The 56319-nt window shown below is 63.5% G+C and carries 51 protein-coding genes, 2 pseudogenes and 1 riboswitch (1 of these 54 only partly in view); of the genes and pseudogenes, 20 read left to right on the forward strand and 33 right to left on the reverse strand.

Going from position 1 to position 56319, the window contains the following annotated elements; all coding sequences use genetic code 11:
- Window positions 1-165: 165 nt before the first annotated feature.
- The 3 genes from D886_RS0113395 to ptsP are packed head-to-tail and all read right to left on the reverse strand — an operon-like array spanning window position 166 to window position 5701.
- A complete protein-coding gene (locus tag D886_RS0113395; RefSeq protein WP_027594420.1) occupies window positions 166-1905 on the reverse strand; it encodes a PTS fructose-like transporter subunit IIB in 1740 nt (579 codons plus the stop codon).
- Window positions 1902-2849: a 1-phosphofructokinase gene (pfkB, locus tag D886_RS0113400; protein ID WP_027594421.1), complete on the reverse strand. Its 948-nt coding sequence runs from the start codon at window positions 2847-2849 to the stop codon at window positions 1902-1904. Before pfkB ends, D886_RS0113395 begins: the two co-directional genes overlap by 4 nt.
- A complete protein-coding gene (gene ptsP, locus D886_RS0113405; RefSeq protein ID WP_027594422.1) occupies window positions 2849-5701 on the reverse strand; it encodes a phosphoenolpyruvate--protein phosphotransferase in 2853 nt (950 codons plus the stop codon). Before ptsP ends, pfkB begins: the two co-directional genes overlap by 1 nt.
- 277 nt (window positions 5702-5978) lie before the next feature.
- Between ptsP and cra the strand changes: the two genes are divergently transcribed.
- Window positions 5979-6974, forward strand: a complete 996-nt coding sequence (cra, locus tag D886_RS0113410) for a catabolite repressor/activator (RefSeq protein ID WP_027594423.1) — start codon at window positions 5979-5981, stop codon at window positions 6972-6974.
- A 2-nt stretch (window positions 6975-6976) separates the two neighbouring features.
- Entirely contained in the window at window positions 6977-7753 is a 777-nt protein-coding gene (locus D886_RS0113415; protein WP_027594424.1) for a TatD family hydrolase, read from the forward strand.
- Window positions 7754-7880: 127 nt separating this feature from the next.
- Here D886_RS0113415 and D886_RS28825 read toward each other — a convergent pair whose 3' ends face one another.
- From D886_RS28825 to D886_RS0113435, 5 genes and pseudogenes are all read right to left on the reverse strand, one after another.
- Complete coding sequence (locus tag D886_RS28825) at window positions 7881-8594, reverse strand: methyl-accepting chemotaxis protein (RefSeq protein ID WP_371097824.1); 714 nt, start codon at window positions 8592-8594, stop codon at window positions 7881-7883.
- A gap of 144 nt (window positions 8595-8738) precedes the next feature.
- A pseudogene (locus D886_RS28830) lies at window positions 8739-9860 on the reverse strand (HAMP domain-containing protein); the annotation flags it as partial.
- A 248-nt stretch (window positions 9861-10108) separates the two neighbouring features.
- On the reverse strand, window positions 10109-10939 hold the full coding sequence (ampE, locus tag D886_RS0113425) for a regulatory signaling modulator protein AmpE (protein WP_027594426.1): 831 nt from the start codon (window positions 10937-10939) through the stop codon (window positions 10109-10111).
- On the reverse strand, window positions 10936-11502 hold the full coding sequence (ampD, locus tag D886_RS0113430) for a 1,6-anhydro-N-acetylmuramyl-L-alanine amidase AmpD (RefSeq protein ID WP_027594427.1): 567 nt from the start codon (window positions 11500-11502) through the stop codon (window positions 10936-10938). The genes ampE and ampD overlap by 4 nt, the downstream gene beginning before the upstream one ends.
- 88 nt (window positions 11503-11590) lie before the next feature.
- The gene (locus D886_RS0113435) at window positions 11591-13765 is read right to left on the reverse strand and encodes a DUF1631 domain-containing protein (RefSeq protein WP_027594428.1); all 2175 of its coding nucleotides are present in this window, start codon (window positions 13763-13765) and stop codon (window positions 11591-11593) included.
- Between the two features lie 241 nt (window positions 13766-14006).
- Between D886_RS0113435 and nadC the strand changes: the two genes are divergently transcribed.
- Both nadC and D886_RS27830 read left to right on the forward strand, forming a co-directional pair.
- Complete coding sequence (gene nadC / locus D886_RS0113440; protein ID WP_027594429.1) at window positions 14007-14855, forward strand: carboxylating nicotinate-nucleotide diphosphorylase; 849 nt, start codon at window positions 14007-14009, stop codon at window positions 14853-14855.
- 73 nt (window positions 14856-14928) lie between these two features.
- Window positions 14929-15027, forward strand: a complete 99-nt coding sequence (locus tag D886_RS27830) for a hypothetical protein (protein WP_371097826.1) — start codon at window positions 14929-14931, stop codon at window positions 15025-15027.
- A 172-nt stretch (window positions 15028-15199) separates the two neighbouring features.
- Here the strand turns inward: D886_RS27830 and trxB are convergent, their stop codons facing one another.
- Entirely contained in the window at window positions 15200-16162 is a 963-nt protein-coding gene (gene trxB, locus D886_RS0113450) for a thioredoxin-disulfide reductase (protein ID WP_027594430.1), read from the reverse strand.
- A 329-nt stretch (window positions 16163-16491) separates the two neighbouring features.
- On the opposite strand from trxB, the gene cysZ reads away from it, so the two are divergent.
- Window positions 16492-17220, forward strand: a complete 729-nt coding sequence (cysZ, locus tag D886_RS0113455) for a sulfate transporter CysZ (RefSeq protein WP_027594431.1) — start codon at window positions 16492-16494, stop codon at window positions 17218-17220.
- A 112-nt stretch (window positions 17221-17332) separates the two neighbouring features.
- On the opposite strand, the gene D886_RS28835 is transcribed toward cysZ, so the two are convergent.
- Both D886_RS28835 and D886_RS28840 read right to left on the reverse strand, forming a co-directional pair.
- A complete protein-coding gene (locus D886_RS28835) occupies window positions 17333-17764 on the reverse strand; it encodes a methyl-accepting chemotaxis protein (protein WP_371097828.1) in 432 nt (143 codons plus the stop codon).
- A 108-nt stretch (window positions 17765-17872) separates the two neighbouring features.
- Window positions 17873-18649: pseudogene (locus D886_RS28840) on the reverse strand (PAS domain-containing protein); the annotation flags it as partial.
- A gap of 178 nt (window positions 18650-18827) precedes the next feature.
- Between D886_RS28840 and D886_RS0113465 the strand changes: the two are divergent.
- Window positions 18828-20045: a glycosyltransferase family 1 protein gene (locus tag D886_RS0113465; RefSeq protein ID WP_027594433.1), complete on the forward strand. Its 1218-nt coding sequence runs from the start codon at window positions 18828-18830 to the stop codon at window positions 20043-20045.
- Between the two features lie 27 nt (window positions 20046-20072).
- Here the strand turns inward: D886_RS0113465 and D886_RS0113470 are convergent, their stop codons facing one another.
- Entirely contained in the window at window positions 20073-20555 is a 483-nt protein-coding gene (locus D886_RS0113470; RefSeq protein ID WP_027594434.1) for a glutathione peroxidase, read from the reverse strand.
- Between the two features lie 145 nt (window positions 20556-20700).
- Window positions 20701-21186, reverse strand: coding sequence for a peptidylprolyl isomerase (locus D886_RS0113475; protein WP_027594435.1), 486 nt, complete (start codon window positions 21184-21186; stop codon window positions 20701-20703).
- On the opposite strand from D886_RS0113475, the gene D886_RS0113480 reads away from it, so the two are divergent.
- Window positions 21185-21487: a DUF3565 domain-containing protein gene (locus D886_RS0113480; protein WP_027594436.1), complete on the forward strand. Its 303-nt coding sequence runs from the start codon at window positions 21185-21187 to the stop codon at window positions 21485-21487. The genes D886_RS0113475 and D886_RS0113480 overlap by 2 nt on opposite strands.
- Before the next feature lie 32 nt (window positions 21488-21519).
- Window positions 21520-23607: a phosphate acetyltransferase gene (gene pta, locus D886_RS0113485; protein WP_027594437.1), complete on the forward strand. Its 2088-nt coding sequence runs from the start codon at window positions 21520-21522 to the stop codon at window positions 23605-23607.
- A 125-nt stretch (window positions 23608-23732) separates the two neighbouring features.
- Here the strand turns inward: pta and D886_RS0113490 are convergent, their stop codons facing one another.
- From D886_RS0113490 to D886_RS0113530, 8 genes are all read right to left on the reverse strand, one after another.
- On the reverse strand, window positions 23733-24443 hold the full coding sequence (locus tag D886_RS0113490) for an OmpA family protein (protein ID WP_027594438.1): 711 nt from the start codon (window positions 24441-24443) through the stop codon (window positions 23733-23735).
- A gap of 109 nt (window positions 24444-24552) precedes the next feature.
- A complete protein-coding gene (locus tag D886_RS0113495) occupies window positions 24553-25197 on the reverse strand; it encodes an MBL fold metallo-hydrolase (protein WP_027594439.1) in 645 nt (214 codons plus the stop codon).
- Between the two features lie 390 nt (window positions 25198-25587).
- Window positions 25588-26280, reverse strand: a complete 693-nt coding sequence (locus D886_RS0113505; RefSeq protein WP_027594440.1) for a sensor histidine kinase KdpD — start codon at window positions 26278-26280, stop codon at window positions 25588-25590.
- Window positions 26277-27884, reverse strand: a complete 1608-nt coding sequence (locus D886_RS0113510) for a tetratricopeptide repeat-containing response regulator (RefSeq protein ID WP_027594441.1) — start codon at window positions 27882-27884, stop codon at window positions 26277-26279. Before D886_RS0113510 ends, D886_RS0113505 begins: the two co-directional genes overlap by 4 nt.
- Before the next feature lie 175 nt (window positions 27885-28059).
- Window positions 28060-30777: a LuxR C-terminal-related transcriptional regulator gene (locus D886_RS0113515; protein ID WP_027594442.1), complete on the reverse strand. Its 2718-nt coding sequence runs from the start codon at window positions 30775-30777 to the stop codon at window positions 28060-28062.
- 408 nt (window positions 30778-31185) lie between these two features.
- Entirely contained in the window at window positions 31186-32550 is a 1365-nt protein-coding gene (locus D886_RS0113520; RefSeq protein ID WP_027594443.1) for a DUF1329 domain-containing protein, read from the reverse strand.
- 25 nt (window positions 32551-32575) lie between these two features.
- Window positions 32576-34462, reverse strand: a complete 1887-nt coding sequence (locus D886_RS0113525) for a DUF1302 domain-containing protein (protein WP_027594444.1) — start codon at window positions 34460-34462, stop codon at window positions 32576-32578.
- 332 nt (window positions 34463-34794) lie between these two features.
- Entirely contained in the window at window positions 34795-36477 is a 1683-nt protein-coding gene (locus tag D886_RS0113530; RefSeq protein WP_027594445.1) for a fatty acid--CoA ligase, read from the reverse strand.
- Window positions 36478-36694: 217 nt separating this feature from the next.
- Between D886_RS0113530 and D886_RS0113535 the strand changes: the two genes are divergently transcribed.
- From D886_RS0113535 to D886_RS0113545, 3 genes are all read left to right on the forward strand, one after another.
- Window positions 36695-37660 (forward strand): 2-hydroxyacid dehydrogenase, encoded by a 966-nt coding sequence (locus D886_RS0113535; RefSeq protein WP_027594446.1) that lies wholly within the window; start codon window positions 36695-36697, stop codon window positions 37658-37660.
- 55 nt (window positions 37661-37715) lie between these two features.
- Window positions 37716-38714, forward strand: a complete 999-nt coding sequence (locus D886_RS0113540) for a class I SAM-dependent methyltransferase (RefSeq protein ID WP_027594447.1) — start codon at window positions 37716-37718, stop codon at window positions 38712-38714.
- 39 nt (window positions 38715-38753) lie between these two features.
- Window positions 38754-38886, forward strand: a riboswitch (yybP-ykoY riboswitch).
- A 96-nt stretch (window positions 38887-38982) separates the two neighbouring features.
- Window positions 38983-39567: a TMEM165/GDT1 family protein gene (locus tag D886_RS0113545; RefSeq protein ID WP_027594448.1), complete on the forward strand. Its 585-nt coding sequence runs from the start codon at window positions 38983-38985 to the stop codon at window positions 39565-39567.
- A 126-nt stretch (window positions 39568-39693) separates the two neighbouring features.
- Here D886_RS0113545 and D886_RS0113550 read toward each other — a convergent pair whose 3' ends face one another.
- The 4 genes from D886_RS0113550 to D886_RS0113565 all read right to left on the reverse strand — a co-directional run bounded on the left by D886_RS0113550 (window position 39694) and on the right by D886_RS0113565 (window position 41699).
- Complete coding sequence (locus D886_RS0113550; RefSeq protein ID WP_027594449.1) at window positions 39694-40509, reverse strand: M48 family metallopeptidase; 816 nt, start codon at window positions 40507-40509, stop codon at window positions 39694-39696.
- A 108-nt stretch (window positions 40510-40617) separates the two neighbouring features.
- Complete coding sequence (locus D886_RS0113555) at window positions 40618-41238, reverse strand: SOS response-associated peptidase (RefSeq protein WP_027594450.1); 621 nt, start codon at window positions 41236-41238, stop codon at window positions 40618-40620.
- Between the two features lie 15 nt (window positions 41239-41253).
- On the reverse strand, window positions 41254-41514 hold the full coding sequence (locus D886_RS0113560) for a putative signal transducing protein (RefSeq protein WP_027594451.1): 261 nt from the start codon (window positions 41512-41514) through the stop codon (window positions 41254-41256).
- A complete protein-coding gene (locus tag D886_RS0113565) occupies window positions 41514-41699 on the reverse strand; it encodes a CPXCG motif-containing cysteine-rich protein (RefSeq protein ID WP_027594452.1) in 186 nt (61 codons plus the stop codon). The genes D886_RS0113560 and D886_RS0113565 overlap by 1 nt, the downstream gene beginning before the upstream one ends.
- 121 nt (window positions 41700-41820) lie before the next feature.
- On the opposite strand from D886_RS0113565, the gene D886_RS0113570 reads away from it, so the two are divergent.
- Window positions 41821-42990 carry a 1-acyl-sn-glycerol-3-phosphate acyltransferase gene (locus D886_RS0113570; RefSeq protein ID WP_033694199.1) on the forward strand — a complete coding sequence of 390 codons (1170 nt, stop codon included), beginning with the start codon at window positions 41821-41823 and terminating at the stop codon, window positions 42988-42990.
- Window positions 42991-43022: 32 nt separating this feature from the next.
- Here D886_RS0113570 and D886_RS0113575 read toward each other — a convergent pair whose 3' ends face one another.
- Window positions 43023-43283, reverse strand: a complete 261-nt coding sequence (locus D886_RS0113575; RefSeq protein WP_027594454.1) for a hypothetical protein — start codon at window positions 43281-43283, stop codon at window positions 43023-43025.
- A gap of 160 nt (window positions 43284-43443) precedes the next feature.
- Between D886_RS0113575 and D886_RS0113580 the strand changes: the two genes are divergently transcribed.
- Complete coding sequence (locus tag D886_RS0113580) at window positions 43444-43650, forward strand: hypothetical protein (RefSeq protein WP_027594455.1); 207 nt, start codon at window positions 43444-43446, stop codon at window positions 43648-43650.
- Between the two features lie 70 nt (window positions 43651-43720).
- Here D886_RS0113580 and D886_RS0113585 read toward each other — a convergent pair whose 3' ends face one another.
- Window positions 43721-44305 carry a YajG family lipoprotein gene (locus D886_RS0113585; RefSeq protein ID WP_027594456.1) on the reverse strand — a complete coding sequence of 195 codons (585 nt, stop codon included), beginning with the start codon at window positions 44303-44305 and terminating at the stop codon, window positions 43721-43723.
- A gap of 802 nt (window positions 44306-45107) precedes the next feature.
- Between D886_RS0113585 and mqo the strand changes: the two genes are divergently transcribed.
- Window positions 45108-46613, forward strand: coding sequence for a malate dehydrogenase (quinone) (gene mqo / locus D886_RS0113590; protein WP_027594457.1), 1506 nt, complete (start codon window positions 45108-45110; stop codon window positions 46611-46613).
- A gap of 167 nt (window positions 46614-46780) precedes the next feature.
- Here mqo and D886_RS0113595 read toward each other — a convergent pair whose 3' ends face one another.
- The 4 genes from D886_RS0113595 to D886_RS0113610 form a co-directional block, all read right to left on the reverse strand.
- The gene (locus D886_RS0113595) at window positions 46781-47071 is read right to left on the reverse strand and encodes a PA4642 family protein (RefSeq protein WP_003247360.1); all 291 of its coding nucleotides are present in this window, start codon (window positions 47069-47071) and stop codon (window positions 46781-46783) included.
- Window positions 47072-47139: 68 nt separating this feature from the next.
- On the reverse strand, window positions 47140-47610 hold the full coding sequence (locus D886_RS0113600; protein ID WP_027594458.1) for a hypothetical protein: 471 nt from the start codon (window positions 47608-47610) through the stop codon (window positions 47140-47142).
- Between the two features lie 66 nt (window positions 47611-47676).
- A complete protein-coding gene (locus D886_RS0113605) occupies window positions 47677-48150 on the reverse strand; it encodes a WbuC family cupin fold metalloprotein (protein WP_027594459.1) in 474 nt (157 codons plus the stop codon).
- A gap of 2 nt (window positions 48151-48152) precedes the next feature.
- Window positions 48153-48710: a hypoxanthine-guanine phosphoribosyltransferase gene (locus D886_RS0113610; RefSeq protein ID WP_027594460.1), complete on the reverse strand. Its 558-nt coding sequence runs from the start codon at window positions 48708-48710 to the stop codon at window positions 48153-48155.
- Window positions 48711-48873: 163 nt separating this feature from the next.
- Here D886_RS0113610 and upp point away from each other — a divergent pair, with 163 nt between their 5' ends.
- Window positions 48874-49512, forward strand: coding sequence for a uracil phosphoribosyltransferase (upp, locus tag D886_RS0113615; protein WP_027594461.1), 639 nt, complete (start codon window positions 48874-48876; stop codon window positions 49510-49512).
- A 2-nt stretch (window positions 49513-49514) separates the two neighbouring features.
- Entirely contained in the window at window positions 49515-50789 is a 1275-nt protein-coding gene (locus tag D886_RS0113620; RefSeq protein ID WP_027594462.1) for a uracil-xanthine permease family protein, read from the forward strand.
- A gap of 141 nt (window positions 50790-50930) precedes the next feature.
- Here the strand turns inward: D886_RS0113620 and hemH are convergent, their stop codons facing one another.
- Window positions 50931-51944 (reverse strand): ferrochelatase, encoded by a 1014-nt coding sequence (hemH, locus tag D886_RS0113625; protein ID WP_027594463.1) that lies wholly within the window; start codon window positions 51942-51944, stop codon window positions 50931-50933.
- A gap of 13 nt (window positions 51945-51957) precedes the next feature.
- Complete coding sequence (locus D886_RS0113630) at window positions 51958-52863, reverse strand: TIGR01777 family oxidoreductase (RefSeq protein WP_027594464.1); 906 nt, start codon at window positions 52861-52863, stop codon at window positions 51958-51960.
- Window positions 52864-53050: 187 nt separating this feature from the next.
- Here D886_RS0113630 and D886_RS0113635 point away from each other — a divergent pair, with 187 nt between their 5' ends.
- The 4 genes from D886_RS0113635 to phrB all read left to right on the forward strand — a co-directional run.
- On the forward strand, window positions 53051-54037 hold the full coding sequence (locus tag D886_RS0113635; protein ID WP_027594465.1) for an NAD(P)/FAD-dependent oxidoreductase: 987 nt from the start codon (window positions 53051-53053) through the stop codon (window positions 54035-54037).
- Window positions 54038-54143: 106 nt separating this feature from the next.
- Window positions 54144-55112 carry a DUF523 and DUF1722 domain-containing protein gene (locus D886_RS0113640; RefSeq protein WP_027594466.1) on the forward strand — a complete coding sequence of 323 codons (969 nt, stop codon included), beginning with the start codon at window positions 54144-54146 and terminating at the stop codon, window positions 55110-55112.
- Window positions 55102-56001 (forward strand): MerR family transcriptional regulator, encoded by a 900-nt coding sequence (locus D886_RS0113645; protein WP_027594467.1) that lies wholly within the window; start codon window positions 55102-55104, stop codon window positions 55999-56001. Before D886_RS0113640 ends, D886_RS0113645 begins: the two co-directional genes overlap by 11 nt.
- Window positions 55992-56319: the beginning of a deoxyribodipyrimidine photo-lyase gene (phrB, locus tag D886_RS0113650; RefSeq protein ID WP_027594468.1), read on the forward strand. 1115 nt of this gene lie beyond the right edge of the window; only the first 328 of its 1443 coding nucleotides appear in the window; the start codon lies at window positions 55992-55994; the stop codon falls past the right edge of the window. The genes D886_RS0113645 and phrB overlap by 10 nt, the downstream gene beginning before the upstream one ends.

Consider the following 56319-nt stretch of genomic DNA (forward strand, 5'->3'; position numbering starts at 1 on the left):
CTCAGGGTCGGCTTTTGCTGGTTCAATGCTGACCTCAGGCTTGTGCTTGACCTGTAGGAGCAGCCTTGTGCTGCGAAAGGGCCGGTATGGCTGAATATTTTGTTAGGCGGTGATGGCCTCTTCGCAGCACAAGGCTGCTCCTACACAGTTCGCGGCTGGGTGGGGCTAGCCTTTCACCGGCGCGACGGCCAGTTCCACTTGCTCGCTCTTCTTGATCACCGCATACACCACGGCCGTCAGCAAGCTGCCGGCGACGATCGCCAGCAGGTACAGCAACGCATGGTTGATGGCATTGGGGATCAGCAGCACGAACAGGCCACCGTGCGGCGCCATCAGCTTGCAGCCGAAGTACATCGACAGTGCACCGGTCAAGGCCCCCCCGGCGACACTCGCCGGGATCACCCGTAGAGGGTCCTTGGCGGCAAACGGGATGGCACCTTCAGAGATGAAGCACAGCCCCAGTGCCAACGCGGCCTTGCCCGCCTCGCGTTCACTCTGGGCGAACTTGCGCCGGGCGAGGAAGCTGGCAATGCCCAGGCCGATGGGCGGCACCATGCCGGCGGCCATGGTCGCCGCCATGGGGGCGTAGCTCGACGAGGCCAGCAGGCCCACCGAAAACGCGTAGGCGGCCTTGTTGATCGGGCCGCCCAGGTCGACGCACATCATGCCGCCGAGCACCAACCCCAGCAGGATGGCATTGGTGGTGCCCATGCTGTCGAGGAACTGTGTCAGCCCTTCGAGCATGGCCGCCACCGGCTGGCCAACCACGTAGATCATCACCAGGCCCGTGAACAAGCTGGCCAACAGCGGAATGATCAGGATCGGCTTGAGCGCCTCCAGGCTGCTCGGCAAGCGTGCCCAGCGGGCAATGGCCTTGGCGCTGTAGCCGGCGAGAAAACCGGCGATGATGCCGCCGATGAAGCCCGCGCCCAGGGTGCTGGCCAGCAACCCACCAATCATACCGGGCGCCAGGCCCGGGCGGTCGGCGATCGACCAGGCGATGTAGCCGGCCAACAGCGGCACCATCAGTTTGAACGCCGCCTCGCCGCCAATCTGCATCAACGCTGCCGGCAAGGTGCCCGGCTCTTTGTAGGCCTCGATGCCGAACACGAACGACAAGGCGATCAGCAGGCCACCCGCCACCACCATTGGCAACATGAACGACACCCCGGTGAGCAGGTGCTTGTACACGCCGGTCTTTTCACCCTTACCGGAAGCGGAGGCCGCCGCGGCATCTGCAGCGTTCTCGACCTTGCCTTCAGCCAGGGCCTTGTCCAGGGTGGCGCGTGCCTGCTTGAGGGCGATGCCGGTGCCGCAGCGGTAAATGCGCTTGCCGGCAAACCGTGCGGTGGGCACTTCGATGTCGGCGGCCAGCAGCACCACGTCGGCTTCGGCGATGGCTTGGGCGGACAGCGGGTTGCGTGCCCCCACCGAGCCCTGGGTCTCCACGGTGAGTTGATAGCCCTGCTGCTGCGCGGCCTGCTGCAAGGCTTCAGCGGCCATGAACGTGTGCGCGACGCCGGTCGGGCACGCCGTGACCGCGACAATCCGCACGCCAGCCCCACTCAACGCTGCCGGGCTGTCGGGCGTATCCGCCAACAGCTGGGCGTTGGCCGCCGCCTCGTCGAGGAACCCCTCACGGTCGGCCAGGGCCTGGGACGGCGTGCTCTGGTACACGCGCTTGCCGACGAAGCGGGCCAGGTCGATAGGCCCGGTGCTGACTACCAGTACCCAATCGGCCTCGGCAAGCTGGGCCGCCGTCAGTTGCCGCTCGGGGTGCTCAGCGTCCTGCACCTCGACACGGGTGCTCCAGCCACGGCGCTGCGCGGCTGCCGCCAGCAAGCGCGCGCTCAGCACACTGGACACCTGGCCGTTGGGGCAGGCGGTGACAATGGCAATGTTCATCGGCAACCCTCTTGTTGTTCTGTCAGTTGCACGCCGGCTTCAAGGCGTGCCAGTTGCTCGCGGTCACGTATGCCAAAGCCGACCTGGGTCACGGCCTGGGCGGCAATGGCGGTAGCGCGGCTCAAGGTCTGCGCCGGCGCCTCGCCACGCAACAGGCCGTCGACCATGCCAGCCACCAGCGAATCCCCCGCACCCACGGTACTGGCCACCCGCACCGTGGGCGGCTGGGCATGCAGGGCGAGGTCGCGGGCGAACCAGCTGACGCCGTGCTCGCCGGCCGACACCACCACATGCTCGATTCCGCTGGCCAGCAGCCGCTCGGCAGCCGCGCGTTGCTGCGCTGGGGTTTGTACGGCCAGGCCCAGCACCTCGCCCAATTCCTCGGTGTTGGGCTTGACCAGCCAAGGCGCACTTTGCAGGCCGACACGCAAGGCTTCGCCGCTGCTGTCGAGGGCGACCTTGAGGCCTTGGGCTTTGAGTTTTTCGAGCAACTGGCGGAACCATTCGGGGCTGATACCCCGTGGCAGGCTGCCGGCCACCACTACCGCGTCATGCCCTGGGGCGATCTGTTCCAGCCGCCGCAGCAACGCGGTACGGGCGGCTTCATCGACTTCTGGCCCCTGGCCGTTGATATCGGTCACGCGGCCCTCAGCTTCGACCAGCTTGATGTTGCTGCGCGTTTCGCCTGGCACGCGGACAAAACAGTCGGCAAAACCACGCCAGGCGATCAAGGCCTCGAACGGCTGCAGGTTGTCCTGCCCAAGAAAGCCGCCCACGGTGACGCTGTGGCCAAGGTCGGCCAAGACCTGGGCAACGTTCAGCCCTTTGCCCGCCGCATCGCTGTGCTGGGCCTGGCTACGGTTGACGTGCCCCGGGCGCAAAGTATCGAGGCTGATGGTGATGTCCAGCGCCGGGTTCAGGGTAAGGGTGAGGATCTTGGCCATCAGTAACGCTCCACCAGCGCGCGAACCGCCGCGGCGCTGTCTTGTTGCAAGGCTTCGCGCGCCAGGGCGCGGGCCGTTTGGTGATCGGCCTGGCGAACCAGGGCTTTGACTTCGGCAATGCTGCGGGCGGCGACGCTCAACTCGTCAACATCCAGGCCAAGCAGCACGGCCACCGCCTGCGGGTCGGCGGCCAGCTCACCGCACACGCCCACCCACTTGCCTTCGGCATGGGCAGCGCGCACGGTCATGTCGATCAGGCTCAATACGGCCGGGTGCAGGCCGTCGGCCTGGGCCGACAGGCTCGGGTGGCCACGGTCGATGGCCAGGGTGTATTGGGTCAGGTCGTTGGTGCCGATGCTGAAGAAGTCCACTTCGCGGGCCAACTGCGGCGCCAGCAGGGCTGCCGAGGGCACTTCGACCATGATCCCCAGTTGCAGGTCGGTCACAGGGATTTCCTCACGCAGGCGCTCGACCATGGCCCGCGCTTCACGCCACTCGTGCACCTGGCCGACCATCGGGAACATGATCCGCAGCGGGCGCTGGTCAGCGGCGCGCAGCAAGGCGCGCAACTGGTCTTCCATGACCTGCGGGCGCTGCAACGTCAAACGCACGCCGCGCACGCCGAGGAAGGGGTTGTCTTCGGCAGCGATCGGCCAGTACGGCAGCGGCTTGTCGCCGCCGACATCCAGGGTGCGCACCACCAGGGGCCGGCCACCCAGGCCATCGAGCACGCGGCGGTACTCGGCCTCTTGGGTGGCGACGTCGGGTGCCTGGGGGTGGGCCATGAAGATCAGTTCGGTGCGCAGCAGCCCGACGCCTTCCGCGCCCTGCTCCACCACCTTGTCGATACCGCTGCTTTCACCGATGTTGGCGAAAACTTCGACCGCATGGCCATCGCGGGTGACTGCCGGCTCATGGCGACGGGCCCAGGCTGCCTGCAAGCGCTGTTCGCGCTGGTCGCGCTCGGCCAGGGCACGCTGCAGCTCGGCGGCCGCTGGCGCAACACTGACCACACCGCGTTGCCCATCGAGCAGCAATGGCGTGCCGGCCTCGAGCAGCAGAATCGACGCACCGGCACCGACCACTGCCGGAATGCCCAGGGCACGCGCGACAATGGCGCTGTGGGCCGTCGCGCCGCCTTGGGCGGTGACGATACCGGCGACCCGGCTCGGGTCCAGCCTGGCCACATCGGAAGGGCCGACCTCGGTCATCACCAGCACATAGGGCTGTTCGGGCTCGACCTGCGCCTGCACGCCGCACAACTGGGCCAGCACGCGCCGGCCGATGTCGCGCAGGTCAGCGGCCCGTTCGGCGAGCAAGGCGTCATGCAGCGACTCTTGCTGCCGGGCTGCCGCCTCGATCACGGCCATCCACGCCGCCGGGGCGCTTTCGCCCTGGGCCAGGCGCTGCTCGACATCGTCGGCCAACGCCGGGTCGGCGAGCATTTCTTGGTGGGTGACGAAGATCTCGCCGATGGCCTTGTCGCTGCGCTGCACCAAGTTGTGCAGCTCGCTGTTCACCGTTGCCAAGGCCTCGCGCAGCTTGGCCCGTTCCTGGGCGAGGGATTCGCCGCGCAGGGGGTAATCGATGTCGCGCTCGACGCAAACGTGCGCCGGGCCACTGGCAATCCCAGGCGCCGCGCCCACACCCTGAATCCGGCTGCCTGCGGCGGGTGCCTGAAGCACTTCGAGTGGCAGGCTGGCTAGCGGTGCGGAGCTTTGTGGCAGCGGCTCGACGTCCTCGCCCAAGCCCGCTTCGATGGCCGCCAGCAGCGCTGGCAAGGCATCGGCGGCGATGGCCGGTTCGGCAATCAGTTCCAGCTCTTGGCCACGGCGGGCGCCGAGGCTTAGCAGCTTGCTAAGGCTCTTGACCGACACCGCTGGCTGCGCGCTGTCGGTCAGCCGCACACGGATTTCGCCCTCGAAGCCTTTGGCCAGTTGCGCCAGCACCTTGGCCGGGCGGGCATGCAAACCATGGGGGTTGGCCAACACGATGCGCGCACTGGGCCAATCCGCCGGCGCCTCACCGCCCAGCACCTGCAGTACCGCACGGCTGCTGGTGGCCTGGTAGAGCATCTGCCCGCGCCCTTCGATCAGCACTTCGCACAAGCGCTCGAGCAAAGCCTGATGAGCGGCGCCGAGGCTGGCCAGGCAGAACAGGCCGTTGAGCGGCTGATCGCGATAGCGCAGCGGTTGCTGCGGGGTAATGAACGACAAGCCCGGCTGGCGCACCTGGCGCTCGCTGTGCAGCCACCACAGGCCCTCGCCCAGTGGCAAAGGCTCGGCCTGCTGCAGCACGGCGGCAAAGCCATTGTCGACGCAACCGGCGCGCTGCAGCAGGCGCGCACCACGCCAGGCCAGCTCGTCGAAATCTTCGGCCGGCAGGTTCAAGCCAACCAGTTGCGCATCCAACGCCAACGCCTGTGGCGCGCCTTGCAACAGTTTGAGCAAGGCTTCGGCAGAGCTGGCCCGGCGCAGCGCCTCGGCCAGGTCGGTCTCGCCCAGGGCACGGGTCAGCAATTGCAGCAGGCGCAGGTGTTCATCGGAACGGGCGGCGATGCCGATGGCCAGATAGACCTTTTGGCCATCGCCCCAGTCCACGCCTTCGGGGAACTGCAGCAAGCGCACACCGGTGGTGTGGACCAGGTCGCGGGTCTGCGGCGTGCCATGCGGGATGGCAATGCCCTGCCCGAGGAAGGTCGAGCCTTGTGCCTCGCGGGCCTGCAGGCCCGCAAGGTAGCCCTCGGCGACCAGGCCGTCGGCCACCAGCTGATCTGCCAGCAGGCGCAAGGCCTCGGCCTTGTCCGCAGCCTTCTGGCCCATGGCTATTTGCCCTGTGGCGAGCTCGAGCATGCCCTTCTCCTTTTGCAGTGCCCAGGTGGGGTACTGAGGTATTGTTGTCGAAAATGGCCAGTTGAACAGCCTTGCGCAGATGGCAGCCGAGGCAGAAAACTTGGCAGCTGAAACGATTAACCTGACCAGGCGGCCACGTTACTCGATAATCTCCCGAGGAAAAAGCCCCATCCTGTCGGACAATTGCGACAATGGTCGTCTGCGCGCGAGCGCAGCTCCGGGTCAAACTATCCGGTCTGGCCTCGCAGCCAGCCCCGGTAATAACAAGGAAAATTCGGTGAAACTCAGCGATATCGCCCGTCTGGCCGGTGTGTCCGTGACCACTGCCAGCTACGTCATCAATGGCAAGGCCGAACAGCAGCGCATCAGCAGCAGCACTGTCGAGCGTGTGCGCGCAGTGGTCGAGGCCCATGGCTTCACGCCCAACCCGCAAGCCGCCGGCCTGCGCAGCCGGCATACCCGCACATTGGGCTTCATTCTCCCGGATCTGGAAAACCCCAGCTACGCCCGCATCGCCAAGCAGCTCGAGCAAGGCGCCCGCGCCCGTGGCTATCAGTTGCTGATTGCCAGCAGCGATGACCAGCCGGACAGCGAGCGCCAGCTGCAGCAACTGTTCCGCGCCCGTCGTTGCGATGCCCTGTTCGTCGCCAGCTGCTTGCCTGTGGAAGACGACAGTTACCGTGAGCTGCAAGACAAAGGCCTGCCGGTGATCGCCATCGACCGTCGCCTGGACCCCGCACACTTCTGCTCGGTGATCAGCGATGATCGCGACGCCAGCCGTCAGCTGGCCGCCAGCCTGCTCAGCGCAGCCCCGCGCAGCATCGCCCTGATTGGCGCCCGCCCGGAGCTTTCGGTCAGCCAGGCCCGTGCCGGCGGCTTCGACGAAGCCCTGCAAGGCTATGCAGGTGAGGTGCGCCGTTATCAGGGTGAGGCGTTCAGCCGTGAATGCGGTCAGCGCCTGATGCAGCAACTGATCGACGAACAGGGTGGCCTGCCGGATGCCCTGGTAACCACCTCCTACGTGCTGCTGCAGGGCGTGTTCGACACCTTGCAGGCGCGCCCCGCCGACTCGCGCCAGCTGCAGTTGGGCACCTTCGGTGACAACCAGTTGCTCGACTTCCTGCCGCTTCCGGTCAACGCCATGGCCCAACAGCACGGGCTGATCGCCGCCACTGCGCTAGAGCTGGCCCTGGCAGCCATCGAGGAAGAGCGTTACGAGCCCGGCGTGCACGCCATCGGCCGAACCTTCAAGCAACGCATCCCAGCGGCCTGAACATGCGCCTGATCGACACCCACACCCACCTGGACTTCCCTGACTTCGACGCCGACCGCTCGCGCCTGCTGGCCAATGCGGCGGCGCGCGGGGTGGAACGCATGGTGGTGCTGGGGGTGTATCAGGCGAATTTCCAACGGGTGTGGGACCTGGCCTGCGCCGACACGCGTGTGGCTGCTGCCCTGGGCTTGCATCCGGTTTACCTGGGCCAGCATCGCCCAGAGCACCTTGCCCAGCTGCGCGACTGGCTGGAGCGCCTGCAGGGCGACCCGCGCCTGTGCGCCGTGGGTGAGTTCGGGTTGGATTACTACCTGGAAGCATTGGACAAGGATCGCCAGCAGGCACTGTTCGAAGCACAACTGCAGATGGCCTGCGATTTCGAATTGCCGGCCTTGCTGCATGTGCGCCGCAGCCATGCCCAGGTGATCGCCACGCTCAAGCGCTACAAGCCGGCCCGGGCTGGGGTCATCCATGCCTTTGCAGGCAGCTATGAAGAGGCGCGCGAGTACATCAAGCTCGGTTTCCGCCTGGGGCTTGGCGGGGCGGCTACCTGGCCGCAGGCAGTGCGCTTGCGCAAGACCCTTGCCCGACTGCCGCTGGAAAGCGTAGTGCTGGAGACCGACGCGCCAGACATGGCCCCGGTGATGTACCCCGGGCAGCGTAATAGCCCGGAACACCTGCCGGAGATTGCCGCAGCGCTGGCTGAGGTGATTGGCATAGAGGTGGACGTGTTGGCTGACGCCAGCAGCAAGAATGCCTGTGAGTTATTTGGCTGGTAGCTGCCTGCCCCGGCGCTAGCGCTGTAGGAGCAGCCTTGTGCTGCGAAGAGGCCATTACCGCCACAGCCTCTCTACAGCCAAACCGGCCTCTTCGCAGCACAAGGCTGCTCCTACAGAGGTAGCCTCATTAAACCCTGAACGCCCCGATCAACCGTTTCAACTCCACCACCTGAGCAGACAATGCCCGGCTAGCCTCCTCGGTCTGGCAGGCTCCTTGGGTGGTGTCCTGCGCGGCGCTGTTGATCGCCACGATGTTCTGGTCGATGTCATGCGCCACGGCGGTCTGCTGCTCCACAGCAGCGGCAATCTGCTGGTTCTGCTCGACGATACTGCCCACCGCACCCAAAATATTGCCCAACGCCTGCTGCACCTGTCGCGTTTCATCCACGGTGCCAGCGGCCATCTGGTGGCTGCTGCCCATGGCACTGACCGCCGCTGCGACCCCCTCCTGCAAGCGCTGGATCATCTGCGCGATCTCTGCGGTCGAGTCCTGGGTGCGCCTGGCCAAGGTGCGCACCTCATCGGCGACCACCGCGAAGCCTCGGCCTTGCTCCCCGGCGCGCGCGGCCTCGATCGCGGCGTTGAGTGCCAGCAGGTTGGTCTGCTCGGCAATGCTGCGGATCACTTCAAGCACCCGCCCGATGGCCTGGCTGTCACTGGCTAGCTGATTGATGGCCCCCACGCTCTGGTCGATCTCGGCAGCCAGCCGGTCGATGCTGCCTTGCTGGCGTTGCACCAGGCCACGGCCAGTGGCGCTTTCCTGGTTGACCTGTTGCGCGCCATCGGCAGCCAGCGCCGCGCTGCGTGCGACCTCCTGGGCAGTGGCGCTCATCTGGTTCATGGCCGTGGCCACTTGCTCGATTTGCTCACGCTGGCCGCTGACTGCCTGGTTGCTCCGCACTGACACCGCCAACACTTGGCTGGCCTGTTCTTCGACGGCCACCACGGTGCGGCCAACCTGGTCGATCAGGCCACGGATACGCTGCACGGTGTCGCTGAAACCTTGCCCCAGCTCGCCCAACTCGTCGCGGCTGCGGGCCTGGAAGCTGACCGTCATGTCGCCGTCGGCGACCTTGCCCATCGCCTTGCCGAGCTGGCGCAGGGTCGCCCGGGTCGAGACGTAGAACCCGCTGTACAGGTACACAATCAGCGCGAACACACCGGCCAGCACCGCCACCAGGCCGATCATGCGCCATTGTTGCTCGCCCAGCCGGTCCTGCAGTTGGCCCCGCAGGTGCATGAGAATGGCCTCGTTGAGGCGGTAGGTGTGCCCCATCAGCTCATGGGTTTGCTGATAGAACGCAGGCCAGGGCGCGTCCAGAGTCTCGGCCACCACCACCTGCGCTTCGAATAACGCGGCGGCCTGCCTGACCGTCGCCTGGCTGGCCTGGGCGCTGCTGGCCAGGGCTGCTTTGGCCGCGGGGTCACTGCCCAGGGCGTCCTCCAAACGCAGTGCGTAGTCGGTGGCCAGGCGCTCGAGGCGCTGCAGCAAATCTTCGAAGCGCGCGCTGCCGGACGAATCCATGAAGCCACGCCCCAGGGCAATGGCCCCCATCGCCTGCCCGTCCGCCAGGGCCTGGGTGACCTGCGCCGTCGCCACACCAAGCAGGTCGTTCAGTTGCCGCACCGAGGTTTGGCTGTCCTGGCTCAGGCCAGATTGGCTGGCCACCAGGCGGGTCAGCACCTGGGCCTGGGCGAGCAAGGCGTCGAACAACGCCGTTTTGTTCTGCAGCGAGGACTCTTCGCGGGCGCGGGCAAAGGCATCGGCCAAGTCCTCGCGCTTGGCTTCCAGCTGCGGGTCGTCGCTATGCAGTGCCTGGAGATGCTCCTGCACGTTGCCCTGCAACGCAGCAATACGCGATTCGACATCACCGGCCTGGCCCGACTGGCCGATTACGGCATTGATCTGCAGGAGGCTGCCCAAGGCTTCGAAGCCTGCGCGCAGGGCCAGGCTTTCGCGCAGGGGGGCGATGCCCTGCAGCTCGGCGCGGGTGGCCTGAAACTGCTGGTACGCATCGCGTACCAGGTAGCCGCTGATGACCAGCATGGGCAGGAAAAACAGGACGCTGACAAGGCTGAACTTCTGACCGAAGCTCAGCCGGTTCATCAGTGCGATCGCCGGATAAAGCAGACGCTTCACGGGGCACCTCCTTGGATTCTTATTGTTCTACGGGGTAGCACAGTGCCACGTGTATACCGCAGATCGAATCGGAGGTTTGTAACTTATGGTTAAGCCCCGGTAGGAGCAGCCTTGTGCTGCGAAGAGGCCAGTAGCCCCCCCTGAATCTTCGGGATGCAACTGGCCTCTTCGCAGCACAAGGCTGCTCCTACAGGGCGCGTGTTACGGCGGTGAGGTCAGACCAGCACCGTCCACAACGCAAACGCGGCGTACCACAGCACCGCGCAGCGCAGCAGCAATTCCCAAAGGCTGTCCAGCCGGCTTAGGCCACGCTGGCTGTCTTCTTCCTCGGGGATATCGTCGGCAATGCGCCCAACCCTGGCCACCAGGTGGCCGGCGCTGATGTGCCAGTTAAGGAGCTCGTGGAGCATCACGCGGGTCACCGCGACGAAGTTGCCGACCAGCGCGAAGCTCAAGGCCATCACCCGCACCGGCAGCCAATCCATGATGTGCCGCAGCTGCTCGGCACGCGCCTTGAGCGCGGGCTGCTTGCTGTGCTCGCCGCACAGCGCCAGCAGGCGATAGGCCAAGGCAGCGCCTGGGCCGAGCACGAAATACCAGAAGATCACGGCGAAGAAGCTCTGGTAGGCCTGCCACAGCAGGTAACCCTGCACCCGCACCAGCAGGCTGTGAGGCTCGTCGGCCACCAGGCCCAGGTCGCGCTCGGCCACGTGCAGGGCGGCCTGATCGTCACCCCGCCGCCAGGCATCGCGAAACGGCCCCAGCGCCGCTTTCGCGTCGCCGCGGCCCAGGCTGTAGATCAACACCAGCAGGTGCACCGGCAATGCCAGCAGGCCATAGGCGACGGGCTCCAGCACATGCAGCAGCAAGGCCAGCACCGCTACCGGCGCCAGCACCAGAATGGCCAACGTCCACCACGGCTGCACCTTGCCGCTGCGCTCCAGGCGCACCAGTTCACCGAGGAAAAAACCATCGCGCTGTATTCGATGGCGCAGTGCCGAGAATTTCTCGACCCACAGCGCCAGCAGCAAAACCAGAAAACTCATGAGTTGTCCTCGTTATCCTTCACGGTTTGGCGATAGCGGCCCCAGTCGAAGGCCGGGCCTGGGTCGGTCTTGCGCACCGGTGCTATGTCGCTGTGGCCCTGGATGCGTTCAAGGCTGATGACCGGCCAGGCGTCGCGGATCTGCCGGGTCAGCTGCGCCAGCGTGGTGTACTGGGCATCGGTGTATGGCAGGTCGTCAGTGCCTTCGAGTTCGATGCCGATGGAGAAGTCGTTGCAGCCCTCGCGCCCGTCGAAGCACGAGATACCGGCATGCCAGGCGCGGTCGAGCAACGACACGAACTGGGTCACGGCGCCATCGCGCTCGACGAACAGGTGCGCCGAAACCGTCAGGTGGCAGATGCTCTGGAAATAGGGATGTTCATGGGCGTCCAGGCGGTTCTGGAAGAATGCCTGAACCTTGCCGGTGCCGAAACACGCCGGTGGCAAGCTGATGTTGTGAATCACCAGCAGGGAGATCGACTCGCCCTCGGGGCGCGCGTTGAAGTTGGGCGACGGGCAGTGGGTGATTCCGTGGAACCAGCCGGTGGCACGGTCCAATTGCATGGGGCAGATCCTGAAAAAACGCCGGGTACAGAGCAGCAGTATGCCCTGCGTCCGCGGCCGTTTGCATGTGAATCATTGTAATGATGACTCAATGGACCTGCTGTTGCCGCAGCCCTTCGAGCACCGACTCCAGCGCCCGCTCGAACAGCGCGCCGTCATCGAGCACCCGCACCTCTCCCCGGTGCAGCGCCTGGGCGAGGCTGCCGCTGTTCCACTCACGCACTTTCATGCCCGTGCGATTGGCGAACACCAGCCGATCGTTGCTGTCGATGCGCGCCACCAGCTTGCAGCGCAATGGGTCGTCTTCATCGAACACCTCGACCCAGCTGCCGATACGCAGGCGCTGCACCTGGCGCAATGCCGAGGCATTGCCGTCGACAAGGTGCAGGGGGGCGCAGGCGGGCTCTTCGGCAAGGGCCAGCACGATGTCCTCGTCCACCAGCACCTCGTCCAGCACGGGCGGGCCATCGGCCCTGTGCCCTTCGGACGCCGAGCAAGCGCGCAGGTGCAATTGCTCAAGCTGCTGGAAGAAGTCACGGGTGGCGGTGGAGTCCAGCGCCACGCCTGCCAGGCCTTCGCGCAAGGCCTTGAGCAGGCCGGGCACCTGTTGCAGCAGTTGCTGACAGGCCTGCGGGTCATGGTGCGGGGCGATACTGGCGAGCAGCGTGTCCAGGGTGGCCAGGCCGTTGCGCCATGCCTCGGACCCTTCGCCCTGCTTGAGCCACGCCAGCAGCAGCACCTGGCTCCAGGCCTGCACCAGCATCTGCACCACCACGTGCGGCAGCACCCGCCCGCGCAGACGCTGGTTGAGCACCTGCTGCACCTGCTGGCGGGCCTGCAGGGTACGCGCCCGGCCCTCTTCGGCGTCGCGGGTACGCTGTTCGAGTAACTCGTTGCGGCGCCGCTCGTCCTGGCTGAAGGCGAGAAACTCATCGAGCAGTTCAGCGAACAGGCAGGCGTCATCGGTGAAGTCGTTGAGCAGACGCTGAACGATACGTTCCACCCGTACATGCAAACTGTCGCGCAGGCCTTCGGCGCTGCTCTGCCAACCGATCGCGGCACCCGCGATCTCGTTGAGCAAGCGCCGAGCCGGGTGGCTGGCGCGGCTGAACAACCCCTTGTCGAGCAGCGCGACCTTGAGCAGCGGGATGTGCAAACGCGCGATCAATGCCCGTAGGCTGGCGGGCAAGTTGTCGTCGTTGTGGATGAAATCGAACAGCAGGCCGATCAGGTTGATCATGTCTTCATCGGCCGTGGCGATGCGCCGACGCGTGCCACTGCGCACACTGACGCGCAACAACAGTTGTTCCAGCTGTTGGCCAAGCGCGAACTCATCCGCCGCCTGCGTGGCGGGCACATAGTGCTGCAGGTGCGAAAGCAGGCGCAGCAGGTCGGCGGTGCTGATCGGCTGGGCAGCGGCTACCCGCTGCAAACGCGGCGCGATCTGCCCGCGCGCGGGGGCCAGAAGCGTTTGCAGTGAAGCAAAATACGCTTGCCCGGCACTGTCCGCCCCCGGCGCCCCTTGCGCCTCCAGGCTGGACGGCCGGCGCCCGGCGCTCAGGCACCGATCCTCGGCGCGCCGACGTGGCGCAGGCTGCAGCTCGGGCAGCACACCGGCCGCGGCCAGCAACTGGTTAGCCTCTGCGTAGAGCACCTCCACATCACGCAACACGTAGCGTTCAAACAGCTTCAAGAGGATCAGCTTGACCCGCAGCCCGACCCCTAGGTTGCGGCCCGCTTCGAGGAAATAGCCGCACAGCGCAGCGGGGCCCACGGGGTTTTGCTGCTCGCCCACCGGGCGATCGAGCAATGCCTGCAAGCGCAAACCCAGTTGCTGCAGGGCAAGGCCGTCACGCGAGAGCACCCGCGCGACCATGCCGTCGATGGCGGATGCACGCTCGCGCTGCGCCTTGTTGCCTGAACCCTGCGCTTCACCCAGGCTGCCCAGAGGGTCTGCCCGGCCGAGGCTGGCGAAGGTGTGATGGAAGGTGTCGAGAAAACCGCGCTCGATGCTCTTGCGCTTCAGGCGCACGTCGCGCATCGCTTCGAAATACAGGCTCTGGTCGCAGCGCTCAGCGGCCTTGTCGGCCATCTCGAAGAGGGTGACGTCGGTGTTGTCGAACAAGGCCTGCAGGCCTTGGCGCAATTGCAGCGCGGCTTTGTCGCGCACTTGCAGGAGCAATACCGGAAGGCAAGGCAGAGGCGTGCGCGCCCCTCGGTCGATGGCTGCCGCCAGGGGCACCACCTTGCCTTCTTTATGCATCCCTAACTCCTTGCAGGCTTGCTTGCCCCACGGGCAACGAATCGTCAAAGCTATGACGCCAAATACTGGTCACTATTATCGGCAAAAAAACGGACAGCTGCCAGCGCCGTTTCGCTTGCTGGGAAATGACCCTGTATTCGGCCCGATGCTCAGACGGGCCGACCAAAGGTCACCGGCCATGGCCCTGTACACACCGCTCCCCTGCCCTATAATCGCGGGCATCTAGCTTGTGGAGCCGACCATGCCGAACCTACGCCTCGCCGACCTGACCGCTGAAATCGAAGCCAACGTGCGCCGTGCACTGTTGGAGGACATCGGCAGTGGCGATATCACCGCGCAGTTGATCCCGGCCGAACGCCTGGCCAAGGCGACCATCATTACCCGCGAGGACTGCGTGATCGCTGGCACCGCCTGGGTCGACGCCGTGTTCCGCCAGCTCGACCCGCGGGTGGCGGTGCACTGGCAAGTGGCCGATGGCGACCGCGCGCTGGCCAACCAGCCGCTGTTCCACCTGGAAGGCCCGGCACGCTCGCTGCTCAGCGGTGAGCGCAGCGCGCTCAACTTCCTGCAGATGCTGTCGGGCGTCGCCACGCGCGCACGCTTTCTGGCCGACTTGGTCGCAGGTACCCAAGTGCGCCTGCTAGACACCCGCAAGACCCTTCCCGGCCTGCGCCTGGCGCAGAAATACGCGGTCACCTGTGGCGGTTGCGACAACCACCGCATCGGCCTTTACGATGCCTTCCTGATCAAGGAAAACCACATCGCCGCCAGCGGCGGCGTGGCCGAGGCAGTGGCGGCAGCGCACCGCATCGCCCCTGGCAAGCCGGTGGAAATCGAGGTGGAAAGCCTGGATGAACTACGCCAGGCCCTGAATGCGGGTGCAGATATCGTCATGCTCGACGAGCTGACCCTGGACGAAATGCGCGAAGCGGTGCACATCACTGCGGGCAAGGCCAAACTCGAGGCCAGCGGCGGCGTTAACGAGAGCACCTTGCGGGTGATTGCCGAGACCGGCGTCGACTACATCTCCATTGGTGCCATGACCAAGGATGTGAAGGCCGTAGACCTGTCGATGCGTTTGAGCCTCTGAGAGGCCGCGGTGCTTGTACCGCCCTCTTCGCGGGTAAACCCGCTCCCACAGGATCACCGCAGGCTTGAGTAATGTGCGCCCCCTGTGGGAGACCGGCGTCGACTACATCTCCATTGGTGCCATGACCAAGGATGTGAAGGCCGTAGACCTGTCGATGCGTTTGAGCCTCTGAGAGGTCGCGGTGCTTGTACCGCCCTCTTCGCGGGTAAACCCGCTCCCACAGGATCACCGCGGACACTGAACCTTGTGGGAGCGGGTTTACCCGCGAAGAGGCCCGCACAGGCGCAGCAGATCTCAGGCATAAAAAAAACCGGCCAGATGGCCGGTTTTTTTTCGGGCGTGGATCAGAACGCGGCGTTGGCCAGGCCGTCCAGGTAGCGCTCGACGTCCAGTGCGGCCATGCAGCCTGCACCGGCCGAGGTAATGGCCTGACGGTAAACGTGGTCGGCCACGTCGCCCGCAGCGAACACACCTTCGACGTTGGTGGCAGTGGCGTTGCCTTCGCGGCCGCCGTTGACCACCAGGTAGCCGTCCTTGAGGGTCAACTGGCCTTCGAACAGCGAGGTGTTCGGGGTGTGGCCAATGGCGATGAACACGCCGTCGACCTTGATTTCTTCGCTGCTGCCATCGTTATTCTTCAAGCGCGCACCGGTCACGCCCATGTTGTCACCCAGCACTTCGTCCAGGGTGGCATTGAGCTTGAGCTCGATCTTGCCTTCGGCCACACGGGCGTTCAGCTTGTCGACCAGGATCTTCTCGGCGCGGAAGGTTTCGCGGCGGTGAACCAGGGTCACTTTGCTGGCGATGTTGGCCAGGTACAGGGCCTCTTCCACGGCGGTGTTGCCGCCGCCGACGACCGCTACCGGCTTGTTGCGGTAGAAGAAGCCGTCACAGGTAGCGCAGGCCGAAACGCCCTTGCCCATGAAGGTTTCTTCCGACGGCAGGCCCAGGTAACGAGCGCTGGCGCCGGTGGCAACGATCAGTGCGTCGCAGGTGTAGGTGCCACTGTCACCCTGGAGGGTGAACGGCTTGTTGGCCAGGTCGACAGCGTTGATGTGGTCGAAGACGATCTCGGTCTCGAAGCGCTCGGCGTGCTCTTGCATGCGCTGCATCAGGGCTGGGCCGGTCAGGCCATGGGGGTCGCCCGGCCAGTTGTCGACTTCGGTGGTGGTGGTCAGCTGGCCACCGGCCTGCATGCCAGTGATCAGCAGCGGCTTGAGGTTGGCACGGGCGGCATAGACTGCGGCGCTGTAACCGGCAGGGCCGGAACCGAGGATGATGACGCGCGAATGACGTACTTCAGACATGTCGAACTCCTGTCGAGCCGGCCGCACGGGGCCAGCATCGGTGTGCCGGCGTTGCCAGCTGGAATTTAAAAAGGACCCACGCAACCTTGGGGAAGGCTACAACGCGTCGATCCAAAACCTAAAAGTTGAGCGCACTGTAGCGAGGTCGCAAAGATTAAGGAAATATCCTTCGACAATCCACCTCATAGGCATCGTCTATCCAGCAATTTCATTCACGAAAATCGCCCTGACGCTTTTGTTACAGCCGGTTTCGCCAACATCGCCCGCCTTTCGTCGGCGCGACAAACTCGGTAAGGTCAGCGCGTTTTCCTTCTGTTCGGAGTGTCTCGATGCAAGCCCCTGTCCTCTCTGGCCCCCAGTACCTGCGCGAAGGCCTGAAACTGGTGCTGAGCCCGAACCTGCGGTTGTTCGTGCTGTTGCCCCTGGCGGTCAACCTGCTGCTGTTTGGTGGCCTGATCTACTTTGCCGGCCATCAGTTCAGTGTCTGGGTCGACGCCCTGATGCCAACCCTGCCCAGCTGGTTGAGCTTCCTCACCTACATTCTGTGGCCACTGTTCGTCGCCTTGGTGGTGCTGATGGTGTTCTTCACCTTCACCCTGGTGGCCAACGTCATTGCGGCGCCGTTCAACGGTTTTCTGGCCGAGAAGGTCGAAGTGGTGGTGCGCGGCCAAGACAACTTCCCTGCCTTCAGCTGGGCCGAGCTGGTGGCCATGGTGCCGCGTACCTTTGGCCGCGAGATGCGCAAGCTGGGTTACTTCCTGCCACGGGCCATCGGCCTGTTCATCCTGTCGCTGATCCCGGTGGTCAACGTGGTCGCCGCGCCGCTGTGGCTGATCTTTGGTGTGTGGATGATGGCTATCCAGTACATCGACTACCCGGCGGACAACAACAAGATGAGCTGGCAGGACATGCTCGCCTGGTTGCGCCAGAAGCGCTGGCAGTCGCTGGGCTTTGGCGGCATCACCTACCTGGCGCTGATGGTGCCGGTGGTGAACGTACTGATGATGCCGGCGGCGGTGGCGGGGGCTACGTTGTTCTGGGTGCGTGAACGCGACTAAATCCAAACGCAGCCCTGTGTAGGAGCAGCCTTGCGCTGCGAAGAGGCCATTACTGACAATACCTGTCTGTGGCTAGTACTGGCCTCTTCGCAGCACAAGGCTGCTCCTACCGTCATTGACCGAGCCGGCTGGAAAACTGCCCCACTACATCCACCACCCGCTTCGCCCCCTCCTGGATTTCGACGATCACGTTGCCGGTTTCATCGGCCAACGACAGCCCCTGCTCGGCCTGGCGCTTGCTGGTGTCGATGATCGCCACCGCAGCCTGGGCCAATTGCTCGTTCTGCTGCACCACCCGGGCAATCTCTTCGGTGGCGGTGCTGGTACGCGAAGCCAGCTGGCGCACTTCGTCGGCGACCACGGCAAAACCACGCCCCTGCTCGCCCGCCCGGGCCGCCTCGATGGCAGCGTTGAGCGCCAGCAAGTTGGTCTGCCCGGCAATGTCACTGATGGTCTTGATGATCGAGCCGATCACCCGCGACTGGGTGTCCAACGCCTGAATGCCCTCGGCGGCCTCTTGCATCGACGACTCCAGGCCACGCATGACGTTTACCGTCTGCGTGACTACGTCGGTGGCCTTGCGCGCACTGGCGTCAGTGCTCAGCGAGGTGTTGAAGGCGATGTCCGCCGCCTCGGCAACCGCCTGCTCCTGGTTGACCTGGTCGGTGATCACGGTGGCGAACTTGACCACTTTGTACAGCACATCATGGGCGTCGAAGATCGGGTTGTAGGACGCTTCCAGCCAGATTACCCGGCCATGGGCATCGATACGCTTGAAGCGCTCAGCCACGTATTCGCCACGGCGCAGCTTGTCCCAGAACGCCTGATAGCCCGACGAATTGGCCTCTTCGGGTTCGCAGAAAATACGGTGATGCTTGCCGCGTATCTGTTCAAGGCGATAACCGACCGACGTCAGAAACCGTTCGTTGGCGGTCAGGATGGTGCCATCAAGGCCGAATTCGATGACTGCGGTAGAGCGCATCAGGGCCTTGATCAGGCTTTCGTGCTCACGGGAGGTCTCGATGGTGCGGGTGAGGTCGCTCGAGTGCAGGGTGAAATACTTGATGCGCCCTTCGCTGTTCTTGACCGGCTGCAGAATCGAGCGCAACCAGGCTTCCTGGCCATTGCCGCGCAGCAGGCGGAACGCCCCGTTGAGGTGCTCGCCCCGGCTGATCGCGCTTTTCATGCGTTGGTAGAAGTCGAGCGACTTCACGTGGGCCGGGACAATGTCCTCGAGTTTGCGTCCAAGCAATTGGTCGGCACGGTAGAGCATCTCGCTCTCGAAGTTGCCGTTGACCATCTCGATCCGTCCCTGGGGGTCGAGTTGGAGCACCAGCATCTCGCTGTCGAGGCTGCACTTGACCTGTTCGACCGACAGCAGGTCTTCGCGCAATTGCTGGATTTCTTGCTTGAGCTTGTTGTTGAACATCACCGCTCTCCTGGAGCGCAGCACGTAATCGAATGCATCTTCATCGGCTGCCACTGCCAGCTTCTTGAGCGCCGCCCACGCAAATATTCACACAATTGAAACAGCCGGCAATCAGGCGTCATTTGCACGTCACAAGGCCGTCACATCAGCGCAATGATGCGAGCGGAAACTTTTTGTCATGAATACACCCGCCCTACGCATCACCCTCGTCAGCGAAACCTTCCCACCCGAGATCAACGGTGTCGCCAACACCCTTGGCCGCCTCAGCGAAGGGTTGCGCCAACGCGGGCATGACATCGAGATCGTCCGCCCCCGCCAAGCCGGCGAGGAGCCTGTGCACAACGATCCGCAGCTGATGCTGTGCCGCGGTTGGGCCTTGCCCGGCTACCCCGGCCTGCAATGGGGCGAAGTGTCGATGCACCGGCTGTTGCGGCGTTGGCGCAGGCAGCGACCGGACGTGCTGTACATCGCCACCGAGGGGCCTTTGGGGTTGAGCGCATTGCGTGCGGCACGGCGCCTGGGGGTGCCGGTGGTCAGCGGGTTCCATACCAACTTCCCGCAGTATTCCGGCCAGTACGGCTTGGGCTTGCTGGCACGCCTGCTCACCCATTACCTGCGCTGGTTCCATCGCCGCACGGCAGTCACCCTGGTGCCCAGCGTCAGCCAGCGCCTGGAGTTGGAGCGTCGTGGTTTCGAGCGCCTGGACCTGTTGGCCCGTGGCGTCGACGCCTGCCTGTTCAACCCGGCCCGGCGCAGCCAGGCGCTGCGCGAAAGCTGGGGGGTCGGGCCGGACGATATCGCCGTGCTGCATGTCGGCCGGCTGGCGGCGGAAAAAAACCTAGGGGTACTGCGACCGTGCCTGGATGCCCTGCAGAAGACTTATCCATACAAGCGCTTGCGCCTGATCGTGGTCGGTGACGGCCCACAGCGCGCCACCTTGCAGCAGCAAGTGCCTGATGCCGTGTTCTGTGGTGCCCAGCGGGGCGAGGTGCTGGCCGAGCACTATGCCAGCGGTGACCTGTTCCTGTTCCCGAGCCTGACCGAAACCTTTGGCAATGTGGTGCTCGAAGGCATGGCCTCAGGCTTGGCGGTGGTCGCCTATGATGAGGCAGCGGCTGCCCAGCATATTCGGCATGGCCATAGCGGTGCGTTGGCGATGCCCGGCGATCAGGCGGCCTTCATCGATGCCGCTTGCTGGCTACTGGAAGAGGAAGAAACCCTGCGCCGGGTGCGCCTGAACGCACGGCAGCACGCCAGCCGACAGGGCTGGCCGGCGATTGTCGAGCAGTTCGAAACCTACCTGTGCAGTGCTTGCAAACAACGCACAGGCGACACGCAAAAAGCTTCAGGTGCTGCACTGGCGATCAAGCCAGGTTCGACAGCGCATCGCGGCTGACCTTCAGCCGCCGCGCGCGCCCATGCTTCAGCCCAGCGCCTTCTCGATGGCCTGAACCACGGCTGGATCATCCGGCGCAGTGCGCGGCGAGAAACGCGCCAGCACGCGCCCATCCTTGCCCACCAGAAACTTTTCGAAGTTCCAGGTGATGTCGCCTGGGAACTCAGCACCTTCCCCCGCCAGCAGGCGATACAGCGAATGGCGGTGCGCCCCGTTGACCTCAAGCTTGGCGCCCAGCGGGAAGCTGACACCATAGTTGAGGCTGCAGAACTCCTGGATCTCTTTCTCGCTGCCGGGCTCCTGGCCGGCAAACTGGTTGCACGGCAGCCCCAGAACGCTGAAGCCTTTGCCCTTGAACTGCTGATGCAGCGTCTCCAGCGAAGCGTATTGCGGCGTCAGGCCACACTTGGAGGCAACATTGACCACCAGCACCACTTGGCCCTTGAACGGTGCGAGGGGCAGTTCCCCGCCGTTCAGCGCCTCCAATTTCAGGTCGTGAAAAGCACTCATGATGTAATCCCCTCTCAGGTTCCCGATGGCCGCAGGGCGAAATCCGCCCAATAAAAAAGCGCTCGTCCAAGCCGTCCACCTCCCGTTGGGAAGGCAAATCGGCTTGCCCGAGCGCCTGGCGACTCTCTGAGCTTAGCGCAGAAAATCAGTGGTGATGGCCACCTTCACCGTGGATGTGACGGTGCGCGATTTCTTCTTCGCTGGCGTCACGCACGTCGACAACCTTGACCTGGAAGGTCAGGCGCTGGCCGGCCAGCGGGTGGTTGCCGTCAACGGTGACGTCGTCGCCGTCGATGTCGCGAATGGTGACGATCTGCATCTGGCCATCCGGCGCCGACGCGTGGAACTGCATGCCGACTTCCAGCTCGTCGACGCCTTCGAACAGGCTGCGGTTCAGGGTGCTGACCAGCTCGGCCAGGTATTCACCGTAGGCCTCTTCTGGCTCGATGGAAACGTTCAGCTCGTCACCGGCCTGCTTGCCTTCCAGGGCCTTTTCCAGGCCCGGGATGATGTTGCCGGCACCGTGCAGGTAAACCAGCGGCGCGCCACCGGCGGAGCTGTCGATGGTCTCCCCGGCGTCGTTGGTCAGGGTATAGTCGATGGAGACAGCCTTGTTGGCGGCGATCAGCATGGGGCAAGACCTTTTGCAAAAGTATGTAGAGCGGACAAGTGTAACCAAGCCATCGCCCGATTGCGAACGCGCCTCGGCCGAGGAACAGCCCATCAGTCGGATCACCGGCTTCCATCAGGACGAAGAAGGCCACTGGGTGGTCGAGTTGTCGTGCGGCCACACCCAGCACCTTCGTCACCAACCGCCCTGGCAAGCGCGCCCTTGGGTGCTCGATGCCGAGCAGCGCCAACAACGCATCGGCGAGGCTTTCGCGTGTGGCTGGTGTGCACAGGCAGCCGATAGCGCTACCCTTGGCCGTTGATTCCTTGCACCGCTTTAATTCGAGAAGCACGCATGCAAACTTTTTTCATAGCGCCGACCGACTTTGGTGTCGGCCTGACGTCGATCAGCCTCGGCCTGGTGCGCACCCTTGAGCGCGCAGGCCTGAAGGTCGGCTTTTTCAAGCCGATCGCCCAGCCCCACCCAGGTGACACCGGCCCGGAACGCTCCACCGAACTGGTCGCACGCACCCACGGCATCAAACCGCCCATGCCGCTGAGCCTGGCCCACGTCGAGCGCATGCTCGGCGATGGCCAGCTGGACGAGTTGCTGGAGGAAATCATCCGCCTCTACCAGCAAGCCTGCATCGGCAATGACGTGGTCGTGGTCGAAGGCATGGTGCCTACCCGCCACGCCAGTTACGCGGCGCGGGTCAACCTGCACCTGGCCAAGAGCCTGGATGCCGAGGTGATACTGGTTTCGGCGCCCGAAAACGAGGTGCTCAGCGAACTGTCCGGCCGCGTCGAGCTGCAGGCCCAGCTGTTCGGCGGCCCCCGCGACCCGAAAGTGCTCGGGGTGATCCTCAACAAGGTGCGCACCGACGAAAGCATGGCGGACTTCGCCACCCGCCTGCGCGAACACTCGCCACTTCTGCGCGGCAACGACTTCCGCCTGCTCGGCTGCATCCCTTACCAGCCTGAGCTGAATGCCCCACGCACCCGCGACGTGGCCGACCTGCTGGGGGCCCAAGTGCTCAACGCGGGCGATTACGAGCAGCGGCGCATGAGCAAGATCATCATTTGTGCGCGCACGGTGGCCAACACCGTGCCGCTGCTCACCCCTGGCACCTTGGTGGTGACCCCGGGTGACCGCGACGACATCATCCTTGCCGTAAGCCTGGCGGCGATCAATGGCGTGCCCCTGGCCGGCCTGCTGCTGACCAGCGACAGCAAGCCCGACGCACGCATCCTCGGCTTGTGCCGCGGCGCCTTGCAGGCCGGCCTGCCGATTCTGTCGGTGAGTACGGGTTCGTACGACACGGCCAACCAGCTCAATTCGCTGAACCGCGAGATCCCGGTGGATGACCGCGAGCGTGCCGAATTCATCACCGACTTTGTCGCCAGCCACCTCGACGCTGCCTGGTTGCACCAGCGCTGCGGCACACCACGCGAGTTGCGCCTGTCGCCTGCGGTGTTCCGCTACCAACTGATCCAGCGCGCGCAACAGGCCAACAAACGCATCGTCCTGCCAGAAGGCGCCGAACCGCTGCTGGTACAGGCGGCAGCGATCTGCCAGGCCCGTGGCATTGCGCGTTGCGTGCTGCTGGCCAAGCCGGAAGAAGTCGAAGCGGTCGCCCGTGCGCAGGGCATTACCTTGCCTGCGGACCTGGAGATACTCGACCCTGAGTTGATTCGCGGGCGCTATGTCGAACCGATGGTCAACCTGCGCAAGAGCAAGAACCTTAACGCCCCGATGGCCGAGCAGCAGTTGGAAGACCCGGTGGTGATCGGCACCATGATGCTTGCCCTGGATGAGGTCGACGGCCTGGTGTCGGGCCTGGTGCACTCTACCGCCAACACCATCCGCCCTGCCCTGCAACTGATCAAGACCGCGCCAGGTGCCAGCCTGGTGTCCTCGGTATTCTTCATGCTGTTCCCCGAGCAGGTGCTGGTGTACGGCGACTGCGTGATGAACCCGCACCCAAGTGCCGCTGAACTGGCAGAAATTGCCCAGCAGAGCGCCGAATCGGCACACACCTTCGGCATCGCGCCGCGGGTGGCGATGATCAGTTATTCAAGCGATTCGGCGAGCGATGAAGAAGTCGACAAGGTGCGTGAAGCGACCCGCTTGGCGCAGGGCGCCGCGCACGATCTGCTGATCGATGGGCCCTTGCAGTATGACGCGGCGGCCAACCCGGCCATTGCCCGCGAGCTGGCACCGAACAGCCCGGTTGCCGGGCGTGCCACGGTGTTCGTGTTCCCTGATCTGAATACCGGCAACACCACGCACAAAGCGGTGCAGCGCAGCGCCGATGGGGTCAGCCTGGGGCCAATGCTGCAGGGTTTGCGTAAACCGGTGAACGATTTGCCGCGGGGGGCTCAGGTGGATGACATCGTGCATACCATCGCCCTGACGGCGATCCAGGCCAGCGTCGTACGCTGAATCCAGGGGCTGCAGTGCAGCCCAATCGCCGGCAAGCCGGCTCCCACAGGACTTAAGACCCACACGGTCATGTGGGAGTCGGCTTGCCGGCGATTGGGCCGCACAGCGGCCCCTGTGTTGTGGCCTTACTGCTGAACTTGGCCCTGGTCATACTGCTGGCCAGGAATCGGCTTCAGGTTGACCTCGACACGACGGTTTTGCGCACGGCCGTTAGCATCGGCATTGCTGGCGATCGGCTGGTCCGGGCCCATGCCACGTGCCGAAATACGAGAAGCATCGACACCCTGCGAAGTCAGGTAGGTGCTGACCGCTTGCGCACGGCGCTGGGACAGGTCCATGTTGTGCTGGCGGCTGCCGGTGCTGTCGGTGAAGCCAACCACTTCGATGGTGTTCTGGTTGAACTGCTTGAACGAGCCGGCCAGGTTGTTCAGCGGCGAGTAGAAGCTAGGCGCGATGTTGGCCGAGTCGGTGGCGAAGGTGATGTTGCCGGGCATGATCAGCTTGATCTGGTCACCCTGGCGCTGCACTTCGACGCCGGTATTGGCCATTTGCGCGCGCAGTTCGGCTTCCTGCTTGTCGGCGTAATAGCCGTAACCTGCGGCGGCGGCACCCACTGCGGCAGCGCCGATCAGTGCGCCTTTACCGCGGTTGTTGTGGTCGATGGCGGCGCCGGCGATGGCACCGGCCAGCGCGCCCAGGCCGCCGTACTTGGCGGTCTTGCTCATCCCCGTGGAGCCCTGCGCCTGACCCTGGTTGTCGTACGGGTTCTGGCTGGCGCAGCCCGTCATCAGGGCAGCGGCGGTTGCGACGATAATCAGACGACGCATGGTGAACATGGACAAGCTCCTACTGAAATTCATAAATGCGGCAGACCGCGAATGGATCTATGCCAGCCTTGGATTGCCCAGACGGCAAAAAATTCCATGAACACCTTTTCATGCAGGTTCATGCGCGCACGAACGGGTTCTCGCGCATCTCGTCACCCAGGCGGGTGTCTGGCCCGTGGCCAGTGACCACGATGGCCTCTTCATCCAGCCGGTACAGCCGCTCCTTGATCGAACGAACGATAGCCCGCTGATCGCCACCCCACAAATCGGTGCGGCCAATACCGCGACGGAACAGGGTGTCGCCGGCAATCAGCAGCTTGGCATCGGCAAACCAGAAACTCATCGAACCCGGCGTGTGCCCTGGGGTGTGCAAGGCCACGCCACAACCACAGGGCAGCGCCTCGTCATCACTCAACCAGCGGTCTGGCGGCGGCACCGGGGTGTAGGGCACGCCGAACATCTGGCATTGCATCTCCAGGTTGTCCCACAGCGACTGGTCGTCCTTGTGCAGGTGCAGCGTCGCGCCGGTTAGCTCCTTGAGCTTGCCCGAGGCGAGGAAGTGATCGAAGTGCGCGTGGGTGTGAATGATGCTCACCAGGGTCAAGCCATGGGCCTGCAGGCGCGCGAGGATCTTGTCCGGGTCACCGCCTGGGTCGACGACGATGGCCTTTTTGGTCAATGGGTCGCCGATCAAGGTGCAGTTGCACTGTAGGGGACCTACGGGGAAGGTTTCGCGGATGAGGGTGGGTGGGGCTTGGTTCATTGTGTATCTCAATAACATTGAGGATCTCACTCGCCTTCAAGTCGAGGTGGCTCCTGGTGGTTTACAAGATATTGCGCTGTGCCTGCCAGGTGCAAGACTGGCGGTATTGGATGTTTTCGAAATCGAGCGCCGCCCGCGCGGCGCTTCGCAGCACAAGGCTGCTCCTACACCTGTTTCGGGCCAGTGAGGCCTGTAATGTTGGCGCGCGACCGCCTTTGTTGATTCGACACGATATTGAGGTGGGCGGTCAGGGGCCACGCGCCAATGGCTCAGGAATAATTGGCCCGAAACAAGTGTAGGAGCAGCCTTGTGCTGCGAAGCGCCGCGCGGGCGGCGCTCGTTCTCATAGGCGCCTCAGAATTGTGTCCTGCACCCACTTGCCATGCTGTTTTACGGCAAGAACAACCTGAACAACCCGCCCCCCAGCGCCCCGCCATTGGAAATTTCAATCCGCCCCCTCACCCCATCGCTCTCATGCAGCGCCGCGATCCGCGCAGCGAAATACAGGCCCAGGCCCGTGCTGCCACTGTGTGAATCGATGCCCTGGATGAACTCTTCCTGGCGCTCGAGCATGCGCTGTGGATAACCCGGGCCGTCATCGTTGACGCAGATGACCAGTTGATTCGCCTCTTCTTCGATGCTGATCAACAACGCATGCCCGGCAAACCGGGTGGCGTTGGTGATCACGTTGGCGATCACCGATGCCACCAGCTCTCGGTCGAAGAAGCCCAGCGGGTTGTCGGTGTCGATGCGCCAGGTGGCGAGGATGTCGTTGTGCTTGAGCACTTCTTGGTGGGCGGCCAGTTGGGCTTCGATGAAGTCATCCAGCTCATGGTAGTCCGGGCACACCGGCAGCTGGTTCACGCCCAGTTTGTACAACCCCAGCAGTTGCACCAGCATACCGTTGAGGTGCCGGAACTCATGTTCCATCACCCCTTGCTCGGTGCCGCCGCGCAACTCTTCAGGCAGGCGCGCCAGCCACTGGTCATGGGACTGAATCAGCGCGGACAGGGAGTTCTTGAGGTCGTGCACGGTGGAGGCGATCACCGTGGAAAAATCCAGCCCCTGATTGTCTTGATTCATGCGCCGAACACTCGGATGTGCAGTTTGCCATAGCGGTCATAGCGGTTGTCGCTGGCAGGGATACCGGCCACGCTGGTCAAGGCGTCGCGGCATTCCTGCATGATCGCAGGCTGTGGGTCATCCCCCCCGATGCGCAGCAGCGCCTGGGCGGTGTTGAGGGCGATGCTGATGTTCTTGGGTTGCAAGGCCAAGGCCTTGCGGAACAACTGCAGCGCTTCGTCGAGCTGACCTCCCTGGTAACTACGCACTCCCTGGCGGTTGAGGGTGACGGCCTCGGTGATCGCATTGAGCACCGCCGGATCATCCGTCAGCTTGGCCACCCTCTGCATCACTTTGGGGTCGTCGCCGTAACTTTCAACGCAGCTTTTGAGCACGCCGAGCGCGGCCGCTTCCTGCCCTGACGCCTGCAGCTGAGCCGCCACCGTCAACGCGGCATCGACCGAGAAAAACTGCTCCATCTTGTCCAGACGCTGCATGGCCTGCTCGGTGAGCTTGGCGGCCGTCTCGGCATCGCCGGCTTGCTGCAGGCTGGCGGCCTTCATCATGCGGGCGCGTACCTGCAAGCCCTGATCTTCAGGGTATTCCTTGGCCACTTCACTGAGCACGGTGTTGATCTCGACGCGGGTACGGGCGTCGAGGCCAAAACCTGCGTTCTTGTTCATCAGCGCCTGAACCAGGCCAAGGTTGTTCTCGGCATCCTTGTAGCGCGAGCTCTGCCCCTGGTTCACGGCATGGCGGAACGCCTTGGAGGCACTTTCGAAATCTTCGTTGCCCAGCGCCAGCTTGCCCAGCGTGGACTGCCGGCGTACCGACAGCGGCGACAGGCGCACCGCCTCTTCCAGCATGTTCTGCGCGCGCTTGGTCTCGCCCTGCGCCACCAGCACTTCAGCCATACCGTCGTACAGGCCCGGCATGATCGGGAAGGCCTTCAGGGCCTGTTCATACACACCCTGGGCCTGGGCATTCTGGCCACGCTTGTGCATCAAGCTGCCCAGCGCCGAATACACCCACGGCTGCGGGCGGCTGGCGAGAATGGCCTTGAGAAACTTTTCCAGCTCGTCGAAGCGATTGAGCCCGCGCAAGGCATCGGCGCGGTAGCGCAGGCACAGGGGGGCGAAACGCGGGTCCTTCTTGCACAGCTCGGCACACGCTGCCAGCACTTCGGCCGGGCGGCCGCGGTCCAGCGCCTGGAGGATCGGCTTGAGCAAGGTCTTGCGCTGGAACAGCTTCTCGACGCGCTGGGCCAGGCCCACCCGGTTGAACGGCTTGGTCAGGTAGGCATCGGGCTCATGCTCGATGGCACTGAGGACGATGGCCTGGCTGCTCTCGGCGGTCACCATGATGAACACGCATTCATGGCTGATGTGCTTGTCGAGGATCAGGTCCTCGAGCACCTGCTGGCCGTTCTTCTTGCCGTCGCCCAGGTGGAAATCCTGCAGGATGAAGTCATAACGCTTCTGCGCACACATGCGCAGCGCCTGCTCGCCGCTGTCGGCCGTGTCCACGTCGCGCACACCCAGTTCGCGCAACATGGAACGGGTCGACGTACGAAAGTCGGTAAAGTCGTCGACGATCAGAAAGCTCTTTTGCCCGTACTGCAGCATCAACACGACCTGTATTGGGATGATTGAAAAATCGCGCAAGGCGATGCATACCACCGAATGCTGTATCGGCAGCCGGCCGGGAAAGATGAGGATAGAGCACGCAGCGCGCTAAACAACGGCCCAGTAATAGCCTCAAGCCATTACTTTAGCGGGCAAACCCCTGGTGCGGCTACTGTCAGGCCAGCAGGCCCAGCGCTTTGGCTTTGGCCACCGCCTGGGTGCGGCGCTCGACGCCCAGTTTGCTGTTGATATGGCTGGCATGGGTCTTCACGGTGTGCAGCGAGATGAACAGCCGTTCGCTGATCTGCTGGTTGGAACAGCCTTGGGCGATCAGCTCAAGCACGGCCCGCTCCCGCCCACTCAATGCCTCGCCACTGCCACTGCTGACGGCAGGTAACGGAGGCAGGCGCTTGAGCAGTTCGACCTGGACCGGGCAAGCCGAGCGCGCTGCAAGCTGCTCGTGCAGCCACTGCGGGTGTTTTTCGAGCAAGGGTTGGAACGGTTGCAGGACACCGCCTTGGGCGGCCTCGAGTGCCTTTGGCAGCAGCCCGGCAGCCTGCGCGTCTCGGCCTTCAGCGAGCAGCAGGGCGAGCCACTGGCACAGTGCACTGACGGCCAGCAGCATGCCGCCACTGGCCACGCCACGTTCGACCAGCCCTGACAGGCGCTGAACCGACGCCTCGGTGCGCAACTGGATGCGCTCGAGCAATGCCTGCTGCAGTTCGATATGCAGGGGTAATAGCGGGTGGAACTCCGGCGCTGCTGCCGGTTGCTCGCCACCGTAGGTTTGCCCCAGCCGCAGCAACCAGGATTCGGCAAGATCGGTGCGCCCCTGTGCCAACCACAGTTCGCACTTCACCAGGGTAATCATGGCCAAGTAGTAGATCGGTGGAACATCCCAGATGTGCATCAGCCGCTCCGCCTCGGCCAGCTCGGCGAACGCTTCGGCGAAGTGGCCCTCGCGGCCATCGAGCGTGGCAATGACGCAGTGGCCGATCAGCACGCTGATGTCTCGGCAGGCACGCGCTTCGCCAAGCCCCGCACGCAAGCGCGCACGGCCTTGGGCTGATTGCAGGCGCGACACCAGCAGGTAACCCTCGTAGAGCGTCAGCCTGGCCCGAACGGCGTACAACCGCTGCCCCGACAGCCCCTGCAGGCGCTGCAGGCCCTGGCGCACTTCGTCCAGCGCCCGCAACACTTCACCCCGGGCATGCAGCACCCGTGCTCGATCGTAATGAGCCAGGGCTTCGAACAGCGGGTTGCCGACGCGCTGGGCCAGCTCCAGGGCTTCGCGGTTCCAGCCGCGTGCATGCCAGAAGTCGGCATCGGTGATGGCCAGGTTGGACAGTGTCGACAGGCACACCAGGCGCTGGCCGTAGCGCTTGCACGGCAAGCTTTGCAAGGCTTCGCCACAGTAGGCCAGGGTACGCGCGCGATCCCCCCGCCCCCGCGCGATCACCCCACTCAGGGCCAGCCACTGGGCCAGCATGGACTTCTGTGCGGTCGCCGAGGGCGCAGGCAGAAAACGGCTGAGGTAGCTTGCCAGTTCTTCGGCCGCATCCAGCTGGCACGCCAGCCCCAACGCCCAGCTGTACAGCACGATCAGGCGCGGCGTGCTGATCAGCAAGCTGTCGGGCAGGTCCATCTTCCAGCGCAGCAACATGCCAACGTTCTGCTCGGCCAGCAGTTGCTCCTCGGAGAGGCTCTGCACCAGGTCGGCCGCCACGTCCAGGTGGCCGGCCCGCAGCGCCTGCTCAACCGCCTCGTCCAGCAAACCCTGGGCCTCGAACCAGCGGCACGCACGCAGGTGCAGGCGCGCTGGCGGTTCGCTGGCCTGGCGGCTTCGCAGCAGGTCGGAGAACAGGTGATGGTAACGAAACCAGTGGCCGTGCTCGTCCAGGGGCACCAGAAACACTTGATGGGCCTGCAGGAAGCGCAGGATATCGGCGCTGTCCTGGCGGTCGCGCAGGGCATCGCACAGCTGGGCACAGAAGCGCTCCTGGCACGCCGTGTCGTAGAGAAAGGCCTGCACGTCGGCCGGCAAGATCTCGATGACTTCTTCCAGCAAGTAGTCGCGTATCAGCCCCTCGCCACCGTGCAGTGCGTGGGGCAAAGCCTGCTCATCACCGGACTCGCTGGCGGCCAGCTGCCAGAAGCGCAGCCCGGCCACCCAGCCGTCACTGCGCTGGATCAGGTTATCCAGCGCCTGGCCGCGCAAGCCGGTGGGGTGGCGGCCGATTACCGCCAGTGACTCGTCGGGTGTCAGCCGCAGCTCTTGCTCGTTGAGTTCGACCAGTTGCCGCGACAGGCGCAGGCGCGCCAGGTGCCAGTCCGGGCGCTGGCGGCTGGTGATCAACAGCACCAGGCCACTGGGCAAGTGATTGAGGAAAAACTGCAGGCAGCGGTCGAGTACGGGCCCTTGGGCCAAATGGTAATCGTCCAGCACCAACAGCAGAGGCGTATCGGCTTGCAGGTATTGGGCGAGTTCATCGAGCAGGCCGTCGATCCACTCCTCGAACGCGAAGGGCTGGTGGCGCTGGCGCATTTTCAGCAGGCCCATGGCTTGTCCACCCAATGCAGGGCAGTACTGCTGCAGGCCTTCGAGCAGCCGCTCGAGAAAACGGCCGGGGTCGGCATCGCGCTGGCTCAGGCCAAGCCAAAGGCTGCGCCAGTGCTCCGGCAGGGATTCGCAGAATTCGATGGCCAGCGAGCTTTTGCCAAAGCCCGCCGGTGCGTTGACCAGCAGCAACCGCCCATTGAGGCCGGCGTGCAAACGCTGACACAACCGCGCACGCGGCACATGGCCGTCCGGCAGCGGCGGCCGGAAGAAACGCCCGTCCAGCAGGCCTAGGGCCTGGCTGGCGAATCCATGCGTACGGGACAGATCTGTCATGGCCGGCTCGTTCTGAAGGGAAGACAACGGCGGTACGGATGTTTGCGAGACTAGCGGGTAATGCAGCGCATTTGAAGATGATGGGCACAATAGGGCTGTAAAAGACTACGACAAAAAGCAACAACCCTGATGGACAGGGGCTGGAGCGGGGGTTTGATTGGGTATTCAGCAGATTTATTGCCCGCGCCCACAGGGATTGCGCAGCTTTCAAGGCCAGTGCAATACCTGTAGGAGCAGCCTTGTGCTGCGAAGAGGCCGGTAAGGCTAGAGATTATCTTCGGCTGCAATGGCCTCTTCGCAGCACAAGGCTGCTCCTACAGGACTTGAAACCATCGCCGGAGCAGGATAAAAAAACGTCCCGGGCAAGCCGGGACGTTCTGGGGATCACAGGAGTGAAAGGCTTTCAGATTAACGTACACCTGCCTGGCGCAGGGCCGCGGGCTGGAAATCAGCCTTGCTGGCACTGAAGCCGAAGTCGTAGGCACGCTTCTCTTCGTTCTTCATGCCCAGCGCCAAATAACGACCCGACTGCAGGTCGTAGATGGTTTCCAGGGTGTACCAAGGCACCTCTTTGTTGTAGTACGGCTGGGAATGGGCTTCGGAAACGCGCCACAGCTGGCCACGGCCGTCGTACTGGTCGATCACTGCGGCCTGCCAGGTGTCTTCATCGATGTAGAAGTCACGCTTGGCGTAGATGTGCCGCTGGCCCGGCTTGAGGGTTGCGACCACGTGCCAGACGCGGCGCAGCTCGTAGCGCGACAAGTCTTGGTTGATGTGCCCGGCCTTGATGATGTCGGTGTACTTCAGCTTGGGGTCATCCAGCTTGAAGGCGTTGGAGGCGATGTACAGTTCCTTCTTGCCTTCCAGCTTCCAGTCGTAACGGTCTGGCGCACCGTTGAACATGTCCAGGTTGTCCGAGGTACGCAGGCCGTCGGCAGCGGTACCGGGGCCGTCGTATGACACTTGCGGTGCCTGCCGTACACGACGCTGGCCGGCGTTGTAGATCCACGCCTTGCGCGGCTCCTTCACCTGGTCGAGGGTTTCGTGCACCAGCAGCACGGTCCCGGCCAGGCGAGCGGGCGCGGTCACTTCCTGCTTGAAGTAGAACAGGATATTACCCGGGTTGCTTGCGTCGTAATCCTTCATCTTGTCGCGGAAGACGAACTGGTCGGAGAAATACACCGGGTTGAAAGAGCCGTTCTGCTGTGGCGTAGCCTGAGTAACCAGGCGGCTGACACTGCCCCCTCGGTAGCGTGTGATGTGGTTCCAGATCACTTCCAGGCCGCTTTTCGGGATCGGGAACGGCACCGCCGTATCGAAGTTGTTCAAGCCGTTGCCGCCTTCCACCAGTGTGGTCTGGGTGGCGTTTTTCTTGATGGCGGCGAATACATCGTCAGGCACGGTGGAGCCGCGGTGGGTCTTGAACACCGGGATCTTGAAGGTGTCTGGGTAGCGCTTGAACATTGCCACCTGGCCCGGCGAGAGCTTGTCCTTGTACTGGTCGACGTTCTGCGCGGTGATGGTGAACAGCGGCTTTTCGCTGCCATACGGGTCGGAAAGGAACCCCTTGGCATCGACGCTGCCCGCTGATTTCGACAGCGGTTGCCAAGCACTGATCGAGCCATCGGCGTTACCGGCCTTTTCGGCGCCCATCGGGGTCAGGGTGCTGCCCAGCTTGGCCGCCTCATCGGCAGACACCGCTGCCATGACACTGGTCGCCAGCAGGGACAGGCCCAGCACACCGGCTTGCAGCAGACTTCTGGTCTTGTTCATGTCGTGTCGTCCTGGATCAGTATTCTTAGAAGTTCACGCCGAAGCTGAGGGCGACGAAGTCGCGGTCATCCACGGTGCTGTACTTGCCGTCGAAGAAGTTGGTGTACGACAGGCTCGCCGTGTAGGTGTTCTGGTACTCGGCGTCCAGGCCCAGGCTGACGGCCTTGCGGCCTTCTTCAAAGTTGGCGCCAGGGCCGGGCGAGTAGCCGGAAACGTCATGCGACCAGGCCACGCTCGGCTTGAGGTTGACCCCGGCGAAGACGTCGTTGTAGTCCCAGATGACCCGGCCGCGGTAACCCCAGGAAGTGCTGGTGGTGTAGCCGTCGTTCTCGCACTTGCGATTCAGGTTGGTGGTCGATGCACCGGCACCCGCGCCTGCGATGGTGCTGGCGTTGAGCGCCTGGCAGGTGTCCGCGCCACCTGTGGCCGGCAGTGGGCCGGGGCCGAATACCGGGTCGCGGCCGTAGCGGGTTTCGTGGGCGTTTTCCAGGCCGCCGACATGGGTGACCCCCACCTCACCTACCACGGTCATGCGGCTGGCGCCCATCACCTGGTCGAAGAAGTGCGTCAGGGTGGTCTGGAACTGGGTGATTTCCTTGCGGCGGTAGCCGTGCAGGTCCTGGCCAGGGGTACCGGAGAGCAGCGAAGCGTTGCTCAGGGCGCCACCAATTGGGCGTACACCGGAGAACAGGATGTCGGTGGTATTGAGCTGCACAGGCGCGTTGGGGCGGTAGCTGACTTCACCACTCCAGGCGGTACCGGTAGGCAGCGTGGTGGAGAAGCTCAGGCCGTATAGGCGGATGTCCTCAGGGTACTCGACAAAGTACTCGGAGTTACCGGCCACGATCAGCGGTGCCAGCGCGCGCAACTGTGCCGGCAGGGCACTCAGGCCAGCGAACACGGAGGGCGGGGCACCGGTGGCGCTGAAGATCGGCGCACGGCTGTGGTAGTTCATGAAGTAGGCACCGAACTCGGTGTCCAGCGGGTCGAACATGTAGCGCAGCGCCACACCGAACTGGCCGCTGTCACGCGCATCACGGTCGGCCCCGCGGCGCACCATCACGCCTTCCTCGTTGATGTTAACGCCCTGGGTGGCGAGGAACTGCTGGGCCGCGCCCGGTACTGTGCGGCTGCTGTTGAGCACGCGCAGGTTGTCGGTACAGCCGTCGGCAATGATGTCCGGCTGCGAGAAGAACGTGCCGCAGTTGTCGACGACGGTCTGGTCCCATTCGATCTGGTAGAAGGCCTCGGCCGACAGGTTGTCGGTCAGGCTCTGGGAGATGTAGAACATGTTGACCGGGATCAGGCCTTCCTTGATCTCGGCCCCAGGGCGGCGGAACGCGGACACGTCGATCGGGTTGATCGAGTTGATACCACCGCCGATGAAGGTACTCTCACCCCAGCTGACAACCTGCTTGCCCAGGCGCACCGAGCCTGGCATGTCACCAATCGAATAGTTGTGGTAGACGAACGCATCGAGCAGTTCGGCGCCGGACGACTTGGCGCCTTCCTTGCGGTTGGAGTCGCTGATGTCCTTGAACTGGCGGCTTTCGTCCTTGAGCTCGAAGTCATACCAGTACTTGCCACGCACGAACACCCCGGTGTCGCCGTACTTGAGCTCCAGGTCGTGGATGCCCTTGAAGATCTTGGAGAAGGTCTCGCCACGCTTGAAGTTGAGGTGGCCGTCATCGGAGGTCTGCGACAGCCCCTTGCCGCCATTGTTGACCCCGATCAGGTTCTTGTTCGGGCTGGCGGTCGACCAGCTGGCGCCAACGGAGAGCGACGAGTCGAACTGCCCTTCGATTTCACCTATGTTGAAACTGACAGCGAAAGCAGGACTTGCGAGCGTGGAAGCAAGGCTGACGGCCAAGGGCAACTTGGCCCGGCGCCAGAACAGGTTTGCAGATTTCATCGACGCTACTCCATGTACTTTTTTGTTATGGCAGTGAGTCCTTTCAGAAACGGTCCGTGGGACCGGTGTGCAGGTTTGCACCTGCGGCAACACGGCTTGCGCGTGTCGCCCTCCCCCATTCCTGAAAATCTCCTGGCCTCGACTATAGCCAGCAAGGCACAGGCGCTTGATCCCTCTAAAGTGTGATTTGCGCTCCGTGCCGCCAACTCGCTACGAGGTTTTTCGGGTTACGTGCTGGCCGTGCTGAAGCATGGCGCATTTTTCCTGTTTGGCAAGGCGCCGAGCTCTCTAGCCTGCGGGTCGTGTTCTGTCGTCCACGACCCGCACGGGGTTTACAGGGTAGAAAGGAACGCACTGTTACTGGCCTGCCACTGGACGATGTCCTGGCGGATGCGTTTCTTGTCGAGTTTGCCGACACTGGTCTTGGGAATTTCAGTAACAACGGCGATCTGACTTGGAATCGCCCATTTATTGATGTGCCCTTCTTCGACAAAAGGCTTGAGGTGGTCCTTGAGTGACTTGGCATCGATGGCCTGCCCATCACGTACCACCAACAGGGCAAACGGCCGCTCGCCCCACTGCGGGTCGGCGATCCCCACCACCGCCACTTCGCGCACGGCCGAATGACGGCTGATCAAGTCTTCGAGGTCGAGCGAGGATATCCACTCCCCGCCGGTCTTGATCACGTCCTTGATGCGATCGCGGATATCGATGTAGCCCATGCCGTCGAGGGTCGCGACATCACCGGTGTGCAGCCAGCCGCCCTGCCACAGCTCCTCGCTCTTTTGCGCCTCCTTGAAGTAACCCATGGTCAGCCAGGGCGCGCGCAGCACCAGTTCGCCCTGGGTCTCGCCATCGGCCGGGAGGAAATTGCCCTCGCCGTCGACGATCGCCGCCTCGACCAACGGCACCGGCACACCGGCCTTGATCCGGTAGGTGACACGCTCGTCCTCGCTGCCCGCCTGTAGCTCATCGTTCAGGTGCGCTGCCGAGATCAGCGGGCAGGTCTCGGACATTCCGTACGCGGCAGTCAGCTGGATGCCACGCGCCAGGGCCGCCTGATACAGCGAGCGGTTGAGCGCGCTGCCGCCGATGATGATCTTCCAGCCTGCGAAGTCCTGGCCCTGGGCGGTCGGGCAATTGAGCAACATCTGCAGGATGGTCGGCACGCAATGGGAGAAGGTGACCTGCTCTTCACGCCACAGCTTGACCAGCATGTCCGGCTCGTAACGCCCCGGGTACACCTGCTTCATGCCCAGCATGGTGGCGGCGTAGGGGATACCCCAGGCATGTACGTGGAACATCGGGGTAATGGGCATGTACACATCATCGCTGCCAAGCAGGCGCACACTGTCGATACTGCCAGTGACCGACGTTTCGGCCAGGGTATGCAGCACCAGCTGGCGATGGGTGAAGTACACCCCTTTGGGGTTGCCGGTGGTGCCGGTGGTGTAGAAGGTGGTGGCCACCGAGTTTTCGTCGAAATCCGGAAAGTCATAGCGCGGGCTGGCGGCGGCGAGCAACTGCTCGTACTCGCCGACCAGGTTGGGCAGCTCGGCGGTCTTGTCCGGGCCGTCGGTCAGCAGCAAGGTCTTGTCGACGGTGGTCAACTGCCCGGCAATCGCTTGGTAAAGGCCGACGAAGTCGCTGTTGACCAACACCACGCGGTCTTCGGCGTGGTTCATGGTGTAGAGGATTTGTTCTGGCGACAGGCGCACGTTGATGGTGTGCACCACCGCGCCGATCATCGGGATGGCGAACATGCATTCCAGGTAGCGATGGCTGTCCCAGTCCATCACCGCCACCGTGTCACCGGCCTTGACCCCGGCCTCAGTCAGCACATTGGCCAGGCGCGCGATACGCTCGTTGAGCTGTGGATAAGTCAGGCGCAGCTGATCGCGATAGACGATCTCGCGGGTTTTCTCGTAGCGGCTGCCGGACATCAGCAGGCGTTTGATCAGCAGGGGGTAGGCGTAGGCGCCTTCGGCGGGTTTGATGATGCGGGTCTGCAACATGGGTATCCCTTTTCTGAAAAACGGGCCGGACAAGTCTGGATCTACTGTAGTAGCTGAATGTGACGGTCAAATCAGCCGAAGGAATGATTTGGACCGACGAGGTATGAGTGGCAGGCGTTGACGCGTGGTAACCGCGGGCTAGACACTGCGCTCAACCGCTTCGGACAGTGCCCCCGAAGTTGATGGCCCATTTCCCGTCCTGCCACCGGAGAACCCCATGCCCAGCCCGCGTCGCGCCGTGTTTCTCGATCACCAGTCACTGGACTTGGGTGACCTCGACCTGTCCCCTTTGCGGGACCAGTTCGACGCATTCGAGCTGTTTGCCGCCACCCGTCCGGAGCAGGTTGCCGAACGCCTGCAGGGCGCCGTTGCGGTAATCAGCAACAAGGTCATGCTGGATGCCGCGACCCTTGCGGCCAACCCGCAGCTCGAGCTGATCCTGGTGGCCGCCACCGGCACCAACAATGTCGACCTGGCGGCGGCCCGCGCCCAAGGCATCACCGTGTGCAACTGCCAGGGCTACGGCACGCCGTCGGTGGCCCAGCATACCCTCGCCCTGCTGCTGGCCTTGGCCACGCGGCTGTGCGACTACAACCAGGCAGTGGCCGACGGCCAATGGGCCAAGGCCAGCCAGTTCTGCCTGCTGGACTTCCCCATCGTCGAGCTGGAGGGCAAGACCCTCGGCCTGCTCGGCCATGGCGAACTGGGCGGCGCAGTGGCGCGCCTGGCCGAAGCCTTCGGCATGCGCGTCTTGAGCGGGCAGATCCCCGGCCGCCCGGAGCGCGCCGACCGCATGCCCCTGGAAGACCTGCTGCCGCAAGTGGACGCGCTGACCCTGCATTGCCCGCTGAACGAGCATACCCGGCACATGATCGGGGCCCGTGAGCTGGCCTTGCTCAAGCCCGGCGCCCTGGTGGTGAATACCGCACGGGGTGGCTTGATCGACGAACAGGCTCTGGCCGACGCCCTGCGCCAAGGCCACCTGGGTGGCGCCGCTACTGACGTGCTGAGCGTCGAGCCACCGGTCAACGGCAACCCGCTGCTGGCAGGCGATATCCCGCGGCTGATCATCACCCCGCACAGTGCCTGGGGCGCAGTGGAGTCGCGCCAGCGCATCGTCGGCCAGCTTAGCGAGAATGCCCAGGCCTATTTCGCCGGTCAGCCACGCCGCGTGGTCAGCTGAGCGCAGCGTTAGCCTCTGCTACACTGCGCGACTTTTTTTACAGGAGGCGTCGTCCATGGACCCGCGCAGTGAAGTGTTGCTCCGCCAGGCGGACCTGTTCCAAGGCCCGCTGCTGCTCGCCGGCGCGCCCGCCGACGACCTGCTCGGCCACCTGCCCATGGCCCATGGCTGGACCTGGCATGCCGGTGACCAGGCCATGCTCGAGGGCCGCTTCGCTGGCCGTAGCCATTACGGTGTCGAAGCCCCCCCGGTGGCCTTCGACAGCGCTGTGCTGTTCCTGCCCAAGTCCCGCGAGCTGGCCGCCTACCTGCTCAACGCCCTGGCCTCGCGCCTGGCCGGGCGCGAGCTGTACCTGGTCGGCGAGAAACGCGGCGGCATCGAAGGCGCGGCGAAGCAACTGCAGGCCTTTGGCAAACCGCGCAAGCTCGACAGCGCCCGGCATTGCCAGTTGTGGCAGGTGACCGTTGACCACGCGCCTGCGGCCACGCCGCTGGAAAGCCTGGCCGAGCGCTTCGAACTCGACCTCGAAGATGGCCCACTGCAGGTGGTCAGCCTGCCGGGCGTGTTCAGCCACGGTCGCCTCGATCGCGGCAGCGCCCTGCTGCTCAAACACCTGGATGGCCTGCCAAGCGGGCATGTGCTGGACTTCGGTTGCGGTGCTGGGGTGCTGGGCGCCACGGTCAAACGCCGTTACCCGCAAAGCCGGCTGACCCTGCTTGATGTAGACGCGTTTGCCGTGGCAGCCAGCCGCCTGACGTTGGCCGCCAACGGCCTGGAAGGTGAAGTGATCAGCGGTGATGGCATCGACGCGGCCCCTGCCGAGCTGAGCGTGATCCTGAGCAACCCGCCGTTTCATACCGGGGTGCACACCAATTACCAGGCTTCGGAGAATTTGCTGAAAAAATCTGGCGTTCATCTGCGAAAAGGTGGCGAAATGCGCCTTGTTGCCAATAGCTTCCTACGCTACCAGCCACTGATCGAAGGGGCCTTGGGTAACTGCCAGGTACGCGCCGAGGCGGACGGTTTCCGGATCTACCAGGCAACACGCGGTTAAAAACAGCGCTTGCCGAAACCGCTTCGGCTAGGCAGAATCCGCACCGTCCTAGGGGAGTAGTCTCCCGCGAGCACCCAGCTCGCCCGGCACGCGTCAACATACTTGGCCCACAGGCCATGGCGCGTGCGACCCACTATGCAGAGCCTGCATAGAGAGATCCGCACAGACGGATCCGCGGTTTGACAAGACCTATGACACGCACACCTTACCCGGGGCGGGAAGGCTGTACGTGTCATAGCCGTGTCGACCCGCCCCCGTAGGAAACCTGATGCTGGAATCCCTGCTGGTCCCCACCGCCATCGTTGCCCTCGCCGAAATCGGCGACAAGACGCAACTGCTCGCGCTCATTCTCGCCGCTCGCTTCCGTAAGCCTTGGCCGATCATCGCCGGCATCATCGCCGCTACCCTGGCCAACCATGCCGCCGCGGGCGCCGTCGGTGCGTGGGTTGGCGGGTTCTTCAGCGACTCGGCGCTGCACTGGATCCTGGCCGCCAGCTTCACTGCCACGGCGCTGTGGACACTGGTGCCGGACAAGATGGATGACGATGAAAACCCGGCGCGCCGCTTCGGCCCGTTCCTCACCACGCTGATTGCGTTTTTCCTGGCCGAGATCGGCGACAAGACCCAGGTGGCGACAGTCATGCTTGCCGCGCAATACCCGCACCTGATCATGGTCATCATCGGCACCACACTGGGCATGCTGATTGCCAACGTGCCGGTGGTATTGGCGGGTAACTTTGCGGCAGACAAACTGCCGTTGACCCTGATTCGCCGACTGGCGGCTACCGCGTTCTTCGTGCTGGCGGTGGTGGCGGTGTATTCGGCGATGAAGGCCAGTGGCTGGGTGGGCTGATAGTCGCTGGGTAGGCTGACCTGTAGGAGCAGCCGTGCGCTGCGAAGAGGCCAGTGACAGCACAGTAGACCTTCGGCGCTGTCACCGGCCTCTTCGCAGCACAAGGCTGCTCCTACAGGACGCAGATTACTTCTTGGCAGCCTGATACAGCGGCATCACCTTCGGAATCGCGGCCTGCAACGAGGCAATACGGCTTTCGGACGCCGGGTGAGTGCTCATGAACTCAGGCGGCGCGCCTTCGGAAGCCTTGCTCATCTTGTTCCACAAGGTGATCGCGGCATTCGGGTCGTAACCGGCACGTGCCGACAGCTCCAGGCCGATCAGGTCCGCCTCGTTCTCATTGGCACGGCTGTTGGGCAAGGTCATGGCGTAGTTCACCACGGTATCGGCCATGGCCATGCTGCTTTGTCCCAGGCCGAAGATGGCACCCGCACCCTGACGGGCCATTTCCACGCCATAGGCCTTGGACATGGCTTCGCGGCTGTGCTCACGCAGGGCGTGGGCGATCTCGTGACCGACCACCGCAGCAATCTCGGCATCGGTCAGCTTGAGTTGGTCGATCAGGCCGGTGTAAACGATGATCTTGCCGCCAGGGCCACAGTTGGCGTTGAGCTCGTCGCTCTTGATCACGTTGACTTCCCAGTTCCACTGGGCGGCATCCGGACGAAACTTCGGCGCCTGGGCGATCAACCGGTCAGCGATCACCTGCACGCGCTTGGCATCGGCACTGGACTTGTCCAGCACGCCCTTGTTCGACGCCTCACCTAGGGTCTGCTGATAGGACTGGGCGTACATCTGGTTGACCTCATCGGTCGAGAGCATGCTGAACATGTACTGCTTGCGCTCGACACCGACGGCTCCGCCGCTGGTGGTATTCACCGCCTGGCAGCCTGCCAGCAGGATACCGGCACTCAACACACTGACAACAAATGACTTACGCATGGAAACACTCCCTTTTACATGCGGCGTATCCTAGGCCTAGTCGCCTGGACCCGCCATAGCCGCAGGGAAGAATTTTACCGGCTGCACGGCCGCGCGTTCTGGCCGGGGTCAGGCCGGCGTCAGGCACTCCGGGGCATCCAGTTTCGGGTCATTGACGAAGTTTGCCAACGCCCGCTCACGCAGCGTAGCCGGGGGGCTGGCCAGCAGTTCCTGCAGGCGTGTGATCGGCGTATCAGAGTCCAGCCAGGCCGCCTGCCCCGCCTCGTCCAGAATCAACGGCCGGCGCTGGTTCATGGCTGCTTGGGTCACCACCGCGCAGCTCAGCCACACCTGGTCCTGCACCGGATAGGCCTCCCACACCGCCGCAAAATACAGTGACGACCCCTCCCCCGGGGTCAGCCAGTAGGGGCGTTTGCGCACCGTACCGCGCCATTCATAAAAGCCATTGGCCGGCATCAGGCAGCGGCGCTGGCGAAACGCTTCGCGGAACATCGGCTGTTCGGCAAGGGTTTCTGCTCGGGCATGGGCAGGCGTGCGGGAAAGGTCGGTGAGCCAGGCTGGCGTCAGGCCCCAGCGTGCCTTGGCCAAGCCAAGCTCGCCGTCGACCTGGCGCTGGATCAACACCGACGCACCGGGCGAGATATTCCATTGTGCCGGCTGGCCGACGGGGAAGCCCGGCAGACTGGCAAGGGCCTGGGGCCAGCGAAACAGGGCGTAACGTCCACACATGGGCGAATTTTTTACCTAGCAGATCAAGGTACCGGGATAGCTCTCCGGTTCGTCACCAACCAGTGGCTGGGCATCATTGTACGCATCGATCAGCTGCCGTGCGTACTCGGCCTGCTCGTCGGGCACGGCAAGCCCCAGCAAACCCTGCATCGGCAGCTCACCGGCAGCACCCACCAGGTCGCGGCCGACCAGGTGCACCGAGATGCCCTCACTGGCCAGCATGCCCACCAGCATTTCAGCCTCCAGCAGGCTTTCCGGTTCGTAGATCCGTTGCATCAGGCATCGTCCTCGCGTCTGACTTCGAGCATCCATTCGTCACCGTGCACCTGCAGGATGAACACCACTGGCTGGCAACAGACCTGGCAATCCTCGGTATAGACCTGGTCGCCACTGGAGATATCGACAGTGGTTTCCACCCGTTCGCCACAATACGGGCAATCATAGAAGTCAGTTTCCAGCATCGCGGCCTCCACGGTGACTTATGCGTATAATTGCCGGTCTGATTACAGGGCCTGTGCGTGTTCGAGCCGTTTTTCGAACCCCGTCCCTACCTATTACCCTAGCCGTTTCCAACAAGAGAGCATGATGGGCGAATTCGATGCCATCCGACCGTACGACGACGCTGAGGTCCCTGCCGTGTTGGCACGCCTGCTCAGCGACCCGGCATTCCTCGATATCCTCACCCACTTCCGCTTCCCGCGTGCTGCCGCCCCACTCGGCTGGCTGCTCAAGCCACTGATCGCCCGCCGCCTGCGCAAGGAATTCGCCGGCGTTACCTGCGTGTCGACCTTGCAGGACAAAGTCGAATACTACGTCGACCAGACCATCGAGCGCGCCACCGACGGCGTTACCTATTCGGGCGTCGAGCAACTCAAGGCTGGCACCGCGTACTTGTTCCTGGCCAACCACCGCGACATCGTCATGGACCCGGCCTTCGTCAACTACGCCGTGTACCACGCCGGCCTGCCGACCCCGCGCATCGCCATCGGTGACAACCTGCTGCAAAAACCCTTCGTCAGCGACATGATGCGCCTGAACAAGAGCTTCATTGTGCACCGCTCGCTCAGCGGTCGTCGCGAGAAGCTGGCGGCTTACCAACTGCTCTCGGCCTACATCAACCACTCGATCCGCAACGATGGCGCATCGATCTGGATCGCCCAGGCCGAAGGCCGCGCCAAGGACGGCGACGACCGTACCGACTCGGCGATCCTCAAGATGTTCCACATGAGCCGCAAGGACGAGCCGTTCGGCGCGGTCATTCAGAGCCTGAACCTGACGCCGGTTTCGATCAGCTACGAGTACGACCCCTGCGACCAGGCCAAGGCCCGCGAGCTGTACATCCGCGCCACCACCGGCACCTACAAGAAGGCGCCGGGCGAGGACGACAACAGCATCGCCAAGGGCATCACCGGCTACAAAGGCCGAGTGCACATCAACTTTGCCGCGCCGGTGACCGAGTACTTCGAGGACACCAAGCAGCTGGCAGCCGAAATCGACCGGCAGGTCCTCGGTGGCTACCGGTTGTTCCCGGTGCACTACCTGGCCTACGCGATGTGGGACGAGAAGGATGAGGCACTGCAAGTGCCGAGCGCCGAGAAGGTGTTCCCAGGCGAAGAGCTGGCGCGTGCCAAGGAAGAATGGCAGCGTCGCTTGGAAGCTTGCCCTGAAGAACAGCGGCCGTACCTGGTGTTGCAATACGCGACGCCGGTGCGCAACCAGTACCAGGTCAAGCAGCAAACGCCAGTTGCCTGATCAACCCGGGGCTGCTTTGCAGCCCCAAGGTTTTACACCCAGGTACTGAACCAGGACAGCAGCAGCGCCATGGCCAGGCACGAAAAACCGAGAATATAGAAGTAACGCGGCACCCTCAGGTCAAACGCATCCACCACCCCCTCATCCACCGCCAGGCTTTCCCGCGTGACAGCCTCGCGCCGCCGTGCGCTGTGCAGCAGCATCCCGCCGGGGCACGTCATCAGCAACGCCAGCAGGTTGATCAGCTTGGTCGGATGGGCGGCCAGAAACCCCCAGAGCACTTGCAACGACATTACACAACCTCGGTTTGAAGGACGGCAAAGGCCGGCATTCTACCCAAGTCCGGCGTGGGCGCTCGGGCTCGGCGACAAAGTGTCACTAAATTTCATCTGTCACAGGTTCGTCATCAGAACAGGCCACTCTGTCGGCCTTTTCCCGATCCGGAGCTCGTTCATGCTGCACGCCGAAAACCAGGACCGCCTCTATCTCGTAGCCCAGAGCGACGAACAGCAGGCGTTGATCGACGGTTTTGCCATCAATGTGCAGGACCGCCAGTGGCTGGTCTATTGCGCGCTGGGTGGGCACGCGCATCAGGACTTGCCGGAGGTGGATGTGGCCACCGGTTTCAGCCTGCTGGACTTCCATATCCAGGCGGCCTGAAGCCCCCCCAAAAAAACAAACCCGCTGCCTGTCAGCCAGGCAGCGGGTTTGTTTTAGCAGGGCTGAACGCTTATTCGCCCAGTACTTGCCCGATGGTCGGGTCTTTGAACAGGCGGGTCAGGGCGTCGCTCAGCACGTCGCTGACCAGCTTGGTGTTGGTTTCCTGGTTCGGCGCCATGCCGAAACGCTGGTCCAGCGAAGCACCGTAACGGCCGCTGTAACGGCGGTTGGCGTTGGCCACGTCGGCACGGAAGGTGGCACCGATGGTGGCCTCGGTCACGTACAGGTTGTCCTTGGGCGACTGGTACTTAAGCTCGGCCAGGGTCACGGTCAACTGCGGGGCATTGTAGGCATTCGCCGTCGGGGTGAAACCGAGCAGGCGCAAAGCGGCTTCGGCCTGGGCCTGCAGCTTGGGCAGCACATCATTGCCACTGACACTGATGGTGCTGGTCTCGGGGTACATGCCACCGCGCGTGCCCAGGGACTGCGAAGCCCGGCCATCAACCACTTTGACCACCACCGGCTGACCGTGGCCGACAGGTGCGAGCTGGGCGGTGAGCTTGGGTTGCGGGCTGAGTTGTTGCGGGCTGTGGGCACATCCGACCAGGCTGAGGCTGGCCACCGCGATCAAACCGAACAACAGACGTTGCAACATGCGCGTTTCTCCAGAAAATGCGGCTAAGGCGCACAGTATACCTAGCGGCAACCTACAAGCGGCAAGCCACAAGAAAAAGCAGTACGCAGCGGTAGCCGGCTTTATATTGCCGGTTGCAGCCAGCCGCCCACTGCCCGCCAGCGCCCGGGTTTGCGCCCGCGCAAACACCCGTTGGCATCAACACAGCCTGCTGGCCTGACAAACGCTGCAATAAAAACCACGAATAACGACCTTTCTGCCTTCGACATCGCTATAATCTCCCCCCGATTATAAGGACGTCTCCTGATCGGGCCCCGCATTTGCCGCTTGACCCCGGCACCTTCACCGCTTCGCCCACAGAGAGCCTTCCACTCAGGTCTTGCATCGGCTGTCGTGCCTGCTTTTCCGGCCCTTCGCACTGCATGAACCTGTGGGTTGCCATCGCGCAGTCCCCTTTTGAGGTTCACGTCTCCAAAAGAGCGTGAAAAAACGGTTTTCACAACTTCACGAGAGTGTGGCGAGCAAATGAACAGTCTGGCATGTGCAAAAGCGGCAGATGTGTCCCGAACAGCCCTGAACAGGCGGCAACTGCGCTCATCCCGGATGAGTGTCTGAGGCCGTTCCATAACGCACGCACGACACCTTGACCATAAGTCGAATTGCCGCACCCGTGGCAATCGGGGTTCAATACCCGAACCCGAAGACTGATTGGCGGTGTCCGCGGAAGTTGCAAGAACTGCGAAAAGTCGGACATGGCGATCCTGGCGAACCCAGGGATCCTATGCTGTCAATTAGGTAGCTGTAGATTGTGGAGACGCGTTAAATGGCGCAGAACGAATCGGTTGATGTAGTACTGGTAGGCGCGGGCATCATGAGTGCCACCCTGGCCGTACTGCTCAAGGAGCTCGACCCGACCCTCAAGCTGGAGGTCGTCGAGGCGATGGACTCCGGGGCCGCGGAAAGCTCCAACCCCTGGAACAACGCAGGTACCGGCCACGCTGGCCTGTGCGAGCTTAACTACACGCCCCAGGCCGCCGATGGCAGCATCGACATCAAGAAGGCCGTGCACATCAATACCCAGTTCGAGGTCTCGCGCCAGTTCTGGGCTTACCTGAGCAAGAAGGGTAACTTCGGCTCGGCGCGTGCCTTCATCAACCCTGTCCCGCACCTGAGCTACGTCGAAGGTGACAAGGGTGTTTCCTTCCTCAAGAAGCGCTTCGAGCTGCTCAAGCAGCATCACGCCTTCTCCGAGATGGAATACACCGAAGACAAGGCCGTGATGAGCGATTGGATGCCGTTGATGATGCCCGGCCGCCCGGCCGACCAGCACATCGCCGCCACCCGCGTGGCGAAAGGCACCGACGTCAACTTCGGCGCACTGACCAACAAGCTGCTCAAGCTGCTGGGCGACTCGCCCGACGCGCAGGTCAAGTACAGCAAGAAAGTCGTCGGCCTGCGCCGTAACGGCAACGGCTGGACCGTGAGCATCAAGGACGTCAACAGCGGCGGCAGCCGTGAAGTCGACGCGCGCTTCGTGTTCCTCGGTGCCGGTGGCGCGGCCCTGCCGCTGCTGCAACTGTCGGGCATCCCCGAGAGCAAAGGCTTCGGCGGCTTCCCGGTCAGCGGCCAGTGGCTGCGTTGCGACAACCCGGAAATCGTCAAACAGCACCAGGCCAAGGTTTACAGCCAGGCTGCGGTCGGCGCGCCACCGATGTCGGTGCCGCACCTGGACACCCGCGTGGTAGACGGCAAGACCTCGCTGCTGTTCGGCCCGTACGCAGGCTTTACCACCAAGTTCCTCAAGCATGGTTCGCTGATGGACCTGCCACTGTCGGTGCGCATGGGCAACATCGGCCCGATGCTGGCCGTGGCCCGCGACAATATGGACCTGACCAAGTACCTGGTCAGCGAAGTGATGCAGTCGATGGAACAGCGCCTGGAATCGCTGCGCCGCTTCTACCCGCAAGCCAAAGCCGAAGACTGGCGCCTGGAAGTGGCCGGCCAACGTGTGCAAATCATCAAGAAAGACCCGAAAAAGGGCGGCATTCTGCAGTTCGGTACCGAGCTGGTCTCGGCCCAGGACGGCAGCCTGGCCGCTCTGCTCGGCGCATCGCCGGGCGCTTCGGTAACCGTTTCGATCATGCTGGAACTGATCGAGCGTTGCTTCCCCGAGCAGGCCAAAGGTGCCTGGGCTGCCAAGCTCAAGGAAATCTTCCCCGCTCGCGAGAAGGTCCTGGCAACCGATGCCGCGCTGTACAACAAGATCAGTGCCGACAACGATGCCGCGTTGGAACTGGTGGAAGACAGCCCGGCCAAGCATTACGCCTGAGCTGGCTGAAACGAAAAAACGCCCCTCGGGGCGTTTTTTTGTGCCTGCGTTTTGGCCTGTGCCGGTCTCTTCATGGGCAAGCCCACAGGTTTTTCACAGATCTTGAGAGCGGTGCAATACCTGTGGGAGCGGGCTTGCCCGCGAAGAGGCCAGTACAGGCTTAACAATCAGCCGCGGGCTTTATCGATGATCTCGATGTACTCAGGGGCATTGCGCTGGTCGGCGATCTGTTCGACGAAGGTCTTGCCGTGCTCGTCCTTGCCATCCAGGTCCAGGCCCGCTTCGACGAAGAAGCCGACGAAACGCTCGAAGTCGTCGACACGCAGGCCACGGTAAGCCTTGACCAGCTTGTGCAGCGACGGCGAAGTCACACCATCGGCCGGCTCGAACTGAAGGAACGACTTGATGTAGTCGTCGCTGATTTCGTCACCGATTACCTGTTTCTTGTCTTTACGCATTGCCGACTCCAACTGGACCATCACGGAATTTCGAAGGCCGGCAGTTTACCCCCCGCAGGGCGCGCGCCTCAACGCGTACGTACGGTGCCGGTGTGCAGGTCGGCCCAGATATGGCCGTTGCCGTAGGTCAGAAACTGCACGTAGAGCGTTTCGTTGCGCAGCAGGTCCATGATCACGCGGTAATCGCTGACCGGGTAGTTGAGGCTCAAGGTGCGAGTTTTCTCGTCATAGACGGGCTTTTTCAAGCTTTTGCCGGCTTCACCATCAAAGGTCAGCAGCACCTGGGCGATGGTGGCGCCCTTGCTCAGCGGCTTGCCCTTGAGGCGCATTTGCAACGATGCGGTGATGGGGATTGGTTGCTGGTCGGACTGGCGCTGGGCACCGACCACCACTGCATAATCGGTCACTTGCAGCAGTTGCTGACCGGTCGGCGCTTCCTGGCGCAGGGACAGGTCGTCAGGCGGCAGAAACTGGCTGTGCAGCGGGGCGGCACAGATCGGCAGGCTGACCGCCAGCAGGAGGGGAAGAATCGCACGCATGTGAGGCTCCTTGGCTTGAACAGGCACTCTAGCATGCTGTGTTCAGCCTGTACCGGGAGCCCGCGATCAATCGAACTGGGCGCGCATCCAGGCCTGGTACTCGGCCACGCCGGCCTCGCCTTCACGCGGCGCCCAGTGGGCATGCTCGCCCTCGCCCACTGGCCGGTACGGCCCGGCCTTGCACTCGAAAAGGATGCTGTCCGGCTCCAGTACCACCAACCCGTGGTAGGTACCGGGCGCCAGGTCTACACCCAGGCAGTCGCCGCCGGCCTGCAGCACCCGCTTTTCAGTCACCGCACCGTGCTCATCGAAAATCAGCAGGCCAAGGCACCCCTTGAGCACGATCAGTGCTTCGGCCTTGTCGTCGCTCAGGTGCCGATGGGGTGGGATGTAGGTCGTCGGCTGCAGCCCGACTGCCATGCGGTGGCAAGGCTCATCCATCTCATGGAAGTTATGGTGCTGCCGCCCGCGAGGGTTGGCGGCAGCCTTCTGCGCCAGCTCGGCGAACAGCGATTGGTCGATGAACGCAGGCTGGCGCATGGTTACAGCCCCTTGACGGCGAAGATGCCGTTAGCGTTACGCCAGTAGCCTTTGTAGTCCATGCCATAGCCGAAGATGTAGCGATCGACGCAGGGCAGGCCGACGTAGTTGGCTTTAAGGTCTGGGCTGGCTTTGCGGTCGTGGTCCTTGTCGATCAGCACCGCGGTGTGCACCGAGCGCGCACCGGCGTGCTTGCAGAACTCGATGATGGCGCTGAGGGTGTGGCCTTCGTCGAGGATGTCGTCGACGATCAGCACGTCACGGTCGATGAACGAGACTTCTGGCTTGGCTTTCCAGAACAACTCGCCGCCGCTGGTCTGGTTGCGGTAGCGGGTGGCGTGCAAGTACGACGCTTCCAGCGGGAACTGCAGGTGGGTCAGCAGCTTGCCCGAGAAGATAAGGCCGCCGTTCATCACGCAGAAGACCACCGGGTTCTTGTCGTGCAGGTCTTTGCAGATCTGCTCGCCGACCTTGGCGATGGCCGCTTCGACTTCGGCTTCGGTGTACAGACAGTCTGCTTCGCGCATGACTTGACGGATGTGCTCGAGATCGGCGGGCATTGCGCTCTCCAGGGGGGGTATTTTGGAAAAGCGGGCAAAGGTACGCATCCGCTCGCCACAGATCAAGCATTTATGGACTAACGTCCAAAAGGACTACACGACAGCACAGGCTGAATAGATTAATCTAGCGCGGTTTTTTTGCCCGCCTTTCGGAGCCCCCCCTATGCCCACTCGTGAGATCCGCCATCCGCTGATCCGCCACAAGCTCGGCCTCATGCGCCGTGCCGACATCAGCACCAAGAATTTTCGCGAACTTGCCCAGGAAGTCGGCGCGCTTCTGACCTATGAAGCCACCCAGGACCTGCCACTGGAAACCTACGAGATCGACGGGTGGTGTGGCAAGGTGCAGGTCGAAAAAATCGCCGGCAAAAAGATTACCGTCGTCCCGATCCTGCGCGCCGGCATCGGCATGCTCGACGGCGTGCTCAGCCTGATTCCGGGTGCCAAGGTCAGTGCCGTCGGCGTCGCGCGCAACGAAGAAACCCTCGAAGCTCACACCTACCTGGAAAAGCTCGCGCCGGACATCAACCAGCGCCTGGCCCTGATCATCGACCCGATGCTGGCCACCGGCGCCTCGATGGTCGCCACCATCGACCTGCTGAAAAAAGCGGGCTGCAAAGAGATTCGCGCCATGGTGCTGGTCGCCGCACCCGAAGGCATCAATGTGGTGGAAAAAGCCCACCCGGATGTACAGATCTACACCGCTTCGATCGACCAGCGCCTGAACGAGCATGGCTACATCGTGCCAGGCCTGGGTGATGCCGGCGACAAGATCTTCGGCACCAAGCAAAAGGACGCCTGACCATGCAGGACGGCTTCAACGACCCGCTTTGGCGCCAGGTCGTTTCGGGCGCGCAGATGCTCTTCGTGGCATTTGGCGCGCTGGTGCTGATGCCACTGATCACCGGCCTCGACCCGAACGTCGCGCTGTTCACCGCCGGTATCGGCACGCTGCTGTTCCAGCTGGTCACCGGCCGTCAGGTCCCGGTGTTCCTGGCATCCAGCTTTGCCTTCATCACCCCGATCATCCTTGCCAAGGGCCAGTTCGGCCTGGCCGAAACCATGGGCGGCGTAATGGCCGCAGGCTTCGTCTACACCTTCATGGGGCTGATGGTAAAAATCAAAGGCACCGGTTTCATCGACCGCATGCTGCCGCCTGTGGTGATTGGCCCAGTGATCATCTCGATTGGCCTGGCCATGGCGCCCATCGCTGCCAACATGGCCATGGGCAAGGGCGGTGACGGTGCTGCGCTGATGCCTTACAAGACCGCCATGCTGATCTCGATGCCGGCACTGCTGACTACCTTGATCGTCGCAGTTTTCGGCAAGGGTATCTTCCGCCTGGTGCCGATCATCTCCGGCGTACTGGTGGGCTTTGCCCTGGCGTTTGCCTTTGGCGTGGTCGACACGGCCAAGATTGCCGCTGCACCGTGGTTGGAGATCCCCAACTTCACCGCGCCGGCGTTCAACTGGCAGGCCATCCTGTTCATCGTGCCGGTAGCCCTGGCACCGGCGATCGAGCACATCGGTGGGGTGATTGCGGTGGGCAGCGTCACCGGACGCGACTACCTGAAAAAGCCTGGCTTGCACCGCACCCTGCTGGGTGACGGCCTGGCGACCACGGCTGCCGGCCTGTTCGGTGGCCCACCCAACACCACCTACGCCGAAGTGACCGGCGCGGTGATGCTGACCAAGAACTACAACCCGAAGATCATGACCTGGGCGGCGGTGTTTGCTATTACCCTGGCCTTCATCGGCAAGTTCGGCGCGCTGCTGCAGAGCATTCCGGTACCGGTCATGGGCGGCATTCTGTGCCTGCTGTTCGGCTCGATTGCGGCGGTGGGCATGAACACCATGATCCGCCACAAGATCGATCTGGCCGAGGCGCGCAACCTGGTGATCGTTTCGGTGACCCTGGTGTTCGGTATTGGCGGCGTGTTGATCGGCAGCGGTGACGGCCCGGACGATTGGGGCCTGAAGGGCATCGCCCTGTGCGCCGTGGTGGCCATTGCCCTGAACCTGATCCTGCCGGGCAATGATGGCTGGAAGAACAAGAAGCTGGATGATCAGCTGCCTTGAGTGACACGGGCTCCTGCCGCAAAACGCCTCTTCTGTAGAAGCAGCCTAGTGCTGCGAACAGCCCGGTGACAACACATCAATCTTCTGTGTCATCACCGGCCTCTTTGCAGCACAAGGCCGCCCCCACAAGGGCGGACTCATTCAGGCCTTTTCGCACATCCCCGCCAGCACCTTCACCCACTCTGGGTGATCATTCAGGCACGGCACCAGCAGCAATTCCTCGCCCCCGGCTTCGATGAACTGTTCTTTGCCGCGATCGCCGATCTCTTCCAGCGTCTCGATGCAATCGGCAACGAACGCCGGGCACATCACCAGCAGCTTCTTCACCCCCGCCTTGGCCAACTCGTCCAGCCGCGTCTCGGTATAGGGTTCGATCCACTTGGCGCGCCCCAGGCGCGACTGGAACGACACTGACCACTTGCCATCCGGTATGCCCATTTTCTGCGCAAAGGCCTTGGCCGTGGCCAAACACTGCCCGCGATAACACACGGCGCGCATTTCGGCACTGGCGTCCTTGCAGCAATCGGCCGCCTGAAAATCATGCTTACCGGTGGGGTCGAGCTTTTTCAGATGCCGCTCCGGCAGCCCATGAAAACTCAGCAACAGGTGGTCGTAATCCTGCTGCAGGTAAGGCTTGGCGCTGGCCACCAACGCCTCGATGTACTCGGGATGGTCGTAGAACGGCTGCAGCACGCGCATCTGCAACGGCAACTGGCGCTCGCTGACCGTCTGTTTGGCCAACGCCACCACAGTGGTCACCGTACTGTCGGCGAACTGTGGATAAAGCGGTGCCAAGGTGACCTTGCGCACGCCCTGAGCTGCCAGGCGCTCCAGCACTTCGGGCAACGCCGGCTGGCCGTAGCGCATGGCGATTGCCACCGGGCCATGGGGCCAGTGCTCGACCATCGCCGCCTGCAGGCGGCGGGTCAGCACCACCAGTGGCGAGCCTTCGTCCCACCAGATCGACGCGTAGGCGTGCGCAGACTGTTCCGGGCGCTTGATCAGAATCAACGACACCAGCAAGCGCCGCACCGGCCAAGGCAGGTCGATCACATACGGGTCCATCAGGAACTGGTTGAGGTAACGGCGCACATCGGCCACCGAAGTGGAGGCCGGGGACCCCAGGTTAACCAGCAGCAGGGCGTGATCGGTCATGCAGCGTCCTATGTCAGAGGCGGCTGGACAAGTCGTCCAGGGCCGATTGCAGATCGTTGAAACGGAAAGTGAAACCTGCCGCCAGCAAGCGCACCGGGCGCGCCCGCTGGCCGCCGAGCAGCAGCGTCGACAGCTCGCCGAGCCCTGCCTTCAGCAAAAGCGCAGGCACAGGCAGCAGCGCTGGCCGGTGCATCGCACGGCCCAGCCGCCTGGCGAACTCACGGTTGCGCACAGGCTCTGGGGCGCAGGCATTATAAGGACCGCTGGTGTCCTTATGCTGCAAGAGAAAATCAATCAGGGCGACCTGGTCGTCTATATGGATCCACGGCATCCACTGCCGACCATCGCCCAACGGCCCGCCCAGCCCGAGCTTGAAAGGCAACCGTAGGCGCGACAAAAAGCCGCCATCGCTGGCCAGTACCAACCCGGTGCGCACCAACACCACGCGGATGCCTTGAGCTTGCGAACGCTGGGCTGTTTCTTCCCAGGCGATACACAACTGGCTGGCAAAATCTTCGCGCACCGGCTGGGACGCCTCGGTGAGTTCACGCTCACCGCCGTCCCCATACCAACCCACCGCAGAACCAGAAATCAGCACCTCAGGGCGCTGCTCACGCGCACCCAGCCACGCCAGCAGTTGCTCGGTGAGGGTGATACGGCTGGCCCACAACAGGTTGCGCCGGGCTCCGGTCCAAGGCCGGTCGGCGATCGGCGCACCCGCCAGGTTGATGACCGCGTCGAGGTGATCGTCCGCTTGCAGTTCGTCCAACTGGGCGATACCGCGCACCCCGCTACCGCACAGTTTGGGCACCTGCTCCGGTCGGCGGCTCCAGACCGTGAGGCGATGGCCCTGGCCGAGCCAGAACTGGCACAGATGCTGGCCAATCAAGCCAGTGCCGCCTGTCAGCAATATATGCATGGCTGTGTCCTCGCAGAATGCGGCTGTGGTCTATTTTTAAGATCAAGGCACTTTTTTGACCCGACGCTCTCGGATAAACATAGGCCAACCTGCTCTATAAAGCGGAATAACCTTATACAAAAGTTGTGCATTGTACAGGTTTGCCTGACAGCGTAGTCTGCTCACAGCAAGGTTTGAAGAGGCCATCATGACAGTACCTATTGCCATCATCGGTGCCGGTATCGCCGGTCTGTCCGCCGCCCAGGCGCTGCAAAAGGCCGGGCAATCCGTGCACCTGTTCGACAAAGGCCACGGCAGTGGCGGGCGCATGGCCAGCAAGCGCAGCGACGCTGGCGCGCTGGACCTGGGCGCCCAGTACTTCACTGCCCGTGATCGGCGCTTCGTCGAACAGGTCCAGCAATGGGTAGCCGCCGGTTGGGCCGAGCAGTGGAAGCCGCAGCTGTACAACTACCGCGATGGCGAACTCACCCCCTCCCCAGACGAGCAAACACGCTGGGTCGGCGTGCCCCGCATGAGCGCCATTACCCGTGGCCTGCTCAAGGATGTGACCGTCAACTTTGGCTGCCGCATTGCTGAAGTGTTCCGCGGCAAACAGTACTGGCACCTGCAAGACACCGAAGGCTGCAGCCACGGCCCATTCAGCCGCGTGGTAATCGCCGTGCCGGCGCCACAGGCCACGCCGCTGCTGGCCTCGACCCCCAAACTCGCTGCGGTGGCCGCAGGCGTGCAGATGGAGCCCACCTGGGCGGTTGCCCTGGGCTTCCAGACCCCATTGGACACCCCGATGCAAGGCTGCTTCGTGCAGGACAACCCGCTCGACTGGCTGGCCCGCAACCGCAGCAAGCCAGGGCGGGACGAGCACCTCGATACCTGGGTGCTGCATGCCACGTCGAACTGGAGCCGGCAGCACATCGACCTGTCGAAGGAAGAGGTGATCGAGCAGTTGTGGGGCGAGTTCGCCGAACTGGTCGGCTGCGTGGTACCGGCCCCCACCTTCGCCCTCGCCCACCGCTGGTTGTATGCACGCCCCACCAGCAACCACGAGTGGGGCGCCTTGGCCGATGCCGATCAAGGCCTGTATGCCTGTGGCGACTGGTGCTTGTCCGGGCGGGTCGAAGGCGCGTGGCTGAGCGGCCAGGAAGCGGCCCGACGGCTGCTGGAACACCTCGACTGAGCGGGCGCTGAAGCTGTACAAAAAAACTTGTTTGCATAACTCCGTAGCTGTGCTGGAATAAACTTGTACAAATTTGATTTCACGTACAGGTTTTCCGGAGACAGCCATGCAAGCCGCCACCGCCCACAGCAAGCCTCGCATCGCGATCAGCGCCTGCCTGACCGGCCACAGTGTGCGCTACAACGGCGGGCACAAGGCCTCCGACCTGTGCCGCACACAACTGGAAGCGCATTTCGAATGGGTGCCCGTTTGCCCAGAAGTGGCTATCGGCCTCGGCATTCCACGCGATCCTATCCGCCTGGTCGGCAACCCTGAGCAACCCGAAGTGGTCGGCACCCGCAACCCCGGCATGGACCTGACCGGCCCGCTGCGCACCTATGGCGAGCAGATGGCCGGCGAGCTCGATGATATCTGCGGCTACATCTTCATGCAGAAGTCGCCCTCCTGCGGCCTGGAGCGGGTCAAGGTCTACCAGGACAACGGCCACCCCGCCTTCCATGGCGGCCGCGGCGTTTATGCCCACGCTTTCTGCAGCCTGCGCCCGGACCTGCCGGTGGAAGAGGAAGGCCGCCTGCACGATGCCGTGCTGCGCGAAAACTTCATCAGCCGCGTGTACGCCTACGCCGATTGGCAGCGCCTGTTGGCCGAAGGCCTCAGCCGCGGCGCGCTGGTGCGCTTTCATGCGCGCTACAAGTACCTGTTGATGGCCAACAACCCCCAAGCCTACCGCACGCTGGGGCGGCTGCTCGGCACCATGAGCCGCGATGACGACCCACAGGAGATCGGGCCACGTTACTTCAGCGAGCTGATGCAAGCGCTGCGTCGCTGTGCCAGCCGTGGCACGCACTGCAACGTGCTGCAGCACCTGAGTGGCTACTTCAAAGATGCCCTGACCGCACAGGACAAAGCCGAATTGCAAACCCTCATCAGCCAGTACCAACAAGGCGTGGTGCCGCTGGTCGTGCCACTGACCTTGCTCAAGCATCACCTGCGCAAACACCCCGACCCTTACCTGATGCAGCAAGCCTACCTGCAACCACACCCCGAGAGCCTGGGGCTTCGTAATGCCGTCTGAAAGCCTGCTGCCTATCGGCGAGCTCGCCCGCCGCACCGGCGTCAACCCCGTCACCCTGCGTGCCTGGGAACGTCGATACGGCCTGCTCAAGCCGCAACGCACCGCTAAAGGGCACCGGTTGTATTCCATCGAGCAGGTCGAACGGGTCGAAGCGATCCTGGCCTGGCTGCAGCGCGGCGCGTCGGTGGGCCAGGTGCGTGAGCTGCTCGACAAACCCACCAGCAGCGCCCCGCAAAGCGACTGGCAGGCCCGGCAGGCGCAGTTGATCGAGGCCATCGCCAACCTCTCGCAACGTGCACTCGACCAGCAACTCAACCAAGCCATGGCGCTGTACCCCGCCATCACCCTGTGCGAGCAACTGCTGCTGCCCCTGCTCGACAGCCTGGAGCTGCGCTGGCGCAACTATTTCAATGCCCGGCTTGAACAGGTGTTTTTCCATACCTGGCTGCGCAGCAAGCTCGGCGCCCGGGTGTACCACGACAACCAACTGCTACAAGGCCCAGCGGTGCTGCTGGCCGAAGACAGCGAGCAGGCCGTCGACCCCGCTCTGTGGCTATGCGCCTGGCTGCTGAGCAGCAATGGCATCCCTGTCGAAGTGCTGGAACAGCCGGTTGGCGGCCCACAGCTGCAACGGGCGATCGCCGCACTGCAGCCGCGCGCCCTCCTGCTGCACCTGGGGCCACGCATCGACAGCAAAGCCTTGCAGCGCCTGCTGCAAGGCATACCGGGGCCAAAACTGCTGGGCGGCGCCACGCTCGCCCTGCATCAGGCCCACCTGAACGCCCTCGACCTTCCCGAGCTCTTCCTGTTCGATACCCCACAGTCGGCATTGCGCGTGCTTCAAGGCAATGGCCGCCGGCCTGTAGAGATGAATGCACCATGCAACTGATCTGGCTGCGCAGTGACCTGCGCATCGACGACAACACCGCCTTGAGCGCAGCTTGCGAACGCGGCCCGACCCTTGCCCTGTGGCTGGTCAGCCCCGGCCAGTGGCAGGCGCATGACGACGCCGCCTGCAAAGTCGACTTTTGGCTGCGCAACCTGCGCACGCTGCGTCAGTCGCTGGAGGCCCTCAACATCCCGTTGCTGATCCGCACCGTCGATACGTGGGATCAGGCGCCACAGGCCGTGTTGGACGCCTGCCGTCAGCACCGGGTCGAGGGCGTGCACTGGAACGAGGAATACGGCATCAACGAAGAGCGCCGCG

It is taken from the genome of Pseudomonas sp. LAIL14HWK12:I7 (assembly GCF_000483465.1).
In the GTDB taxonomy this organism is placed as follows: domain Bacteria; phylum Pseudomonadota; class Gammaproteobacteria; order Pseudomonadales; family Pseudomonadaceae; genus Aquipseudomonas; species Aquipseudomonas kermanshahensis.

Bases quoted from the DNA above. Each gene is read 5' to 3' on its own strand.
- D886_RS0113435 (WP_027594428.1), bottom strand. From the start codon at position 13,765: ATGCATAAAGAAGGCAAGGTGGTGCCCCTGGCGGCAGCCATCGACCGA.
- upp (WP_027594461.1), top strand. From the start codon at position 48,874: ATGCCCACTCGTGAGATCCGCCATCCGCTGATCCGCCACAAGCTCGGC.
- hemH (WP_027594463.1), bottom strand. From the start codon at position 51,944: ATGACCGATCACGCCCTGCTGCTGGTTAACCTGGGGTCCCCGGCCTCC.
- D886_RS0113645 (WP_027594467.1), top strand. From the start codon at position 55,102: ATGCCGTCTGAAAGCCTGCTGCCTATCGGCGAGCTCGCCCGCCGCACC.
- D886_RS0113525 (WP_027594444.1), bottom strand. From the start codon at position 34,462: ATGAAATCTGCAAACCTGTTCTGGCGCCGGGCCAAGTTGCCCTTGGCC.
- D886_RS28835 (WP_371097828.1), bottom strand. From the start codon at position 17,764: ATGCGTGGCCTGGAGTCGTCGATGCAAGAGGCCGCCGAGGGCATTCAG.
- D886_RS0113630 (WP_027594464.1), bottom strand. From the start codon at position 52,863: ATGCATATATTGCTGACAGGCGGCACTGGCTTGATTGGCCAGCATCTG.
- D886_RS0113395 (WP_027594420.1), bottom strand. From the start codon at position 1,905: ATGAACATTGCCATTGTCACCGCCTGCCCCAACGGCCAGGTGTCCAGT.
- D886_RS0113475 (WP_027594435.1), bottom strand. From the start codon at position 21,186: ATGCTGATCGCCGCCAACAAGGCTGTCTCCATCGACTATACCCTGACC.
- D886_RS0113415 (WP_027594424.1), top strand. From the start codon at position 6,977: ATGCGCCTGATCGACACCCACACCCACCTGGACTTCCCTGACTTCGAC.
- D886_RS0113560 (WP_027594451.1), bottom strand. From the start codon at position 41,514: ATGCAACGGATCTACGAACCGGAAAGCCTGCTGGAGGCTGAAATGCTG.
- ampD (WP_027594427.1), bottom strand. From the start codon at position 11,502: ATGCAATTGGACCGTGCCACCGGCTGGTTCCACGGAATCACCCACTGC.
- D886_RS0113490 (WP_027594438.1), bottom strand. From the start codon at position 24,443: ATGTTCACCATGCGTCGTCTGATTATCGTCGCAACCGCCGCTGCCCTG.
- D886_RS0113640 (WP_027594466.1), top strand. From the start codon at position 54,144: ATGCAAGCCGCCACCGCCCACAGCAAGCCTCGCATCGCGATCAGCGCC.
- D886_RS0113595 (WP_003247360.1), bottom strand. From the start codon at position 47,071: ATGCGTAAAGACAAGAAACAGGTAATCGGTGACGAAATCAGCGACGAC.
- mqo (WP_027594457.1), top strand. From the start codon at position 45,108: ATGGCGCAGAACGAATCGGTTGATGTAGTACTGGTAGGCGCGGGCATC.
- D886_RS0113585 (WP_027594456.1), bottom strand. From the start codon at position 44,305: ATGTTGCAACGTCTGTTGTTCGGTTTGATCGCGGTGGCCAGCCTCAGC.
- D886_RS0113520 (WP_027594443.1), bottom strand. From the start codon at position 32,550: ATGAACAAGACCAGAAGTCTGCTGCAAGCCGGTGTGCTGGGCCTGTCC.
- pta (WP_027594437.1), top strand. From the start codon at position 21,520: ATGCAAACTTTTTTCATAGCGCCGACCGACTTTGGTGTCGGCCTGACG.
- D886_RS0113540 (WP_027594447.1), top strand. From the start codon at position 37,716: ATGGACCCGCGCAGTGAAGTGTTGCTCCGCCAGGCGGACCTGTTCCAA.
- D886_RS0113515 (WP_027594442.1), bottom strand. From the start codon at position 30,777: ATGACAGATCTGTCCCGTACGCATGGATTCGCCAGCCAGGCCCTAGGC.
- D886_RS0113555 (WP_027594450.1), bottom strand. From the start codon at position 41,238: ATGTGTGGACGTTACGCCCTGTTTCGCTGGCCCCAGGCCCTTGCCAGT.
- D886_RS0113620 (WP_027594462.1), top strand. From the start codon at position 49,515: ATGCAGGACGGCTTCAACGACCCGCTTTGGCGCCAGGTCGTTTCGGGC.
- D886_RS0113530 (WP_027594445.1), bottom strand. From the start codon at position 36,477: ATGTTGCAGACCCGCATCATCAAACCCGCCGAAGGCGCCTACGCCTAC.
- D886_RS0113480 (WP_027594436.1), top strand. From the start codon at position 21,185: ATGGGGCAAGACCTTTTGCAAAAGTATGTAGAGCGGACAAGTGTAACC.
- D886_RS0113535 (WP_027594446.1), top strand. From the start codon at position 36,695: ATGCCCAGCCCGCGTCGCGCCGTGTTTCTCGATCACCAGTCACTGGAC.
- D886_RS0113600 (WP_027594458.1), bottom strand. From the start codon at position 47,610: ATGCGTGCGATTCTTCCCCTCCTGCTGGCGGTCAGCCTGCCGATCTGT.
- ampE (WP_027594426.1), bottom strand. From the start codon at position 10,939: ATGAGTTTTCTGGTTTTGCTGCTGGCGCTGTGGGTCGAGAAATTCTCG.
- D886_RS0113610 (WP_027594460.1), bottom strand. From the start codon at position 48,710: ATGCCCGCCGATCTCGAGCACATCCGTCAAGTCATGCGCGAAGCAGAC.
- D886_RS0113495 (WP_027594439.1), bottom strand. From the start codon at position 25,197: ATGAACCAAGCCCCACCCACCCTCATCCGCGAAACCTTCCCCGTAGGT.
- D886_RS0113510 (WP_027594441.1), bottom strand. From the start codon at position 27,884: ATGCTGCAGTACGGGCAAAAGAGCTTTCTGATCGTCGACGACTTTACC.
- D886_RS0113635 (WP_027594465.1), top strand. From the start codon at position 53,051: ATGACAGTACCTATTGCCATCATCGGTGCCGGTATCGCCGGTCTGTCC.
- D886_RS0113470 (WP_027594434.1), bottom strand. From the start codon at position 20,555: ATGAGTGCTTTTCACGACCTGAAATTGGAGGCGCTGAACGGCGGGGAA.
- nadC (WP_027594429.1), top strand. From the start codon at position 14,007: ATGCCGAACCTACGCCTCGCCGACCTGACCGCTGAAATCGAAGCCAAC.
- D886_RS0113505 (WP_027594440.1), bottom strand. From the start codon at position 26,280: ATGAATCAAGACAATCAGGGGCTGGATTTTTCCACGGTGATCGCCTCC.
- trxB (WP_027594430.1), bottom strand. From the start codon at position 16,162: ATGTCTGAAGTACGTCATTCGCGCGTCATCATCCTCGGTTCCGGCCCT.
- pfkB (WP_027594421.1), bottom strand. From the start codon at position 2,849: ATGGCCAAGATCCTCACCCTTACCCTGAACCCGGCGCTGGACATCACC.
- D886_RS28825 (WP_371097824.1), bottom strand. From the start codon at position 8,594: ATGAACCAGATGAGCGCCACTGCCCAGGAGGTCGCACGCAGCGCGGCG.
- ptsP (WP_027594422.1), bottom strand. From the start codon at position 5,701: ATGCTCGAGCTCGCCACAGGGCAAATAGCCATGGGCCAGAAGGCTGCG.
- D886_RS0113465 (WP_027594433.1), top strand. From the start codon at position 18,828: ATGAATACACCCGCCCTACGCATCACCCTCGTCAGCGAAACCTTCCCA.
- D886_RS0113565 (WP_027594452.1), bottom strand. From the start codon at position 41,699: ATGCTGGAAACTGACTTCTATGATTGCCCGTATTGTGGCGAACGGGTG.
- D886_RS0113605 (WP_027594459.1), bottom strand. From the start codon at position 48,150: ATGCGCCAGCCTGCGTTCATCGACCAATCGCTGTTCGCCGAGCTGGCG.
- D886_RS0113575 (WP_027594454.1), bottom strand. From the start codon at position 43,283: ATGTCGTTGCAAGTGCTCTGGGGGTTTCTGGCCGCCCATCCGACCAAG.
- D886_RS0113550 (WP_027594449.1), bottom strand. From the start codon at position 40,509: ATGCGTAAGTCATTTGTTGTCAGTGTGTTGAGTGCCGGTATCCTGCTG.
- cysZ (WP_027594431.1), top strand. From the start codon at position 16,492: ATGCAAGCCCCTGTCCTCTCTGGCCCCCAGTACCTGCGCGAAGGCCTG.
- D886_RS0113545 (WP_027594448.1), top strand. From the start codon at position 38,983: ATGCTGGAATCCCTGCTGGTCCCCACCGCCATCGTTGCCCTCGCCGAA.
- D886_RS0113570 (WP_033694199.1), top strand. From the start codon at position 41,821: ATGATGGGCGAATTCGATGCCATCCGACCGTACGACGACGCTGAGGTC.
- D886_RS0113580 (WP_027594455.1), top strand. From the start codon at position 43,444: ATGCTGCACGCCGAAAACCAGGACCGCCTCTATCTCGTAGCCCAGAGC.